46 protein-coding genes and 1 pseudogene (1 of these 47 cut by a window edge) are annotated in these 53896 nt (G+C 67.8%); 21 read left to right on the top strand and 26 right to left on the bottom strand.

The genetic code is table 11. From position 1 onward, the window contains the following. From IEY55_RS32990 to IEY55_RS11130, 3 genes are all read left to right on the top strand, one after another. Positions 1-446, top strand: a 446-nt coding sequence (locus tag IEY55_RS32990) for a cbb3-type cytochrome c oxidase subunit I (RefSeq protein ID WP_229686264.1), incomplete at its 5' end; no start/stop codon positions are given. 227 nt (positions 447-673) lie between these two features. Then, on the top strand, positions 674-1093 hold the full coding sequence (locus tag IEY55_RS11135; RefSeq protein WP_189056729.1) for a hypothetical protein: 420 nt from the start codon (positions 674-676) through the stop codon (positions 1091-1093). 232 nt (positions 1094-1325) lie between these two features. Then, positions 1326-1574 (top strand): hypothetical protein, encoded by a 249-nt coding sequence (locus IEY55_RS11130; protein ID WP_373289992.1) that lies wholly within the window; start codon positions 1326-1328, stop codon positions 1572-1574. A 387-nt stretch (positions 1575-1961) separates the two neighbouring features. Here IEY55_RS11130 and IEY55_RS11125 read toward each other — a convergent pair whose 3' ends face one another. The 4 genes and pseudogenes from IEY55_RS11125 to IEY55_RS11110 form a co-directional block, all read right to left on the bottom strand. Then, positions 1962-3326 carry an aldehyde dehydrogenase family protein gene (locus tag IEY55_RS11125; RefSeq protein ID WP_189056726.1) on the bottom strand — a complete coding sequence of 455 codons (1365 nt, stop codon included), beginning with the start codon at positions 3324-3326 and terminating at the stop codon, positions 1962-1964. After that, on the bottom strand, positions 3323-4324 hold the full coding sequence (locus IEY55_RS11120) for a proline racemase family protein (protein ID WP_189056724.1): 1002 nt from the start codon (positions 4322-4324) through the stop codon (positions 3323-3325). Before IEY55_RS11120 ends, IEY55_RS11125 begins: the two co-directional genes overlap by 4 nt. A gap of 1 nt (position 4325) precedes the next feature. Then, entirely contained in the window at positions 4326-5249 is a 924-nt protein-coding gene (locus tag IEY55_RS11115) for a dihydrodipicolinate synthase family protein (RefSeq protein WP_189056776.1), read from the bottom strand. 652 nt (positions 5250-5901) lie between these two features. Beyond that, positions 5902-6144: pseudogene (locus tag IEY55_RS11110) on the bottom strand (response regulator transcription factor); the annotation flags it as partial. A gap of 744 nt (positions 6145-6888) precedes the next feature. On the opposite strand from IEY55_RS11110, the gene IEY55_RS11105 reads away from it, so the two are divergent. Next, positions 6889-7188 carry a hypothetical protein gene (locus IEY55_RS11105; protein WP_189056722.1) on the top strand — a complete coding sequence of 100 codons (300 nt, stop codon included), beginning with the start codon at positions 6889-6891 and terminating at the stop codon, positions 7186-7188. A 744-nt stretch (positions 7189-7932) separates the two neighbouring features. Here the strand turns inward: IEY55_RS11105 and IEY55_RS11100 are convergent. After that, a complete protein-coding gene (locus IEY55_RS11100; RefSeq protein WP_189056720.1) occupies positions 7933-8391 on the bottom strand; it encodes a DUF4142 domain-containing protein in 459 nt (152 codons plus the stop codon). Between the two features lie 529 nt (positions 8392-8920). Here IEY55_RS11100 and IEY55_RS11095 point away from each other — a divergent pair. Beyond that, complete coding sequence (locus IEY55_RS11095) at positions 8921-9163, top strand: SHOCT domain-containing protein (protein ID WP_229686263.1); 243 nt, start codon at positions 8921-8923, stop codon at positions 9161-9163. Between the two features lie 173 nt (positions 9164-9336). On the opposite strand, the gene IEY55_RS11090 is transcribed toward IEY55_RS11095, so the two are convergent. Continuing rightward, positions 9337-9981: a class I SAM-dependent methyltransferase gene (locus IEY55_RS11090; protein ID WP_189056718.1), complete on the bottom strand. Its 645-nt coding sequence runs from the start codon at positions 9979-9981 to the stop codon at positions 9337-9339. Between the two features lie 339 nt (positions 9982-10320). Here IEY55_RS11090 and IEY55_RS11085 point away from each other — a divergent pair, with 339 nt between their 5' ends. The 6 genes from IEY55_RS11085 to IEY55_RS11060 are packed head-to-tail and all read left to right on the top strand — an operon-like array spanning position 10321 to position 15601. Beyond that, complete coding sequence (locus tag IEY55_RS11085; protein WP_189056716.1) at positions 10321-10773, top strand: hypothetical protein; 453 nt, start codon at positions 10321-10323, stop codon at positions 10771-10773. Continuing rightward, a complete protein-coding gene (locus IEY55_RS11080; protein WP_189056714.1) occupies positions 10770-11276 on the top strand; it encodes a DUF3558 family protein in 507 nt (168 codons plus the stop codon). The genes IEY55_RS11085 and IEY55_RS11080 overlap by 4 nt, the downstream gene beginning before the upstream one ends. Positions 11277-11296: 20 nt before the next feature. Next, complete coding sequence (locus tag IEY55_RS11075) at positions 11297-13069, top strand: PPE domain-containing protein (RefSeq protein WP_189056712.1); 1773 nt, start codon at positions 11297-11299, stop codon at positions 13067-13069. After that, a complete protein-coding gene (locus IEY55_RS11070) occupies positions 13062-13832 on the top strand; it encodes an ESX secretion-associated protein EspG (RefSeq protein ID WP_189056710.1) in 771 nt (256 codons plus the stop codon). Before IEY55_RS11075 ends, IEY55_RS11070 begins: the two co-directional genes overlap by 8 nt. A gap of 16 nt (positions 13833-13848) precedes the next feature. After that, positions 13849-14364, top strand: a complete 516-nt coding sequence (locus IEY55_RS11065; RefSeq protein WP_229686262.1) for a YbaB/EbfC family nucleoid-associated protein — start codon at positions 13849-13851, stop codon at positions 14362-14364. A gap of 52 nt (positions 14365-14416) precedes the next feature. Continuing rightward, entirely contained in the window at positions 14417-15601 is a 1185-nt protein-coding gene (locus tag IEY55_RS11060) for a WXG100 family type VII secretion target (RefSeq protein WP_189056709.1), read from the top strand. Here the strand turns inward: IEY55_RS11060 and IEY55_RS11055 are convergent. Beyond that, a complete protein-coding gene (locus tag IEY55_RS11055) occupies positions 15558-15815 on the bottom strand; it encodes a P-loop NTPase family protein (protein WP_189056707.1) in 258 nt (85 codons plus the stop codon). The genes IEY55_RS11060 and IEY55_RS11055 overlap by 44 nt on opposite strands. 275 nt (positions 15816-16090) lie before the next feature. Here IEY55_RS11055 and IEY55_RS11050 point away from each other — a divergent pair, with 275 nt between their 5' ends. The 3 genes from IEY55_RS11050 to IEY55_RS11040 all read left to right on the top strand — a co-directional run bounded on the left by IEY55_RS11050 (position 16091) and on the right by IEY55_RS11040 (position 19915). Next, the gene (locus IEY55_RS11050; RefSeq protein WP_189056705.1) at positions 16091-16729 is read left to right on the top strand and encodes a response regulator transcription factor; all 639 of its coding nucleotides are present in this window, start codon (positions 16091-16093) and stop codon (positions 16727-16729) included. Between the two features lie 177 nt (positions 16730-16906). Then, complete coding sequence (locus IEY55_RS11045; RefSeq protein ID WP_189056703.1) at positions 16907-18688, top strand: hydroxysqualene dehydroxylase; 1782 nt, start codon at positions 16907-16909, stop codon at positions 18686-18688. A 66-nt stretch (positions 18689-18754) separates the two neighbouring features. Then, positions 18755-19915, top strand: coding sequence for a GNAT family N-acetyltransferase (locus IEY55_RS11040; RefSeq protein ID WP_189056702.1), 1161 nt, complete (start codon positions 18755-18757; stop codon positions 19913-19915). 71 nt (positions 19916-19986) lie between these two features. Here IEY55_RS11040 and IEY55_RS11035 read toward each other — a convergent pair whose 3' ends face one another. The 4 genes from IEY55_RS11035 to IEY55_RS11020 all read right to left on the bottom strand — a co-directional run bounded on the left by IEY55_RS11035 (position 19987) and on the right by IEY55_RS11020 (position 24388). Beyond that, on the bottom strand, positions 19987-20994 hold the full coding sequence (locus IEY55_RS11035; protein ID WP_189056700.1) for an NAD-dependent epimerase/dehydratase family protein: 1008 nt from the start codon (positions 20992-20994) through the stop codon (positions 19987-19989). Between the two features lie 86 nt (positions 20995-21080). Then, complete coding sequence (locus IEY55_RS11030; RefSeq protein WP_189056698.1) at positions 21081-22103, bottom strand: MupA/Atu3671 family FMN-dependent luciferase-like monooxygenase; 1023 nt, start codon at positions 22101-22103, stop codon at positions 21081-21083. A 115-nt stretch (positions 22104-22218) separates the two neighbouring features. Then, the gene (locus IEY55_RS11025; RefSeq protein WP_189056696.1) at positions 22219-23979 is read right to left on the bottom strand and encodes an AMP-binding protein; all 1761 of its coding nucleotides are present in this window, start codon (positions 23977-23979) and stop codon (positions 22219-22221) included. Between the two features lie 103 nt (positions 23980-24082). After that, a complete protein-coding gene (locus tag IEY55_RS11020; protein WP_229686270.1) occupies positions 24083-24388 on the bottom strand; it encodes an acyl carrier protein in 306 nt (101 codons plus the stop codon). Between the two features lie 432 nt (positions 24389-24820). On the opposite strand from IEY55_RS11020, the gene IEY55_RS11015 reads away from it, so the two are divergent. Beyond that, on the top strand, positions 24821-26056 hold the full coding sequence (locus IEY55_RS11015; protein WP_189056692.1) for an aminotransferase class I/II-fold pyridoxal phosphate-dependent enzyme: 1236 nt from the start codon (positions 24821-24823) through the stop codon (positions 26054-26056). Further along, entirely contained in the window at positions 25969-27351 is a 1383-nt protein-coding gene (locus IEY55_RS32775) for a glycosyltransferase (protein WP_308424744.1), read from the top strand. The genes IEY55_RS11015 and IEY55_RS32775 overlap by 88 nt, the downstream gene beginning before the upstream one ends. Positions 27352-27499: 148 nt before the next feature. Here IEY55_RS32775 and IEY55_RS11005 read toward each other — a convergent pair whose 3' ends face one another. Further along, the gene (locus IEY55_RS11005) at positions 27500-29800 is read right to left on the bottom strand and encodes an MMPL family transporter (RefSeq protein WP_189056688.1); all 2301 of its coding nucleotides are present in this window, start codon (positions 29798-29800) and stop codon (positions 27500-27502) included. 646 nt (positions 29801-30446) lie between these two features. On the opposite strand from IEY55_RS11005, the gene IEY55_RS11000 reads away from it, so the two are divergent. After that, positions 30447-30782: a hypothetical protein gene (locus IEY55_RS11000; RefSeq protein ID WP_189056686.1), complete on the top strand. Its 336-nt coding sequence runs from the start codon at positions 30447-30449 to the stop codon at positions 30780-30782. Positions 30783-30792: 10 nt separating this feature from the next. On the opposite strand, the gene IEY55_RS10995 is transcribed toward IEY55_RS11000, so the two are convergent. Further along, positions 30793-32175: an MFS transporter gene (locus IEY55_RS10995; protein ID WP_229686261.1), complete on the bottom strand. Its 1383-nt coding sequence runs from the start codon at positions 32173-32175 to the stop codon at positions 30793-30795. Positions 32176-32419: 244 nt separating this feature from the next. Here IEY55_RS10995 and IEY55_RS10990 point away from each other — a divergent pair, with 244 nt between their 5' ends. Together IEY55_RS10990 and IEY55_RS10985 are read left to right on the top strand one after the other, a co-directional pair. Then, positions 32420-33430: a DUF3179 domain-containing protein gene (locus tag IEY55_RS10990; RefSeq protein ID WP_189056684.1), complete on the top strand. Its 1011-nt coding sequence runs from the start codon at positions 32420-32422 to the stop codon at positions 33428-33430. After that, positions 33427-34083, top strand: coding sequence for a hypothetical protein (locus IEY55_RS10985; protein ID WP_189056682.1), 657 nt, complete (start codon positions 33427-33429; stop codon positions 34081-34083). Before IEY55_RS10990 ends, IEY55_RS10985 begins: the two co-directional genes overlap by 4 nt. 88 nt (positions 34084-34171) lie before the next feature. Here the strand turns inward: IEY55_RS10985 and zwf are convergent, their stop codons facing one another. The 4 genes from zwf to IEY55_RS10965 form a co-directional block, all read right to left on the bottom strand. Then, positions 34172-35560, bottom strand: coding sequence for a glucose-6-phosphate dehydrogenase (zwf, locus tag IEY55_RS10980; RefSeq protein WP_189056680.1), 1389 nt, complete (start codon positions 35558-35560; stop codon positions 34172-34174). A 37-nt stretch (positions 35561-35597) separates the two neighbouring features. Then, positions 35598-36953, bottom strand: coding sequence for a dihydrolipoyl dehydrogenase family protein (locus IEY55_RS10975; protein WP_189056678.1), 1356 nt, complete (start codon positions 36951-36953; stop codon positions 35598-35600). Between the two features lie 712 nt (positions 36954-37665). Next, on the bottom strand, positions 37666-39693 hold the full coding sequence (locus IEY55_RS10970; RefSeq protein WP_189056676.1) for an NADPH-dependent 2,4-dienoyl-CoA reductase: 2028 nt from the start codon (positions 39691-39693) through the stop codon (positions 37666-37668). Then, on the bottom strand, positions 39690-40259 hold the full coding sequence (locus IEY55_RS10965; RefSeq protein ID WP_189056674.1) for a PadR family transcriptional regulator: 570 nt from the start codon (positions 40257-40259) through the stop codon (positions 39690-39692). Before IEY55_RS10965 ends, IEY55_RS10970 begins: the two co-directional genes overlap by 4 nt. A 253-nt stretch (positions 40260-40512) precedes the next feature. On the opposite strand from IEY55_RS10965, the gene IEY55_RS10960 reads away from it, so the two are divergent. Both IEY55_RS10960 and IEY55_RS10955 read left to right on the top strand, forming a co-directional pair. Further along, positions 40513-41592: a PQQ-dependent sugar dehydrogenase gene (locus tag IEY55_RS10960; RefSeq protein WP_189056672.1), complete on the top strand. Its 1080-nt coding sequence runs from the start codon at positions 40513-40515 to the stop codon at positions 41590-41592. A gap of 191 nt (positions 41593-41783) precedes the next feature. Further along, positions 41784-43559, top strand: coding sequence for a hydroxysqualene dehydroxylase (locus IEY55_RS10955; RefSeq protein WP_189056670.1), 1776 nt, complete (start codon positions 41784-41786; stop codon positions 43557-43559). Positions 43560-43563: 4 nt separating this feature from the next. Here the strand turns inward: IEY55_RS10955 and IEY55_RS10950 are convergent, their stop codons facing one another. The 9 genes from IEY55_RS10950 to IEY55_RS10910 all read right to left on the bottom strand — a co-directional run. Beyond that, the gene (locus IEY55_RS10950) at positions 43564-45795 is read right to left on the bottom strand and encodes a helicase domain-containing protein (RefSeq protein ID WP_229686260.1); all 2232 of its coding nucleotides are present in this window, start codon (positions 45793-45795) and stop codon (positions 43564-43566) included. 132 nt (positions 45796-45927) lie between these two features. Beyond that, entirely contained in the window at positions 45928-46545 is a 618-nt protein-coding gene (locus tag IEY55_RS10945) for an SWIM zinc finger family protein (protein ID WP_189056668.1), read from the bottom strand. Then, the gene (locus IEY55_RS10940) at positions 46545-48416 is read right to left on the bottom strand and encodes a DEAD/DEAH box helicase (protein ID WP_229686259.1); all 1872 of its coding nucleotides are present in this window, start codon (positions 48414-48416) and stop codon (positions 46545-46547) included. Before IEY55_RS10940 ends, IEY55_RS10945 begins: the two co-directional genes overlap by 1 nt. Before the next feature lie 4 nt (positions 48417-48420). After that, positions 48421-48573: a hypothetical protein gene (locus IEY55_RS10935; protein ID WP_189056666.1), complete on the bottom strand. Its 153-nt coding sequence runs from the start codon at positions 48571-48573 to the stop codon at positions 48421-48423. Between the two features lie 184 nt (positions 48574-48757). Next, positions 48758-49927 carry a class I SAM-dependent methyltransferase gene (locus IEY55_RS10930; protein WP_229686258.1) on the bottom strand — a complete coding sequence of 390 codons (1170 nt, stop codon included), beginning with the start codon at positions 49925-49927 and terminating at the stop codon, positions 48758-48760. Positions 49928-49941: 14 nt separating this feature from the next. After that, positions 49942-51120 carry a glycosyltransferase gene (locus tag IEY55_RS10925; RefSeq protein ID WP_189056664.1) on the bottom strand — a complete coding sequence of 393 codons (1179 nt, stop codon included), beginning with the start codon at positions 51118-51120 and terminating at the stop codon, positions 49942-49944. Then, on the bottom strand, positions 51117-51971 hold the full coding sequence (locus tag IEY55_RS10920) for an alpha/beta fold hydrolase (RefSeq protein WP_189056662.1): 855 nt from the start codon (positions 51969-51971) through the stop codon (positions 51117-51119). Before IEY55_RS10920 ends, IEY55_RS10925 begins: the two co-directional genes overlap by 4 nt. 3 nt (positions 51972-51974) lie before the next feature. Beyond that, a complete protein-coding gene (locus IEY55_RS10915; RefSeq protein WP_189056661.1) occupies positions 51975-52292 on the bottom strand; it encodes an acyl carrier protein in 318 nt (105 codons plus the stop codon). Beyond that, positions 52289-53896, bottom strand: partial view of a type I polyketide synthase gene (locus IEY55_RS10910; protein ID WP_189056659.1) — the 3' end only. 2919 nt of this gene lie beyond the right edge of the window; the window shows 1608 of its 4527 coding nt (coding positions 2920-4527); the start codon falls outside the window, past its right edge — the gene reads right to left on this strand; its stop codon occupies positions 52289-52291. Before IEY55_RS10910 ends, IEY55_RS10915 begins: the two co-directional genes overlap by 4 nt.

Here is a 53896-nt window from a genome sequence, read left to right as displayed (position 1 = left end):
GGTTCGCCAACTACATCCTGCCGTTGCAGATCGGCTCCCCGGACGTGGCGTTCCCCCGGTTGAATGCCTTCTCCTTCTGGCTGTTCCTCTTCGGTGGCCTGTCAGGTGTGCTGCTGGCCGCGCCACCCCTGGACTTCCATGTCTCGGACACCTACTTCGTGGTGGCCCACTTCCACTACGTGCTCTACGGCACGATCGCCTTCGCCACCTTCGCCGGCATCTACTTCTGGTTCCCAAGGATGACCGGGCGCATGCGGGCCGAAGCACCCATCGGGCTCCGGGGGCGCACCGCGCGGCGAGGTCGAACAGCTGAAGGCGCCGTCCGAGGCCACCAACGCCCGCAAACCCGAGGACGACGAGGGTACGGAATCCGGTGGGATTACCAAGGAGCCCGATGGGAACTAGGACTTGTCCGTGGAACAAATACTTGCGACCTGCTGTGTTAGTGGTGCTGCTGGCGCGTGGGCAGGTGTGGAGCGGTGGGCACGGGCAGTCCGTCCAGTCGCGACCATCCGCCTGTCGGAGTTGCGGATTGCGGACCGGCCGCGAGCAGGGACAGGGTCAGTCCCCGACCCGTTCCACCGCATGCCGAGCCCTCCACTTCCGAAAGGCGTTGACAGCTCGGGTGGCACAGACCGCGCCACTCACCCGGTGAAAGAAAGAGGAAATCATCATGTCCCGACTGAGGTCCCTGTTGGCCGGGGTCGGCGCCCTGGCCGTGGCTCTCTTCGGTCTGGGTACGGGAACCGCCGCCGCCGAGCCCGGCGCCAGCCCTAACCCACCGGCGACGCACGCCGTCTCCCAGCCCTCCCACTACTACGCGCCGACCCACAACTCCCAGCCCGCCCACTACTCCCACCACTACCACAGCCCCAACTATGGGTCGGCGTGGGACGGAGGCCCTCCGATGCCGATGAGTATTCACCCCTACCCCCACGCGAACGGTACGGCCGGTGTGAATCCCCCACCGGGTGTGGCTCCCTTGCTGCCCAGGCCCATCACGCAGCCTTCGCCTCCCCCGCAGTCACTGCCCACGCCGTCGTCCTTGCTCTCCCCGTCCCAGATTCCCCTGGTTGGACTTCTTCCCCTCTGACCCTTCGGTTCGACCCGCGTCGAGGGTCGCTGCCGACAGGTAACATGCGCTGGGCCCGCACCCGTACGGGTGCGGGCCCAGCGCATGTCGAGAATGGCAGTCGGGCGCCCCGACCGCGGATTTCATCCTGTATCAGCAGGAAACGAGTAAGGCTCACCAGGATCACATCATCCTGCACGAGCTTGGGCACATTCTGGCCGGACATGAGGGTGACGAGCACGATGATGCGCTGATGGCCGAGTTGTATCCCGAGGTCGAGCCCGAGGTGCTGCGCCGCCGGTACCCGAATCTGGATCCGGATGCGGTGCGGCGGGCGCTGCGCCGCACCTCCTACGACTCCCAGCAGGAGCGCGAGGCGGAAACGGTGGCCACGATCATCCTGGAGTGGGCCTCAGTATTGAACCGGGTCGCCCAGCCGGCTACCACCGATGCGGCACAGCGGCTCGACACCGCGTTGGGTGACCGATGGGGGTGGCTGTGATCCTCCTCCTGGTCAACGGGATCGTGCTCTACAGCGCCCTGGTGTGGAAGCTGTACCAGCTGGGTCGGGCGCCCCGTGAGGTGCCGCTGCGCATCGTGGTGCTCTGCCTGACCTTCGGTGGCCTGGCCTACCCCCTGGAGGCTCTCCTCGGGCCCGCGGTGGTGTCCCAGACGCAGGCGGGGCCGATGCTGCTGATGTGGGCCCACCGGCTGGTGCTGATGCCCCTGATCTACAGCTTGATCTGCTTCTTCCTGTTCTCCACCCCCAACCCGGCCCTTGAGCAGCGCCAGATCTCGATTCACCACCGACCACGGCGCCCACGCTGGGCCAGCGGAGACAACAACGGCGAAGACGCCAGCTCAGCTGACCGCGACGACGCGTTCGCTCCTATCGGATCGCGACGATCTGTACGGTTCGGGACGACGTGTAGAACTGAAGGGCCGCCTTGCCCTGTTCCTTGCCTCCGCAACCGGATTTCTTCTCCCCGCCGAAGGGAAGATGGAAGTCCACGCCGCTGGTCGGAGCATTAATCTTCACCATTCCTGACGCACATTCATCCACATAGGACAGAGCAGCGTCAAGGTCACTGGTGTACAGGGCAGTGGCCAATCCGTAGGTGCTGTCGTTGGCCATCGTCAACGCATGATCCACGTTGGACGCTGAGATGAGCGTGCAGATCGGCCCAAAAACCTCCTCACGGTTCAGCCGTTCCTGTGCGCCCAGCCCCGTCACCACTGTCGGACGGACGAACCAGCCGTCCGCGGGTTCCTTGCCGGTGAGCAGCCGTCCCCCCGCACGCTCGGCTTCCGCCACGGCATCCACCACCCGCTGCCGGGCCACCTCATTGATCACGGGGCCGACCACGACGCCGTCCTCGGCGGGATCGCCGTACCCCAGGCCGAGTACCCGCTCGCGCAGCGCCTCGGCGAACGACTCCGCATCCCCAACCACGATGACCCGCTTGGTCGCGGTGCACTTCTGCCCGGCGAAACCCATTGCTCCATAGGCGATGCTGGCCGCGGCGTGATCGAGGTCGGCGTCCGGCAGCACGATCGAGGCGGACAGCCCACCCATCTCGCACTGGGCGGGTATCCCCCGTTCCGCGGCGGCCATCGCCACCCGCCTGCCCACAGCACCGGAGCCGGTGAAGGAGACCAGGTCCACCACATCGACCAGTGCCCTCCCCGTTTCGGCGTCCCCCGGCAGCACCGTGAACAGCGAGTCCGGCACGTGCCCGGCGACCAGTTCGGCCAGCCGCAGCGCGCACGCGGTCGCGTCCGGGGACGGCTTCACCAGCGCGGCGTTGCCGTAGGCCAGTGCCGGAGCGGCCTTCCACACCGGGATGGCCAGTGGAAAGTTCCACGGTGTGATCAGTCCGGCGGCCCCACGGGGCCGGCGTACGGTGAAGGACAGCCCCCTGCTGGCCGGGTACGTTTGGCCGACCGGGTCGTAACACTGCTGGGCGTAGTAGCGCAGGATCGCCACGGCCCTGGCCACCTCGCCCGCTGCCTCACCTGCCGGCTTGCCGACCTCACGAACCATCAGACTGGTGAGCTCTTTTTCCTGGTTGGCAAGGGAATCAGCCACCGAGCCGAGTGCCACCGCCCGTTCGGTCGCAGGAACCCGAGCCCACCGCCGCTGCGCGCGACGTGCCCGACGTACGGCTTCAGCAACCTCCGCCGGGGACGTTGCTGGAGCGTCCACGACGACATCGGACGGCCGCTGTGGGGACGTGGAAACCACACGGGTCATAGTTGGAACCCCTTGGGAAACGGGTCGGATGGGTCGAGCAGGTACTGCGCCATGCCGGTGATCCAGGCTCGGCCGGAAATCGTGGGCACCACCGCTGGGCGGTCGCCGACCGTCGTCCGCTCGATCAGCCGCCCGGTGAAACGGGTGCCGATGAACGACTCGTTGACGAAGTCCTCGCCGAGCGCGAGCTCGCCCCTGGTATGCAGTTGCGCCATCCTCGCGCAGGTGCCGGTACCGCATGGCGAGCGGTCGAACCAGCCGGGGTGGATGACCATGGCGTTGCGGGAATGACTTCCGCCGACGCCCGGCGCCGTGAACTGCACATGTTTGATGCCGGAGATTCGCCGGTCAACTGGGTGTTCCGGCCGGCGCTGCTTGTTGATCGCATCGATGATGGCCATTCCGGCGGCGAGGATGCGCTCCTTCTTCGCGAGGTCGAACGGGATATCGAGCTGTTCCAGAGGAAGGATCGCGTAGAAGTTCCCACCGAATGCCAGGTCGTAGCGAATCTCGCCAAGGCCGGGGACCTCGACCAGCACGTCCAGCTCGTGCGTGTACGCCGGCACGTTCTGGAACGTCGCCGACTCGGCGTGGCCGTCACGCACCGCGACGTCCACCACCACCAGTCCCGCCGGGGTGTCGAGCCGCACCGTGGTGACCGGCTCGGTCACGGTGACCATCCCGGTCTCCACCAGGACTGTGGCCACCCCGATGGTGCCGTGCCCGCACATCGGCAGGCAGCCGGAGACCTCGATGTACACCACGCCCCAGTCCGCGCCCTGCCTGGTCGGCGGCTGCAGGATCGCGCCGCTCATCGCCGAGTGTCCGCGCGGCTCGTACATCAACAGCTGGCGGACGTGATCCATCTGCTCGATGAAGTGCGTGCGCCGCTCCGCCATGGTGTCGCCGGGGATCACGCCGACGCCCCCGGTGATTACCCGGGTCGGGTTGCCCTCGGTGTGCGAATCGACCGCGCTGAAGTACCGTTCGGCCCGCATGTCACGCCGCCACGGGGTTGGCGCGCAGGTACTCGGTGGCGCGACGCATGTCCGACTCCAGCCTCGTCCGGTCCGCGGTGGCCAGCGGACCTCGTGGTGGCCGGCACGGTCCGCCGTAGCGACCGGCCATGTCCATCCCGTACTTGATCGCCTGCACGAACTCGGTGCGGGAGTCCCACCGGAACGCCGCCACAAGCGGCTCGTACAACGCTCGCGCCCGCGCCAGGTTTCCCTCCTTGGCAAGGGAGTACAGCAGTGCCGACTCCGCCGGGAAGACATTGGGGAAGCCGGCGAACCACCCGCTCGCGCCCATCAACAGTGACTCGAGCGTCACGTCGTCGGCACCGGCCACCACGTTCAGTCCGGGTGCGACCTCGCGGATCTCCAGTACCCGTCGCACATCGCCGGAGAACTCCTTCACCGCGACCACGTTGTCGATCTGCGCGATCTCGGCCAGTAGGTCTGGGGTGAGGTCCACCTTGGTGTCGATCGGATTGTTGTAGACCATGATCGGCAGCCCGGCCTTGGCCACCTCCTCGAAATGGTGGATCACCTCCCCCTTGTTCGCGCGGTACATCGTGGGCGGCAGGCAGAGCACGCCGTCCGCGCCATCCTCGGCGGCGAGTTCCGCCCAGTGCCGCGCCTGATGCGCGCCAGCACCGTGCACACCGACCACCACTACGCCGTCGGAGCCCACTGTTTGGATCGCTGTTCGCGCGACCGCCCGGCGCTCCTCGTCCGTCAGCGAGGAGTACTCACCAAGCGAGCCGTTCGGGCCCACGCCGCGACATCCGTTGTCGATCAGCCAGCGGCAATGCTCGGCGTAGCGGTCCAAGTCGGGCCGCAGCCCCGCTGGGGCGTTCGCGTCCTCGGCGAACGGCAACGCGGTCGCCACGATAACGCCGCTCAGATTCTCCTGCGTCATGGCCTGCTCTTCCTCGGGTTCCAATGGTGTCCCCGCCAACTCACCGAGCCCTGTCAGGTTGGCGATGGGTCGCCGGGACATCGACGCCGCATCGTGTCGGCGAGCGAGGGTCCGAGGTCTTCGCGCAACCCGGCCGGCGGCTGGGGCGACCGTTGTCGGGAACGCCATCACCAACGCCAGCTCGGGAGCGGGCTCCTTGTCGGTCAACAGGATGTTGCCCTTGCCGGCCGCAGTGGTACCCGGCATCAGCTTCGCCCGGTCCAGCACGGTGACCCGCAGGTCCGGGGCGCTCGATGCTTCCGCGCAGGGCGCAACCACCACCCCCGCGCCGACGACGATCACGTCCTGGTCCGCCACGCCGCCCCACAATCGTTCATTTCAATGAACGATCGGCAGCGTAGATACAGCAGTGACCACCGTCAATCCCCCGGCGTCATTCCGCGTGACGAGCACACGAGCTGCCCGGCCGCGACAGGCCAGCGTCGGCTGGACGCTCAGTGACACCAACGCCACCGGACCACCGACCGTGGTGTCAATGTATGGCCGCCGCGCCACGAACAGACCGTTCGCCAAACTGAACAGTCGTCTCGGTGTTCGAGTTGGCCCGCCGGACTCCAGCCGCGGCAGCATGCCCGTCGCGATGCCCGGCGGACTATCTACCGTTGTTGTCGTGTTCCTGGGTGTAGCGGTGTGGTGTGACGAGGCCGGTTTCGTAGGCGAGGACGACGGCCTGGGCACGGCTGGAGAGGCAGAGTTTCGCCATGAACCGGTCGAGGTGCGTCTTCACGGTCGCGGCGCTGAGCGTGAGGTGCGCCGCGACCTCGGCGTTGGACACGCCTTTAACGAACAGGTACAGCACATCTGTTTCGCGCGGTGTGAGCACGTCCAGGTCTGACGGTGACACGCGCGTCAGCTCCAGGCGGCGCGAACATGCCTCGATGAGCCCGTGGCACCACGCCAAACCGTATGTCCGTCGCGCTAAAGCACCGATGCCAACGTGACGCCAGCCTGCTCCACAACCACATGCGGCACATACAGCGTCGGTTGTACTCCCGCCCCTGCCTACCGTCGATGTTCGACCTCAATCTCAATGCCGAGCAGGAGGAAGATGCCCCCTTTCTCCGCTAGCTTCGGGCCACGTTCACGACGTCACGGGAAAGGACGTCGACATGACGAGGCCGCCAACACGGTTTGGTCCGTTGCGGCAGGCAAGACGGCCGTGCCACCCGACAAGCTCGGTTGGTCGATCGCGGCAACAGCGATGCCGATGTCGGTCTCCTCCTCATGGCGTCTGTTCGCCGAACCGTGTCGTCGCCCCATTCGGCAGCCCGGGACACTGCGACTCGGGTCAACGCAGTGCCCTCCACCGGGGGGTGAAGGACACCGCGTGGTCGTTTGGGGTGAGCGACCCGATCTCCCAGCCGTATCCCAGTAGGAGCCTGCCCGCGCCCCCAAGGTGCCCGAGTGCTCGATGCTCGACGGAACGCGGTCGCGACCTCTCTGTCGGCCGCCTGCGAGCACGTCGGCCGGAGACGGCTCCGGAACAGGGGCCGAGGTGATCTTTTCCTGCTTCCGCTCCCGAGCGCCACCACTCGCGCGCCTGCTCGCGAAACTGTCACACGACACGAAGGAGGCAAGCATGTCCACGGCTGATGTCCCATTGCTCGGACCGGCCATTCGTGCCCGCACTCTCGAGCAGATCCAGCATCTCGTCGATCGAAGTTACCTTCCCGGGCTGGGGCACGTCGCACTGCACCTGCCTATGCTGATCGACGGGGAGCTGGTTCGCTCGGAAGCCACGTTGGCCGTCGCATACCGCGCCGAGTGCGGCATGTCCGTGGTTGACGAAGAGACGACCGCGACGTGGACATGCTGGTTGTGCGAGCAGGCTCGCACCTGCCGTGCATCGGTCCCAACCAGCCGCGGCACCAGCGAGTAGCGACTCAGCGCCGGCCCCTGCTCCGGTTACCGATCCCCAGGGCGAATGCCCTGACCACGACGACTGTTGGAGGAATCGATGGGAGCTGCTCGAGGCTTTCCTGCGGTGACGGTGAGTGCCGCGGCGGCGATTGGCCTGTTGGTCCGTTGGCGGCATCGCCGGCACAGGCGACACAGAGCGAACAGGTGTCGGATGCCCGCTGCGCAAATACACGAGTCAACAACAGGATCGGGAGCTTCAGCGGAAGGATTTGTCGGCCCGTCAGGCCGGACCGTGTGTAGACGATCAAGGGTATCCTCAGGGACAAGCCCGGAGGTCCCCGATGGGTCGTCCTTCGGATCTGGACTGACAGCTCCTTCAAGGAACGCCCACCGGCGTACAACGGCGGGTCCACCGACATTGACATGAAAATCCGTTCTAGGTTTCTGCGCGCGATGCTTGTGCCCGCCTCCCAAAGAGATAACGAGGACAGACTCCTTGGTGCACCCGGAGTCAGAGACCACACCTGGTTCGCGAGCTTGCCACTACACACTCGACGCTGAGAGAAGACCCAAAGAGCTGTCCCGCTTTCCGCGTGGCAGCTCTTTGGGCGGTGCTGGTTTCTGTGAGCACAGCGCCCACCGTACGGGCCACCGGTACTCCGCATCCGTGGCGCAACACCCAACACCCCGTGGATTCCTGATCTGGGATCCACGCCCTTGTCGTGATCGGTGTGACCCGCACGGCCGGCATGGAACAAAGCCGTCAGCACACGGTCAGCGCCCAGCGGACCAGCGCGAGATGATGCCGGATCAGCGGCTCGGCGTCACTCGCCAACTGCTTCACCTCGGCGGACTTCCCGTGCCAGAGCTGCTGCTGGATGAGATGAAGCGCCTCGAGGTGACCGGCAATCTGCAGGTACAGCCAGGCTCGGTCGAAGTGCCGGCCGGTCTTCTCCGCGATCTCGTCCAGTTCCTGTTGCTGCCGAGCGCTCGGCGCGTCGGGCAGTGCCACGCCGTGGCGCAGCGCGACCGCGACCAGGTCGGCATCGAGCCGGGCATGTTCGGTGACGAACACGGCCCCGATGTAGCGAAGCGGGGTGCAGCTCGCCCTGTTCTGTGCCAAGCGTCCGGCGACGATCTCGGCGAGGTTGCTCTGATGGAACTTCACCAGGAAAATCCGGTCCTGGTGCGAGATCCGAGCCGTCCCCTCCACATGGCTCACCGGGGATGTGGCAGAAGTGGATGGTGTGGTTTGTGGTGCGGCTGCCGCCTGGGCGCCGGAGACAGCCGTCATCATGAGGGCACCGGCCATTCCGACGGCAGCCAGAAGGCGTAACGACCTCATATCTCCTCCTCGGGCCGACCAAATCGACACCCAAGAAAATTCCCACGGGGACGGGAATGCTATACAGCTCACGGGAAGGACCACGCGAACGGCCCAGCACGCGTTCGTGCCACCGCGACCACCGCCACCTTCCCGCATCGCCTGACCTGGATGTTCGCCGGGCACCCGAATTCTCGCACTTACTTGCACAACAAAATTGACAGTACAGAAGATGTGGGATCAGAGAACAAGCTGGATCGTGGGGGCGAGCGGCCCGCCGACCTCGGGCGCCAAGCACCGGCATCGCACCGGAAGGCACCTGGCTCAGGAGTGGGTACCCGACGAGCAACGGAGCTGCCCGGGCCGCTCGGAGCGACATCACGATCAAGGGGTGCGGCGGTCTCGGCTTCGATCGGACGAAGGAGGGATGACCATGGTGGACGGGATGGGCGGCGTGTTCTGGTGGATGGCGCTGTGGGGTCTGCTCGGGCTGGTGCTGCTGGTGCTTGCGGTGGTGGCCATCTTCTGGCTGGTGCGATCCATGATCCAGCCGGGCCGCCCCGGCACCGATCCGGCCGAGGAGGAGCTACGACGCCGGTATGCGCTCGGTGAGATCGGCCGTGAGGAATACCTGGAGCGGATGACGGATCTCCGCCGACCCCCACCCTGAGCAATCGGGCGAGGTCACGTATGAGCGGCCGGAACCCGGCGTGCGGGAAGCCCAAGCACGTGACGGGCCGTGGTGATCGGCGCCGGTGCCGTCACGGTCCACCGAGACTGTCGCGGTGCTGGTCGGTGTTGGTCAACGGGTGCAGATGCCCGCTCGGCCTGGACGACCGGGCTCTAGCGGGACGAGTTTCCGGCCGGCTTACGGGCGACGACGCGTTCAACTATGCCGAGCGTGAACCGCTGGCTGTGCTCAACTGCGAGTCCGGTCGCATGCACCTGGTGGAGTGGCCGCCGCAGGAAGTGCTCACCTACGAGGGGAACCGTGACCAACTCCATCAGTCGCTGCACCACACGTAACGCCCACACGGAACTGGCAATGTGATCGACGAGGATGAGGCGGCCTCCGGGACGCAGGACCCGCCGCATCTCCCCGACCGCCCGGTCGGGATCCGGGATCGTGCACAGTCCCAGCGTGCACACCACGGTGTCGAACGTGGCCTCGGCAAACGGCAGCTCGTGCGCGTTGCCCTGCAGCAGGGAGACTTCACGACCCAGTTCGGTGGCTCGGCCACGGGCGATCTCCAGCATCGCCTCGCTCAGATCGATTCCGGTCAACCGGACGTGCTCGGGGTACTCGGCCAGGTTGAGGCCGGTGCCGACAGCCACCTCGAGAACGTCGCCGGTGGCACGCGAGCAGGCCCACGGCCGGGACCCGCGGAGGAAGACACGGTCCATCCACCGCATCTGACGGTCATAGGTGCGAGCCTGCCTGTCCCAGCCGCGGTGCCATCGCTCGCCGCGGCTGTCCTGTGACGCCATGCGGCTCCTTCCTTCACCGAGCCATCCACAACACCGAGGCCAGTCTACGACGGAACCCGTATCAGCCGGCCTTCCTCAGCATGCGTAACCCACCCATACCGAGCCGATACCGCCCGGACTGTGGTCCCGCGCCCGCTCGGGGCAGGGCTTTCCCTGCACTGTCCCGACCCGCGTAGCCGGATTCCGATTTCCTTTCCCGCCCTGCGTGCCCGAAGGGGCAGATCGGTGCCCCAAGGCGCCGAGATCAACTGTGGGGCTGGAAAACACCGCGCACGCTCCTCGATCATCGCCTTGTCCAACTCGGCTCCGTCGACCGCACAGGTGCGATGAGCTGAGTTCATGGTGTTGTGTCTCTGGGAGAAAAAGACGGTGGGAGACAGCGGGGACACCGCCGCGGCGGCGCCCGCCCCGGCGAGCATTGCTCTGGAGCGGACAGCGGAGCAGGTCGGCCAGCTCAGGAAGGACATTCGGGTGGGCCAGATCGTGCTCGACCCGGCGGCCGGTGAACAGCTCAAGAGTGCTCTGCGTGATCAGCTCGACCTGACCGATGCGTGGCTGGAGCGGGCCCGGGGAATGGGCCGCAGGGTCCCGCTCGGCGCCAATCCGGTCGGTCAGGCGATGGCGGAGAAGTTCCAGCACCGGGCCGAAGGTGCCGACGACTCCTGCACGGCGGTCCTCGAGCGGTACCGCACCGCGTTGGCCGATGCGCACGATGCCGTCGAGGAGGCGATGCGCCGCTACCGCGAGGTGGACGAGGCGCAGGCCCAAAGCTTCACCCGGCTCGCGACATGAACAGACGGCTGTTGGTGCTGCTCCCGGCCATGCTGGTCGGCGCCTGTTCATCCGCGCCACAGCCGGCAGTTCCCGTGACGCGGCCGGCGTCGAGCAGCTCGGTCGGCTCCGTCCCGGACCCTTGCGATCTGGTCGATCCGGCGGTGGCCACCGACCTGGGCCTGCCGCAGGGGCGAAGAGGCACGTTCGGGGGCAAGCCGGAGTGCCAGTTCCGGGCCGGTGGTCCGGTCGGTGGCCGGGTCCTGCTCGACCCGGGGCCGGGCGCGGCGCCGGAGAAGCTGCGCCCGCATACCGGGGACACCGTCACGTCGCTGGAGATCTCGGGCCGTCCGGCCCGGCAGGAGGCCGGCGCGAACCAGCGGACCTGCAGCGTTGTGATCGGGTACGGCGCCGATGGTTCGGCGACCGTGGACGCGTCCACCCGATCGGCCGGCGAGCCGTCGACGGCCTGCGCGATCGCCAGGAAGTTGGCCGAGTCCGTGGCACGACGGCTGCCACGGTGAGGGATCCGAGATGAGAGGGCATGTACCTGGAGAGCACGCCAGAGGCGGATCTGGCGCTGACCGACAGTCCCAACTGGGCGGCAATGTCGCACCGCGAGCTTTACCGGGCGGTGCACGACGGCAACGACCCGGGCCAGGCCTACTCGCTGGCGCAGGAGTGGACCGACCTCGCCAACGAGATGATCACCTCCTCGCCGCAGTTCGCCCAGCGCGTCAACGGAACCGAAAGCGGATGGCAGGGCAGCGCGCCCGACGCCGCCCGTGCGGCAATGATGCGGCTGGCCACCTGGAGCGAGTCCTTCGGCCAGAACGCGCACCAGATGGGCGCGAAAGTCGCCAACCAGGCCCAGATCGCCGAACAGGCCAGGGCGACCATGCCGGAGCCGGTCGACTTCGACTACAACCAGGCCCTGGCGCGGTTCGGTCCCCGAACGAACGGTGACCTGGCCGCCTTCCAAGCCCTCACCCAGGATCTCCAGGCCAGGCAGGCGGCCGCGAACGCGGCACACCAGCACGCGATCGACGTGATGGTCGCGATGGAACAGCAGTCGCGGACAGTTGACGCCACCACTCCCCTGTTCGCGCCGCCGCCTACGGTTGTCGACGAGGCACGTACGCCAATGCGGTTGGTAGGGACCCAGGATCAGGGCGACACCACGCTGGGCAGGATCGAGGCAGATCGATTTCCTGCTTTTTCCGCACCGGGAACCGAAAACGAGGGCAGCGTCTCGTCCGAGGTGTCCGTTGCCTCCCCATGGAGTGCTGGCAGCGGCGAATATGGCGCCGGCAGCACCGAAGACGGCGCGGGCAACACCGGAGATGCAGCAGGTCACGGTGACGTCCGGCCGCAGTTCGTCAATGCACCCCATGTTGTCGACCCGACAGCGGGCACGGGGATAGGCGGATCGCCCAGCGGCGGTACCGCTTACGGCAACCAGGACTTCAGCCACTCTCGGCCCGCAGCCACATCTCCGCAGTTCACGGGCAGCACCCTCCCGAACGCCAACAGCACGGCGCCCAGTGGCTTCATGCCGGTGAGTGGTGGCGTCCACGACACCGTGCGCTTCCCCCCGTCGAACCATCTGTCGAACCTGCCGAACCCCGTTATCCCCGAGGTACCGAGCTACGGCCCTGCGAGCTACGGCGGAGCACCACAGGTTCCGAATGCCAACCCTTGGCAGGGCACGACGAACCCCACGTCCCCCAAGTACCCGAACGCGACGAATACCGGTTCCGGTGGGCATTCCTCCTCGGCCAGCCGGCCCAACATGCCAAACACACCGAATTGGCGAACCGGAACGGGCATGCGTGGCCCGGGCTTCGGGGACGAACCCGGCGTCCGGCCGGGCACCGGGTCGGGGGGAATGGCCCAGGGTGCCACCGCCGGGGGTACCGGTTTCGGTGGTGCGCGAGGTGGAGCTGGCTTCCGGTCAGGTGCCGGATTCGAGGCTCTGTCCAGCGATCCTTCTGGCGAGTATGGACGCGGTTCCGGACCAATGGCTCCCGGCGGGACCACGGCCGCACGGGGCGTCGAAGCCCGCATGGCGGGTTTCGGCCCGACCGGCGCGTCGGCGATGCCCGGCAATGGTTCCCGACCCGGCACCACACCTCCGATGGGCGCCGGCGGCGGGGGCGTCGGTTATCGCGGTGAGGAGGACAAGGAACACCGCGCGCCGGGCTACCTCAAGGGCGACGACCTCTTCGAAGCCGATGTCGACCATCTGCCACCAGCAGTCATCGGGGTGACCTTCAAGAAGCGGGATTACCACCAGAGGCCGAAGAGCGATGGCTGAGCACGACTTCAGGCTGACCACCGCCGCGCTGGATATCGTTTGGCACGACCGCGAACTGGGAACCATGCCCTACCCGGTGGACCTGCAGAGCCATGGACGCACCATGGCGGAACGGGCCGCGCTCCGCGACGCCGTGCACGCCGACCTCACCGCAGATGGCCTGCTGCAGCGGGGCCGGTTGGAGCCCGACCTCGAGGACCTGCTTTCGGTGCTGTCGAAGCCACATCTGGTGCTTGACGTCGTCGGCTACACCGATCGTCCACTGCGTGCGGTGGCCGCCACGGACGGTATGAGCGCAGCGTTGGTTGTGCTCGACGGTGACGTGGCTGGGATCTCGGCCATCCGCACCACCGGGTTGGCTTCCGCCGTGGTCGGCCTGCTGCCGAGCCGACCAGCCGGCGACGGCCACGCGATGACGGTGCCGTTGGCCGCGTTCTCACAAGCCATCGACCGGGACGAACCCTTCGCCGATCCGGACCGGGACGAGCGTTCGGCGTTGGTGCACGCCGGGGTCGCGCGGCGAGAGTCCCGCGAGCTGGTCGACCTGGCCGCGTCGCGGGTCGCCGGTGGCCAGTTCGGCGTCAGCCGCTCCGAGCCCTACCGCAGCGACCGATACCGATGTGGGTCCGTGGTCAGCTGGTTCGATACCGACCGTGGCCGCTATCTGGCCGTACCCGACGGCACCTGGCTCAGCATCGCCCCAACCGACAGCGCCCGGTTGGCCGCCCGTATCGACACCCTGCTTGCCGCCGCGCAAGCCTGATCCGACCGAGGTGACCGTGGACCAAGACCAGTGGCTGGCGGACTTCCAGGCACGCGTCCAGACCCTGCAGCAGCAGTCTCAGGAGCTTCAGGAGAACCTCGCCACCGCGACCACGACCGTGAGCTCGCCGGACGAGTCGGTCACGGTCACCGTGGCGCCCAACGGCGGCTTGCAGAACCTGGTTCTGGGCCACCGCGCGTGCGAGGCCGGGCCCGCGCGGCTGACGGCGATGATCATGGAAACGGTGCGGCAGGGACAACGGTTGGCGGCGCACAAGGTGGCCGAGGCGTTCGCCCCCATAGGGGCGGGCACCGAGGCCATGAGCATGCTCACCAGTCACCTGCCCGAACTCGACGAGGCCGACGAGCGGGAACTGGCCACGCACCAGGACCCCTCCACGACCGCACCGACCCCATCGACGCCGAGCGCCGTCTTCCCACCCAACACGCCACCGAGTACCCCGCAGACCCGACCGGCACCGCGGCCGCACCGCCAGGAACCGGATGACGACGATGACGTCGACCTGTGGTGACCGGTGTGCGCCTTCCCCAACTCCACGATGATCACGACAGGATGAAGCAGCTATGAGCGTCGTCGACGTTGGCGACAACTGGTCGAGCGGAGCCGGGATCGTCGACACCTTCAACGGTCTGGTGCAGACGATCGAGGACGAGTCGGCCACTGAGGGCGAGAAGGCACTGGGCGTTGCGGTCGGTGTGCTCGGCTCCGCGGCGGATGTGGCGTCGTTCGCGATGAACCCGCTTTCCGGTCTTCTCTCCGCTGGCGTCGGCTGGCTGCTGGAGCACGTCAGCTTCCTGCGGGAACCGCTGGACCGGTTGATGGGCGATCCGGTCGCGATCCAGGCGACCACCGACGAGATCCGCACGATCGCCCGGGAGGTCCTGGAAGTCGCCGAGCAACACCGCACGGCACTCTTCGGATTCCAGGGTTGGGACGGCGCGGCGGCCGAGTCGTTCCGGTCCAGCATGGACCGGCTGTCCGGTGAGATGAGCTCGTTGGCCAAGGCGGTCGGCGGTGCGGGAACCGTGGTGTCGATCTCGGGAAACCTGGTGGTCACGCTGCGGGAGATCATGCGTGACCTGATCTCGACGCTGATCGGTGAGCTCATCACCGGGGCACTCGTTGCGGCCGCGACGGCAGTCTTCACGTTCGGCGCCTCGATCGCCGGATACATCGGCTATGCGGTCGGCCGGGCGACCACCCTCGCCGCGAAGATCGGTGCAAAGATCGCCAAGCTGACGGCGGCGCTGGCCCGGCAGGGCGCCCGGCTCGGCCAGCTCGGCGAGATCATGTCCCGGTTGGTCGCCGGGCTCGACCGGTTCGCCAGCGCGGCCAACGCCGTTCAGCAGGCGGGAAGTGCCGCAGAGGGCGCGGAGGGTGTCGCCGCCCTGCTGGCCGAGTCGGCGGATCTGCCAAGCGTCAATCCCACGGTGGCCGATCCTGTTGGCCCACCGGTGGTCTCCCCTGCTGCGGTGAGTGATCTGCCCAGGTTCGGTATTGCCCCGGATCCCGAGCCCCGCGCGCCGTTCCACCCGATGCACCGGGTCAGCGAGATTCCGACGGTGAACCCCGTCAACGACGTTCCCACCGGTTCGCGTTCGCCCGCGAACTCGACTCCGACGCGGGCGGTTCCGCGTTCGGCCGACAACGGCCGACAACCCACCGTGCAGGAACTCGCCGACGCCCGGCGCATGCACCAGTGGGTCAGGGACACGGCGTCGTCTCGTCCGCCACGGTGGGCTGGCTGAGTCGTACCAGCAGCCCGGAATCCGACCAGTGCTGCCGAGCCACCGAGAGCAGCCACGTCCGACCGATCCCGGTCGGCCCCATGACCAGGATCAGCTGGCCCGCACCACAGCGTGCCTGGGCACCGGCTTCGGCCAGCAGACGCAGCTCGTCGCGCCGGCCGGTGACACGGCCCCCGCGGTCCGGCGTCCCCTCCCCACCCCGGAAGGCCGTCACGTCCCACCCTTCCCCCCGTCGCAAGATCGCTCGAAGATTACCCGATCGGGCGACACGTATCGGTGACCGAAGCATTGTTGTCACGCCCGGCCGCCCAAAGTCTTCGGTTCCTGCGACGCGGCCTTCCGCTTAGCGTCGAACCTGGTCGGGCCCGCATCTGACGCCTGGACGTTCGCTCCGCCGCCCGGCCCCCCACTGCCGAAGCCCGGTCCGGCAGGGACCGGTCCGGAAGTGGCGGGAACCGATTCGGAACGCACGCACCCAGGGAGGACTCTGTGCAGGAGGGCGACACAGTGACGGTTGCGGTGGCCGTCCACGCATTCGATCCGGTGAGCCATGCGGGCCTGACCGCTCTGCTTCGGGACAGGCCGGGGATTCGTCTGGTGCCACGCAGCGACGTCCGCGCGGCCCAGGTGATCGTGATCATCACCGACAGGGTTGGTGCGGAGGTCCTCATGCGGATGCGTGACATTGCCCGGCAGGGGTGTGCGCGGCTGGTTCTCGTGGCCGACCATGTCACGGAACAGGAGCTGTTCTCCGCCGTGGAGTGCGGACTTGCCGGACTCGTCCCACGGGCTGAGAGCACCGGGCCGCGCCTGGTGGCCGCCATCCTGGCGGCGAGGAGCGGTCACGGCCAGCTTCCGGGAGATCTCCTGGGTGTGCTGCTACGGCAGGTCCGCCACCAACCACAGCGACTGGCGGCCTCCCGGGGGCTGGGCCTGTCCCGGCTGGAGCCGAGGGAAGTCGACACGCTTCGGTTACTGGCGGAGGGATTCAACACCGCGGACATTGCGGCCAAGCTCGCCTATTCCGAGCGAACCGTGAAAAACGTCATCCACCGGATCCTGCACCGACACGGGCTTCACAACCGACCCAACGCCGTCGCCTGGGCCGTACGGGAGGGCCTCATCTGAGCCGACGCGGAAACGACACCAGCAGCTTCGGCAATGCGAACCATGCCACGACGGCGCCCTGCTCTCACCCGCCAGCTCGGGCTGTATCAGTAGATCGAGTGACCACGGAGTGTGGGTGATCACATTCGCGCCTAGGATCCCGGCAAGCTGTGCCGCCACAGGCGAGGTGATCGGGTGATGGAGCGATCCCACATCGGAAGATCCACCCGACGGCGGTTTCTCCTTGGCACAGCGGGCGTCATCGGCGCAGCCGCGCTCGGCACGTCAGGGTCCCCGGCCCGGGCCGCGGCTCGGGTGGCACGGCCCACCGTCGCGGTGCTCGGCGGGGGCGTGGGTGGGCTCAGCGCCGCCCACGAGCTGGCCGAACGCGACTTCGCGGTGACGGTGTACGAGCGTCGGGCGCTCGGTGGCAAGGCTCGAAGTATTCCCGTTCCCGGGACGGGGCAGGGCGGTCGGCGCGACCTTCCGGGCGAGCATGGGCTGCGGGCGGTTTTCGGGATATACCACAACCTTCCCGACACCCTGCGTCGCATTCCGTTCCCAGGGAATGCGAACGGGGTGTTCGGCAACCTGGTCGACGTACCGCAGGTCGCACTGGCCCGTTCAGGCGGACGGGAGGACCTGCACCTGTCGGTTCCGATGAGCGAGCCGGCCATGGTCCCGGCCACGCCCGAGCAGTTGATCGCCAACCTGCGTGCCCTCATGGAGACCGCCGCGCACCTGCCTCCGACGGAGGCACTGGCGTTCGCCAACCGGATGTTCGTCTACCTGACGAGCTGTGACGAGCGCCGGCTCGGCCAGTGGGAACACACGCCGTGGTGGGACTTCATCCGCGCCGAGCAGATGTCCGAGGACTACAGGCGGCTCTTCGGCAGCGGTGCGACCAGGCTCGTCATCGCGAGCCGCCCCCAGGAGACCAGCGCGCACACGGTCGCCTCCGTGGCCGAGGCGTTCTTCTACAACATCCAGGGACGCGGCAGCGACGGTGCGCCGACCCGGATCCTGAATCTGCCGACGAACGAGGCATGGATCGACCCGTGGGAGACCTACCTGCGTGGCCTGGGCGTGCGGTTCCACGTCGGCTGGACGGTGCGGGACCTGGTGATGGACGGCGGACGCGTCGCAGCCGCCGAGGTGACCGATCCGCGGGGCGACCGACAGCGGATCACCGCGGACTTCTACGTGTGCGCGATGCCGATCGAGCGGGCCCGTGCGGTGTGGAACGACCAGGTGCTGGCGGCTGATCCGCGGCTCGTCCAAGCCGCGACCCTGCCCACGGAATGGATGACCGGTATTCAGTACTACCTGCGCCGGCCGGCACCGATCCTGCCCGGCCACGTCCTCTACATCGACTCGCCCTGGGCGCTGGTCTCGGTCAGCCAGGCGCAGTTCTGGCCGGGCCGGAACCTGCCGGCCGACTACGGTGACGGGACCGTCGCCGAGTCGCTGTCCGTGGTCATCTCCGACTGGGACACCCCGGGTCCGGTGTCCGGCAAGCCTGCCAGGGAGCTGAGCGCCGAGCAGGTGGCCGCCGAGGCCTGGACACAGCTGAAGGACCATCTCAACGACACCGGCCGGCAGGTCCTCACCGACGCCGATCTGGTGACGTGGTTCCTCGACCCGGCCGTCACCGGCCTCGGCGGCCCGAGTCCCACCCACGAGGAGCCGCTGTTGATCCACCCGGTGGGTTCCTGGCAGCGCCGGCCGTCGGCCCGCACGGCCATCCCCAACCTGGTGCTGGCCGCGGACTACGTGGCCACCAACATGAACCTCGCCACCATGGAAGGCGCCAACGAGGCAGCGCGGGAAGCCGTGAACGCCATCCTGGACGCCATGGGCTCCAGCCACCCCCGCGCTCCGATCCGCACCCGCTACCGGCCTCCGGAGCTCGACCTGGTCAAGGAAGAGGACCTCGCCCGGTACCGACAGGGGCTGCCCAATCGCTTCGACACCGGTTGAGCCGAAGCTCCCGAAGGGTCCGACAGCACATCCGCGGTTGCGACAGAGTCTAGGGAGAACCAACTCATGGGCCCAGGCGAACACAACGGCAACGGCCTGCGGGTGACAACCGGCACCGACGCACGTAACCTCCGGGACTTCGTGAAGGTGTGGGACGTCATCTACGCGGACGATCCCTACGCCGTTCGGGCATTCCCCAAAGACGTCATTCGCGCGCTGGGCAGGACCGACCGCTATCTGAGTCGCGGACACCGCGAGGTCTTCATCCTTCGCTCCGCCGAGGGCAGGCCGCTGGCTCGCGCGGTCGCCTGGTTCGACCCGGTGAGCGCACACTACTTCGACGCGCCGACGGGATTCTTCTCCCACTTCGAATGTGTGGAGTCCGTTGCGGCCGCGAAGAATCTACTCGCCGCGGTCAGCAGCTGGCTGTCGGGATTGGGCGCCCAACAGGTGATCGGCCCCATGTCACCCAAGCTCACCGACGCGCGGGGCGTGCTGGTCACCGACCCGGAACGCCCGTTGTACGGCACACCGTACAACCTGCCGTACTATCCCGATCTCCTGGCGCAGGTCGGGCTCTCCCCCATACAGGACTTGTTGCGGCTCACGATATCTCTCGCGGACGACTACCCTCAGGTGCACCAGCTCGCTGATCAGGCGAAGCGACGGCTCGCCGGACTGGTGGTCCGGGAGGTCCGGACCGCGGACCTGGAGAACGAGGTGCGCACGATCGTCGAGTTCTACAACCGCACCTGGGTGGACAACTGGGATTTCCTTCCGCAGGACCCGGACGAGTTCTGGGAGGTCGCGCGGGAGTTCCGGCGGATCTACCGGCCGGAGTACGGGGTCATCGCCGAGGTGGACGGCGAGATCGCGGGTGTGCTGATCACGGCTCCGGACGTCAACCAGGTCCTTCATCCGATGCGGGGCCGCCTGTGGCCGCTGGGCTGGCGGCATCTGGTGCGCAAGCCTCGTCGAATACGGGAGTTCCAAACCATCTTCATGGGCATCGACCAACGCTTCCGGTTCGCCGGCATCGAAGCGGTGCTGATCTCGGAGCTGTGGCACCGGATGATGTCGAAGCATGATGTGCGGCGCGTGCACGCCACCTGGATCCTGGAGTCGAACACCTGGATGCGTCGGCTGGCGGAACGTGTCGCTGGTCCCGAAAACATCGTGTGTCGCCGTTCCAGGATCTATCGCGGTGACATCGCCAACTGGGTCTGAGGGCGATGCTCCCGACCCGCGATCTTCCATAGGCGGTCGCAACAGTGCGACGACGCACGGATAGTACTGGATCAGCGGTTCGCCGAGTACCGCTGCATCGACGGGTCCTCCAAGGTGCGCCGAAGCCCCTCACGAAGCCGTATCTCGGGCTGGAACTGCAAGTCGCGCACAGCGCGGTCGATCGTGCAGGTCCACGCTTCGCACCGCGCCTCGCGGATCGTGTCGCGATTGATGACGGGGCGCCAGCCATTCCGGCTCAGCAGAAGCTCAGCCGCAGCCGCACCCAGCCAGGCAACTCCCGCCGGAACCCGCACCAGACGTGGCGGGCGTCGGCTCAGGGCTCGGGCCAGTTCGGCACCAATGTCCCTCGCGTCGTGCTCAACTCCATCGGAGACGGTATAGACGCCGGCGGTGAGGTTTTCTCGGCTCAACGTACGACCCCGTTCGGCCGCTGCGAGTAGAGCACGGCAGAGATCGTCGACGTGGATGAGGGAGTACAGGCGTGCTCCTGCCCCACACGTGAGGAACACATGTCGACGAACCATGGCGATCAGGGGAGGTAGAAGGTCACGGTCTCCCGGACCATAGACAAGGGGCGGACGCACCACGACGCCCGCCACCCGATCAGATACGGCGCGCAGTGCCTGTTCCCCCGCGAGTTTGCTCCGGCCGTACGGCGAGAGTGGAGCGGGTGGTTGCTCCTCTCGTCGCGGGTGGCCGGCACGAGCTGGGCCAGCGGCGGCCAGCGACGAGCAGTACACCACCCTCGGTGCTGGGGACATCACTGCCACCGCCGCATAAAGTCTCCGACTCCCCACCGCATTGACTCGGAACAACCTGACTGTGTCACCGGTCTTGCACGCAGCCAGGTGCACCACGCAGTCGACCCCACGCAATGCCTCTACCAGTCCTTCACCCGTGGTCAGATCTCCCTTGACGGACCGGATCGCGGGCAACTCGCGCGCCTCGTGCAGTTGCGGATCGCGAACCAGTGCAGCGAACGTGTGCCCACGCTCGACGACCTGTCGTGCGAGCTGCTGGCCGATGAACCCTGTCGTGCCGGTGATCAGAAAATGCATGGTGTCCCTCGAGGCATCAGGACAGCTCTGGTTCGCCAGCTGCGACGCCGACGCCCAGGCACAACACGATGTGGTCCTACGTGGTCCTACCGGTTCTGTACCTGCTGCCGAACCTGGTCGAGGCGGGGCAGAGCAGCCAGGACCGTCTCTCCTGCCACACCGAAGTCCACGAGTGAGGCCACCTCGTCGACCCCGATCTCGGTGAGCTTATGGACAAAGTCGACGCACGTGGACACCGACCCGAAAAGCGCCGCGGTACGGAAGTACCGCTCGAAAGCGAAGTCGAGCATGCGCTCCCGGTCCACCTCACCGAGGTTCCGGCACTCATGCTGCCAGAGGTCGATGGAGGAGCTGAGGTAGTCCCGGAAGGGCTTGTACACCACTTTGCGTGCGGCCTCATCACTTTCGCCGACGAAGGTGTGCACCATGAGGGTGACCCGCCCGGTAGCCGGGTCGTGCCCATGCCGCTCCCGCGCGGACCGGTATGCTGTGATCTTCGGTCTCAGGGCGTCAACGCTCTGGAACAGCAGCCCGGTCAGCACATTGAGGCCACGGGCGCCGGCCTGTTCGAAAGACGCCGGGTTGGCGGTGCAGGTGAGCCAGACGTTCAGCTCCTGCTGCATGGGCCGAGGGTAGGTGAGTATCTCGACGTCGTCACCGTAACCGTTGCGCCGGTTCAGCTTCTTGCCCTTCCACAGGTCACAGATGACCGAGACGCCGTCCAGAGTGTGGTGACGGCGATCGTCGTACCGATCGGGGGCGAGCACGAAGTCGTTGGCGTTCCAACCGGTCGCCAGCGCGAGGTCGACTCGACCGCGCGAGAGGTTGTCCACGAAGGACCAGTCCTCGACGACGGTGAGCGGGTCGTGCAAGGGCAACACGACGCTGCCGGCTCGAAGCCGTATCCGTCGGGTGGTCGATGCCAGCGCCGCGGCGGCCAATGCCGGGTTGGGGTATGCCCCGCCGAATGGATGGAAGTGGCGTTCGGGCAACCACAACGCGGTGAACTCGTGCTCGTCGGCGAACCGCGCCGTCTCCACGAGCAGGTCGTACTCCTCCGGAGGATCGGTGACCTCCCTGTTGGCAAAGTACAACAAGCTGAAATCCATGGTCGGCCACACACCCCTTCTGTTCGAGGATCTCGGGCAGAAACCCTGTTCGCACGCGGCCAGCCGTGCGACGTGCTCGCCAGGCCGGTGACCGCAGCGCCCTGGCAGGCTACAGTTATTCCTGTTGGTGCTCTTCGATGACAACGCGCCGGACGGGGTAAGCGTCCTCGATGTCGCCCGCCAGGTAGGCGGCGGCCAGAGCGGAACGCTTCGCCTTGCCGCTCGTTGTCCTGGGCACCGACCCAGGCGGCCCAACAAACACGTCCCGAGCACGAATGTGAAACTCCCGAAGCAGGGTGAGACGTGCGGCCGCCGCCGCATCGGCGGGCGTGGTGCCGCGGCGTGCCTCCAGGAACACGAGTACGGACTCGGCCATATGGTCGGAGTCCTTGGCAGCTACCACCACCGCTGCGGTCACCCCATCCGGCCGAGCCGCCAGGACCGCAGCCTCCAGGTCCGGGGGCGCGAAGATCCGGCCGTCGTGTTTGAAGACCTCCTTGATCCGGCCGACGACGAAGACTTCGCCGTCGACCATCACACCAAGGTCACCGGTGGGAACCAGCCCGTCCTCCCTAACGGGATGTTCCTGTCCGGAGGAGTTGATCACAGAGCGCGCGGCTGACTGTCCACCGATGTACAGTTCACCGACCTCACCCTCGTCCAGCACCTGTCCGGCCTCGGAGAGAACGCGTACGGAGGTTCCCGGGAGCGGGGCGCCGTGGCCGATGAGGACGGGATGTCCATTACCGGTGCTGCTCGTCGTGGAGACCGGGTGACCCACCAACATCGTCTGACGATCGAACTGCCGCAGCGTGCTGGGAGTACGTGGGGTGCGCACCGCGACCCCAACACAGTTCTCCGCCAGTCCGTAGGCGGGTATCAGGGTGTGGCGTTGAAGTCCCAGCGGCGCTAGGAGATCCTCGAACTCATCACACAGCTCGGGAGCAATTGTCTCGGCACCGATGATGGCCGCACGCAGTCCGGACAAGTCGCATCGTGCAAGCCTGTCGAGTCCGGAGTGGAGCCGTCTGACCACCATGGCGTAGCCGAAAACTGGGCTGGACGTGTGGGTTGCCCTGAACTGGGAAAGCTCCGAGATCCACTGTTCCGGACGTCGGATAAACGTCCATGGGTCCATGACACGCAGAGCGGCCCCTCCATAGAGGGTAGTGCCGAAGCAGCCGAGTAGTCCCATGTCATGGGAGAAGGGAAGCCAGCTGACGGTGCGGTCGGCGTGGCCCAGACCGAGCCGTCCGGTGAGGCCTGCCAGATTCGTCGCAACATTGCGGTGGGTGAGGACTATGCCCTTGGGGGCGGAGGTGCTGCCTGAGCTGAACTGGATCAACGCGGGTTGGTTCACGTCGAGTTCAACGGGCTGCTCTGGCGATGGTGGCGACAGCACCCCGGCTACTTCGGGCAGTGGTATCACCGTTGCGGCCGAGCCTGCCGCCTCGAACACCGATCGGTACACGTCTGTCCTACCGGCAGAAGCCAGGCACCAGCGTGCGCGGCTGAGGGAAACCGCGCTGACGGCCATGCGATGGTCATGGCTGCTGATGCTCCTGACCCGCTGCAGCGGAACGAGTACGCCACCGGCTGCGAGCACGCCGACAAGGGAGACCATGAGGTCCATCGACGTGCTGGTGTCGATCGCCACCCGGTCTCCCGGCTGTACCCCCCGAGCGTGGAGTTCCTGGGCGCAACGCAGGGCACGCGCCCAGAAGCTCGGGTAGCTGAGTTGGCCAGCGTCTGACCCACTGGTTTCGATCGAACCCGGTGCGCCGCTGGTGGCATGGTGCCGCACGGCGTCGACGAGGGTGGCGTGCGGAGTTGGGGCATCCATGCTGCGGTTCGTGCCGTCCATGCACGCAGCCATCTACCGGTTCCTCGCCTTCTGCTCCGTAGCCGGGGTCGGCACTAGCTGGGCGTAGCCGGTCCGGACACCCGAAGTCGCCCGCCCCGCGGTCTCAGCCCTGTGCTCACGATGCGACCTCCGTCTGCTCAACGGCGCGTTCGACAGCATCGGTGATCACCGCGAGCAAGGCCTGGAGCGGCATCGACGGCGTCACGCGCTCGGCGAGAAGCTGGGTGTCCAACTGCGCGCCGATCACGTTCTCCAGGGCAACGACGAACTCGGTGAGCACCATGGAGTCAAGGCCGAGTTCCTCGATGGTCATCTCGTCGTCCAGATGACGGGCGTCGATGTTCAACCGGTGAGCAAGTATCTGCTTGGCCCTGGACACGGTCAGGTGCGGCGTTGGAGGATTCGAAGGCTGGTCGGCCATTTCCACCCCTTCACCTCCGCGGGTCGGCACCTTACCGGCCAACGTCGACCCGGGCCGGCCGGCTTCGTTCCGTGCCGACGCCCAGGAATCCGCGCTGTTGTCTGAGTAGACACCGGCACGTGGTAAGGCACGGTAACCAGACACTCAACCGGCATCGTGGAGGAATCCCCGTCAGGTGCCAATCTTCACCCCTTCAGGGAAGCGACCAGGGACACGGTGCCACGAGCTTGGGGGCAGGGCGAGCACACGTTCTGCTGTAGCCAACGCGACGAAGCTGGGCACGGGGAGCGCTCCTGCACCCGCGGTCACAGCCGGTACATCGGCGGGGTGTACACACCGGTGTGTGAGTCGCGCCGGAGTCCAACGTGCGCGATCATCCACAGGGCGTAGCAGCGCGATCACCAACCGGTTCCGGTGAAGAAGGAGGATCGCATGACTGACATCTTCGGTCGGTGCCGCGCCTGGTCAGCCTATCGAGCACAGTTGGACCCCGCGATCTATCCCTACTTCCGCTCCATCGCCAGCCGACAGGACGGAACCGAGGTGGAGGTGGACGGTCGGCGCCTGATCATGGCCGGCTCGAACGACTATCTGGGGCTGTCGTGCGACCCACGGGTCATCGACGCCGCGGCTCGAGCCCTCGCCCGGTTCGGTACATCGTGCTCGGGCTCACGGCTGCTCAACGGCACGCTCACCCTGCACGAGGAACTGGAGTCGGAGATGGCGCGGTTCCTCGGCCGGTCGGCAGCGGTCGTGGTCACCACGGGCTTCCAGACGAACCTCGCGGTGGCGGCACTGCTGGACCGGGACTCCGTGGTGTTCGCGGACCGACACAACCACGCGTCCCTGGTGGACGCCGTACAGCTCGGCGCCAGCAAGCACCGGCGCTACCGGCACAACGACATGGCTCACCTTCGGCACCTGCTGGAGACCACGGAGTCGGCGGGAAGCCGTTTGATCATCACCGACGGAGCGTTCTCGATGGGCGGGGACATCTGCGATCTCCCGCAGATCGTCAAGCTCGCCCAGATGCACAGCGCCCGGGTGGTAGTGGATGGCGCACACGATGTCGGTCTCCTTGGGGAGCGGGGTCGTGGCGTAGCCGAGCATTTCGGCGTCGAGGAGCAGGTTGACCTGGTCATCACCACACTGTCCAAGTGTTTTGGTTCGTTGGGTGGTGTCTTCGCCGGCCCCGCCGAGGTCATCGACTACGCGCGCCACCACGCGCGATCGATTGTCTTCGCCGCGTCGCTGCCACCGGCCAACGTCGCGGCGGCGCTCGCCGCGTTGCGGATCCTCGAGTCAGAACCGGAACGGCGCCGTCGTGCCTTCCAGGTGGCCGAGCAGCTCAACAACGGCCTGCGTGCCGTCGGCTTCAACACTGGTGACTCCGTCACACCGGTGGTTCCGGTCCGGGCGGGTAGCAAGCTGGAATGTCTGCGGTTCTGGTCCGAGCTGTTCGCCGCAGGAATCTTCGTGAACGCCGTGCTCCCACCTGCTGCACCAGAAGGCACGGCAGTGATCAGAATTACGCTCTCCGCCCTACACACCGACCAGCACATCGATCGGATCATCGAGGAATGCACCGCGGTGGGCAGGCGGCTGGGTTTCATCCCGTCAACACCACCCATCAGTTTCGAACGGGTGAAGATGGCATGTTCGGTCTAGGCCGGCGTCGACACTCGATGCTCGTGGGCGATCAGTGCGTGTCCGAGTTGGGCCGCGTGCCGGGCAACGGCTCGGACCCACGTCGTATCGCCCACTTCAGTGACACCTACCTGCCGCGGCGATGTGGCGTAGGCACCTCGCTGCGCACGCTGTCCACCGCCCTCACCAACACCGGGTGTGACTGTCTGTCGGTCGTTCCCAGGCATCCACAGCTACCCACAGCGCCCGGCCTGCTGCAACTGCCGGCAATTCCAACCGGCCTACTCGGGCTTCGACTCGCGTGGCCGAGTCGACGTCATGTGGCCGTGATTGTGGACTGGCGGCCCGACCTGGTACACATACATACCCCCGGCCCCATTGGCCTCATCGGGGTGCTCACTGCCCGTCTTCTCAACGTACCGATCGTCCACACTTATCACACTGACCTGCACGGCCAGGCAACAGCGAACCGAGTACCCGTCACGCCGCTCCGGCTGGGCCTTCGCCTCTACGCGCACCAACTCCGCGTGCCACTTCCGCCCGTGGCGGGGGGTTTGGACGCCGTCATCGATGCGGCGAACGGTCTGTTGGTTCACGATGCCGACGCGGTGGTTATACCGTGCATGTCAATACTCAAACGAGTCACGCTACCGGTCCCGGCCGAGCGGATCTCTTGTGTACCAACGGGCCTGGCTCCACTTCCTGTCACTCCCGACTCTGCGGTCGATTTTCGGAAGCGGTACGGCATCCCCTGTACTGACCGCCTCGTGCTGTTCGTTGGTCGGGTAAGCCCGGAGAAGAACATGGATCTCCTTGTGACCGCGTTTCGCCATGTGCTCGCTCGGCTGCCGGACACCCGGCTAGTACTCGTCGGGCTGATCAACGGGTGGCGTTGGCTACGGGATATGTCCGCATCGGTGGCGGACCGGGTCACAGCTATCGGCCAGCAGCCGGCAACGACGGTTGCTGCCGCGTACGCCGCCGCCGATGTGTTTGCCTTCCCTTCTCTCACCGACACCCAGGGACTGACCCACCAGGAGGCCGCGCTCGCCGGGGTACCGACGGTCCTCGCTGATCTGGAACTGCATAAGTACGGGCCGCTGGCCGGTGCGACCGCGTACGCGGAACCGAATCCCGACACGTATGCCGAGGTGTTGTTGCGCCTGCTCACCAACCCTGCGGAAGCCCGGGCTCTCGGAGAGAAGGCCCGGCGACGCGCACGAAGCCACACTCCGAGCCGCTACGCCAACGACATGCGTGAGATATACGCCCTCGCCGCACGCCGCAGGGCCCAATCCGACGCTCAACGAACCTGACATCCTGATATTGACCCCAGCGACGTCTGCGTCTGCTTGGCTCACTTGGGACCGAGTGTCTGCGGCTTCTGGCAGCGGCCCGTTCGCACAGCCGCTTTCCGGGACTTGTTGCCTGAGCGACGTTAATCGTGATCGAAGCCGTCGCCTGTCAATCAAGTTCGGAATCTGAGAGCCGAGAAGCCCGTCCAAAGCGCGGTGCGGCTCCCAGCCTCACGGCTACCGGAACGGGTACCTCGGTAGCTCCCCTGCCCGGCAGCCACCAGTTCGCCCGGCCGGCCAGCCGCATCACGGCCGGTACCAACAGAACCCGGATCACCGTTGCGTCCAGCAGAACCGCCAGCGCGAGCCCGACCCCGATCATCTTCAGTACCAGAAGCTTGGACGTCGCCAGAGCGAGCATCACCACGGCGACGAGCACGGCGGCGGCCGTGAACGATCCAGCGGTTTTCTGCAGTCCCCGAGCGACAGCCGCGGTCGTACTCCCGACATGTCGGTACTCCTCGGCGATGCGCGACAGCAGGAAGACCTCGTAATCCATCGACAGCCCGAAGGCCACGAAGAACATCAGGAGAACGATGATCTGGTCGGTCACCCCGGTCACCTCGAAATCACCGACCAACCACCGAAGGTTCCCATCCTGGAAGACATAGACCAAGGCGCCGAAGCTGACGGTGAGGCTGAGTACGTTGAGCAGTAGAGCCTTCAGGGGAAGCAGCAGGCTGCGGGTGAACCGCAGCAGCAGCAGGAACATGCTTGCCGCAACGAGGGTGGCAGCCAGCGGGAACCACTCCCGGACTGCCGTGTCAACCTCGGCCATCTTCGCTGCGGAACCGCCGAACAACGCGGAGGTCGGAGCCGGTACGTCCTGCAGGCGTCGCACGAGGTCGCTGCCTTCGGCAGTGAACGGCTCCACATCTGGTGCCACCGAAAGCCACGTAGTTCCCGGAGATAGGAAGCGATCGGCCCCAGGCGTCGGCGGTAGCGCGGCACCGTCCCGGTAGGACCCGGTCGCCGCGTGGACGGTCCGAACCCCATCGACGTTTGACAACCGCCGGGCGTAGTCGTCGAGAGCCGCCGTCGACCGGACGGCATCGAAGTCAGCCAACACGACCTGAGCCGGCACCTGCTCCGCCGCGTCGAAGTCGTCGCGGAGCTGGTGTGCGGCATGGTTCACCGACGATGAGGGCGGTAGTGACCGGTCATCCAAGGCGCCGAAGGAGGCGTGGGTGAAGGGCGAGGCCACGGCCAGCAGAAGGAGCAGTATCGGACCGGCGATCAGGATCGGCCGTCGCATCACCCATGTCGCGAGCCGGTACCACATGTCGTCGGTGGCCCGAGAGCCGGAGAGACCGGTGATGCGTCGCAGCACCGGCCGAATGTTCCACAAGTTCACCCGATGCCCGAGCACCGCCAGCAGTGCCGGAACCACGGTGATCGAGAAGAGGGCGGCCAGTACCGTCACCCCGATCCCGCCGTAGGCGAACGAGCGCATCGCCGGTAGCGGGAACAACAGGAGTGCGGCGAGAGCGAGCACCATCGTGAGGGCACTCACGGTGATGGCTCGCCCCACGGTTCGCACCGCAATGGTGATGGCGACGGGTGTACTGCGTCCACGCGCCAGCTCCTCCCGGTACCGGGCGAGCAGGAACAGGCTGTAGTCCACAGCCAACGCGAATCCCAGGGCGGTGGTGATGTTCAGGGAGAACACCGAGACCGTGGTCACCTCGGCCAGACCACGGAGGATCGCTGCGGTGCACACGACGGCAGCGGTACCGATCACGAGTGGCAACAGTGCCGCCACTGCGCTTCCGAAGACCAGTACCAGGATGACCAGGGCGAGCGGGGCGGCCAGCAACTCACCCCGGTGCGCGTCCTCGGCGCTCTGCTGCCGGAGTTCCCGAACCACCGCAGCTTCTCCAGTCGCGACCACCTCCAGCGACCCCCAGGAACCGACCAGGGTGGGGAGCAGCCGGTCGGCAACATCAACGCTCCCCTCGCCCCCGATCAGGCGTACCAGGACGAGGGCGGAGCGGCCGTCGTGCGAGCGTAGGGTCGGCATGCCCGTCGACCAGTAGGACTCGACGGAGGACACATCCGGGTCCAGGCGGAGTTGGTCGGTAAGTGCCGTCCCGGCGGCCACCGCGTCCGGTGCGTCGACCGAGTCGGTGGCCGAGGCGACCAGCAGCAGGTTCGGGGTCTGGACGCCGAACCGCTCGGACAACAGCTGTTCCACCTGGGCCGACTCGGCATCGGCCAGGGTCCAGCCGCTCGAGGTGAGCCGGTTGATGGCGCCGTACCCCAGCACCGAGGCCAGCGCCACCACCGCCGCGAACAGCGCCAGCACGGTTCGGTGATGGTTGATCAGCCAGCGGGTGGTTCGTTCATCCCATCCGCCTCCGGTGTCGGTGGAGAACCTGCCCGCGACCGGAGACCCGGCATTCCACCCCATTCGGCCCTCCGTAGGCCGCGCGACACCCACTCACTGGCTGTGCATTCCTACCCGTGCCAAGAAACAAGCCGAGGCGCCTGACCAACCGGAATGATCTCACGCCGACGGACTCGCCTCCAGTAATACCGCAGCAGGGCGACGCCCGCCGGCCAACGACCCCCCTTGACCTCGGGGAACCACCGGTTTGAGTGGTTCCTCCGCAGCCCGGCCAGAAATCGCCTTCGAGCCCCGCCGGTGATCTTGTAATAAACGATCACCCGGTGCTCAAATGCCGCGAGACACATAACCCGCGAACCGACATGGCGCAACTCGGCGCCGCCAGTAGTAACACGAATGTGGATCGTGTCCGACGGCCCGGTCGCCCCTTTGTCAGCCGACGAGCTCCCGCTCCAGCGGCGTGCGGTAGCTGGGGGTGATGCGGGTGTCGCCGAGCCAGTCGGCGAGTTCCTCCGCCTGTGCGGCAACTGATCGCTCCGCTTCCTACCGACCTCGTGCAGGAAGCGCCACGCGATGCTGCCGTCGGGGAGCTGTGCCCAGGCTCCGACGATGCGGCCGTCGGCCCACACCGTGGGGCCGATGTTCCCGTTGCGGTCGAACAACGCGGGGACGTAGGACGAAGGCCCTGGAAGAACAGGACATCCGCGCGGTGTGGGAGCTGTTCGCTCCGGATGCCAGCCTGCATTCGCTCGCACGGTCCCAACCCTTCGCGGGTCGCGACGCTATCGGGAAGTGTCTGGGGCTCGCGAACACCTACGTGGAGGACGTCCGGGTCGTTGGCGAGCTGAGCGGCTGGTTGGAGCAGAACGATGACGACTCCGTGGAGACCCACGGCCTGCTCCTGCGCGTCACTATGGAGGATGCGCCGGTGGACCTCGTCGACGTCATCACCCTCGACCGCCACGGGCTGGTGACCTCGGCGACCGTGTTCGCCTCCACACGGTCGTTTCGCGCGTTCGAGAACGCGTTCGCTGCGGCGAGCTGAGGCTTGGCGGTTAACAGCGCTTCCCGACCGGAAGCATTCTGGTATTCAAGGCAACGAACAGCAACAGAGCCGCCACCTGGACACCCGCAACGACAAGAACCGTGAGATGGATCGAGTAGGCGTAAAGCGCACCGATCAACGTTGAGCCAATCAAGGTGGCGGTGCCGAGACCGGCAGCAAAGACGCCGTAGGCGGTGCCGCGGCGCGCCGGGGGAACGAGGTCGGCGACGGCCGCCCGCATCGTGGACTCCTGCACGCCCAGAACCGCACCCCACAGCAGCACGCCGACAATGGCCAACCCAGGGGTGGCGGAGAACGCCAGCACCGGAATCCCCGCTGAGATCACCGGCACGACCATCAGGCTGCGCCAGCGGACGCGATCGTAGAGCCAGCCGGTGATGACCGCCGCCACGGCATCGACTCCCATTGCCGCGGCATAGATCACCGGGATGGCCGCGGCCGACACAATCTCGCGGGTGGCCAGGTGGAAAGCCAGCACACCGAAGGTGGCGAAACCCAGCGTCGTGAGCACCGTGAAGGCCAGGTAGCCCCAGAATGCGCGCGGCATCCCCGGAGCACTTCGCGTCGAGCCGGCGCGGGTCGCCGAGGCAGGGCCCATCTCGTAACGGCTGGGATCGGGTACCCGAGCCCGCAGGCGCAACAGCAGCACCAGGACCACCACTCCGGGCAGGGCCAGGGCCCAGAACGCCGGCCGGTAGTCACCGCCGGACAGGAGCAGGATCCCGGCGATCGCGAGTGGCCCCAGGACCGCCCCGATCTGGTCCAGGGCCTCGTGAACGGCGAACCCGCGTCCCCGACCGGTCACCGCGGTGGCGTGGGAGAGCAGCACGTCCTTGGCGGGGCTGCGGATTGCTTTGCCGGCGCGTTCGGCGATCACCAACGTGGCGGCCAGCCACAGCGCCGCGGTGAACCCGAGCAGCGGCACCGCCACCACCGTCAGGGTGTATCCGGCCAGGGTCAGCGGCCAGTAGGCCCGGGTGCGGTCGGCCAGCGGACCGGTGGCGAGCCGGCCGGCGAAGGCCATGGCCTCGCCCAGGCCGGTGATGAGCCCGACCAGCGCCGCGCCGGCTCCGAGGGAGGCCAGGAACGGGCCGGTGACCGCCCGCGCGCCCTCGTAGACCACGTCGGCGAGCAGGCTCACCACCCCGAAGCCGAGCACGAAGCGCCAGGCGGACACCCCGCGCGCCGTCACACCGGCTGCCTTCGCCGTCGTCACATCAGCAGAGTGCCGGTCAGGAGCGCATCGGAACAGACCTGTAGCGGTGGCCATCGCCACGGTCCTCTCGACGCCTCCCGGCGCGCCCAGGCGGGTCAGGGCGCGGCTCGGTGTCCAGAAGATCACCTGCGTCGTCGCCTGCTGCGGAGCTGCCACACCAGCTCCCCAGCCCCCGAGCCGCCGGTGAGCCGGCCGAAGACCCGCCGGGCCACCTGGTCACCCAGGGCCATTGGTCGGCCTCGCGAGCGTCAGGCTGCCCTACCGGCGGTCTCGAGCGCGTGCCCGCGTGGAAGGTGGACGCACGCCCACTTTGTCACTTTCCTAACAATGCACACGAAATTTCGCCTTTGTCGGCGTGTGCTCACAATACGCATGCTGGCATGGCGCGGAGGTGGGTCCGATGAGCGTCGAGCCTCGGCGGCCTTCCCGGAGGCAGGTTCTCAAGGGCGCCGTCGTGCTCGGGGGCCTGGGCACGCTGGCCACGGTCGGCGGCGTGGCCGTCTGGCACTGGACCGGCTCGCCCGAGGGGACGCCGGTGCCGCCGTTGGCCCCCGGCGAGCGGCCGTCACTGGAGGCGCTGGCCGACGCGGTCACCGCCGGCGGCACCGGTAAGGACGGGATCCCGTCGATTGACCGTCCGCGGTTCGTCCCCGCCGGCGACGCCAGCTTCCTCGGTGACGACCAGCCGGTGTTCGGCCTGATCCACCGCGGTGAGGTCCGCGCCTATCCGCAGCTGGTCCTGGTGTGGCACGAGATCGTCAACGACACCGTGGCCGGTGAGCGGCTCACCGTGACCTACTGCCCGCTGACCGGCACGGTCATCGGGTTCACGGGGGTTCCCGGCGGGCCCGAACTGACCTTCGGCACGACCGGCAACCTGGTCAACTCCAACCTGCTGATGTACGACCGCCAGACGAACTCGGAGTGGCCGCAGATCCTGGGCACCGCTATCCGTGGCCGGCACAAGGGACGGCGGCTCGGAACGGTTCCCCTGGTGTGGTCGACGTGGAAGGCTTGGCGCGAGAAGCATCCCGACACCCAGGTGTTGTCCACGAACACCGGATCGCTGCGGCGCTATGGCAGTGATCCGTACGGCTCCTATCCGGGACGCAGCGGCTACTACTTCGAGGGCGGACCGTTCTTCCCCGTGCTGGTGAGCGATGGCCGTTTTCCCCCGAAAGACATCGTGATCGGAGTCCGGGGCGGTGCCGCTACCGTTGCTGTTCACCGTGACCTCGTGCGGCGTGAGAAGTCGGTTCCCGTCTCCCTGGCCGGTGAACGCCTCTCAGTTGTGTGGGACGAGACCCTCGAGACAGCACGTGTTGTTGGTGGCGAGGGCAGGGTTGACGCGCTGGATGCGATGTGGTTTTCCTGGTACGCCTTCTATCCCGACACCGAGGTCCTGCGGTGAGCCGCGTGGTCGCGTTGCTGGGCAGGGTCGGAGATGTCGCCGACTCGATGGTGTCCGCCGCGCGCGCCATGCCCGGAGCCCTACGCACTGCACTCGCGGTACCTCGATACCGCCGGGTGGGCCTCGGGGCGACCGTCGTGGCGCTGCTGCTGTACCTGCTGGCCATTGGTGACATCGCGGTCGGCGGCGCGAGCCGTGTTGCTCGGTCACCCGGCGCCTCATGGATCGAGGCAACTCCGGACTGGGCTGACCGGCTGTTCCGCGCCCGAGCGCCCTACCTGTTCGAGCCGGTGCTCGCGGTCCACCCGCTGCCGCAGGCCACGATCCTGCTCAGTCCGATCAACGTGCTCCTCGGAGGTGTGCTCGCCGCGTTGGTCGGGCTCAACCTCACCGTCGCGCTCACCGCGGCAGCCCAAGCCACCTCCTGTCGGCGTGTCGGTTATGGCCGGCTGCTCGCCGCGCTGCCAGCGTTGCTGACCGGAGTTGCTTGCTGTGTGCCGACCTTTCTCATCATCTTGGGGAGCAGCACGGCCGCCGTGCTGCTCCCCGTTGTGACACCACTGCGGATGCTGTTCTATCCGCTGTCGCTCGCCCTGCTCGCGGCAACGCTGCTGTGGGGTACGCACAGGCTCCAAGGCATCAGCGTCTCGTGAGACAACTCGCGAGTGCTCGATGGAGCATGGTCGATGGGGTTTTCGGACAACAACAGTGTGGTCACCTGTGGACAGCGTCCAACACGAGTCAGGACGCGGGGTCGTACCAGGAGTCTCCGTCGAGAATCCGGTCGGCTTCGGCCGGTCCCCAACTTCCCTTCGCATACCGGTACAACGGCTTGCCCTGATCGAGTGCCGGGTCGAAGACGCGCCACGCCTGTTCGACCATGTCCTCGCGGGCGAACCGGTGGTTCTCGCCTTCGAGTGCGTCATCGAGCAGGCGCTCGTACGCGCTCTGCCGTTGCCCGAGTGCGGCGCCGAAGTCCACCCGCAGGTCGACCGACTCGGTCACGATCTCGGGTCCGGGTCGCTTCGCCTGCACGGTGAGCGTCACTCCGTCGTCCTGGCCCAGCCGGAACCGCAGCAGGTTGGGCTGTGGGGCGCACTCGGCGCCGGCGAACAACGCCTTGGGCGGGCAGGCCAACTCCACAACTGCCTCCGTTGCCGTGGTGGCCAGGGCTTTCCCGGTGCGGATGAAGAAGGGCACTCCGGCCCAGCGCCACGAGTCGACGTCCAGGCGCAAGGCGACATAGGTCTCCGTGGTGGAATCCTCGGCCACGCCCGGTTCCTCGAGGTAGCCGACGAACTGTCCGCGCACCAGCCGTGCGGTGTCGACCGGCCTCATCGCCCGAACAACCTTGACCTTCTCGTCCCGAAGTGCATCCGCCGTCGGGGCCACCGGCGGCTCCATCGCCAACATGGCCACCACCTGCAGGAGGTGGTTCTGTACGACGTCCCGAACCGTGCCGACGCCGTCGTAGAACGCGCCCCTGCCTTCGATCCCGAAGGACTCGGCCATGGTCACCTGGACGCTGCGAACGTAGTTCCGGTTCCAGATGGGTTCGAGGAAGGTGTTGGCGAATCGGAAGGCGAGCAGGTTCTCCACCGACTCCTTGCCGAGGTAGTGGTCGATACGCAGGATTGACGGCTCGGGGAACACGCCGTGCAGTACCTCGTTGAGCTGCCTCGCGGACTCGAGGTCGTGGCCGAACGGCTTCTCCACCACCACCCGCGAGCCGCGGTTGAGCCCTTCTGCCACCAGCCCTTCCGCGACAGTGGGGAACAAGGACGGAGGGATCGCCAGGTAGTGAGTCGGGTTCCTCGTTCCGGCCAGCCGGCCGGCGAGCTCGGTGAAGGTGCCGCGGTCGGCATAGTCTCCGTTGACGAGCGACAGTCGGCGCAGCAGGTTCTCGAGAACTCGCCCATCGACATCTTCCACCGCGTCCTCGATGACCTTGCCTGCATACCGGCGAAACTCGTCGTCATCCTTGAACGACGACAACGCGACGCCGACCACCGGCATCTTGAGGCGTTTCGCGGCGGCCAAGTGGTACAGCGCCGGCAGCAGCATCTTCCGGGCCAGATCACCGGTGGCACCGAACAACACCAGCGCGTCCGAACGAGCGGGGTCGCCCATGGCGGGTTACTCCTTCGGTCAGATTCCGAGCCACCACTCAGGGCAGTTGGGCCAGCGCGTCCTCGATGGCGCGGTGGAACGTTGGGTAGGCATAGATCATGTGCCTGAGCTGCTCGGTCGGCACTCGGGCATGAACGGCCACCGCAAGCGCCGACAACACTTCGCCTCCGTGCGGGCCCACCGAGGTCGCGCCGACGAGTACCCCCCGCTCGGTGTCCTCGACCAGCTTGATCACGCCCTCGTTGCCCGCCTTGTGGATCCAGCCGCGAGCCGAGCTCGGTACCTGCGCGGTGGCGGTCCGCACCCGCAGGCCCTGTTCCCGGGCCTGCGCCTCGGTCAGCCCGACGCCACCGACCTCCGGGTCGGTGAACGTCACCCGCGGCATCGCGTGGTATTCCGCGGGTGGTCCGGGCTCGCCGAGGATGTCCCGCGCCGCGATCGCGGCCTGGTACATCGAGGTGTGGGTGAACGCTCCCTTACCGGTGATGTCGCCCACCGCATACAGGCCGTCGGTGACGCGCATGCGTTCGTCGGTCTCCAGGAACTTCTGGTCGGTGTCGATGCCGAGCGTGTCCAGGCCCAGATCCGTGATGTTAGTACGACGACCGGTGGCGATGAGCAGGCGCTGTGCGCGCAACTCACCGTCCGCGGTCCGCACGGTGAAGCCTCCGGCGTGGTGGGCCACCTCTTCGGCCGCTCTCCCGGTGTGCAGCCGCAGTCCCTCGTTGGTGAGCGCCTCGGTGAGCGCCCGGCTCGCCTCCGGTTCCTCCAGGGGCAGCACCCGGTCGGCCACCTCCACCACGGTGACGTCGGCGCCGAACCGGGCGAATGCCTGGGCCATCTCGAGCCCGACCGCGCCCGCGCCGAGCACGAGCAACGACTCCGGGGGACGCCGGACGGCGACCGCCTCGCGGTTGGTCCAGAACGGCGTGCCGGCCAGGCCGGGGATGGGCGGTACCGCCGGTTCGGTGCCGGTGTTGAGCACGATGGCGCGGGTGGCGGTGAACTCCTGCTCGCCGACGCGCACGGTCCGCGGTCCGGTGATCCGGCCGTGCCCGCGAACGAACCGCCCGCCCTTGTCGACGAACCGGTCCACGGCGATCTGGTCGTCCCAGTCGGTGGTGGCCTCGGCCCGGATGCGCTCGGCGACCGGAGCGAAGTCGGGCCCGACCTCGCTGGTGCCGGCGAGCGCCCGCACCCGGGCCGCCTCGGCCAGGGTGTTCCCGGCGCGCACCATCATCTTGGTCGGGATGCAGGCGTAGTAGGGGCACTCGCCACCCACCAGCCGCGACTCCACACCCACCACGGACAGGCCGGCCTCGGCCAACCGGCCGGCGACGGCCTCCCCGCCCGGCCCCAACCCGACGACAACGGCGTCGACGCTCTCGGCCATATCTCCTCGTACCTTCCGCTCGGTCGGGACCGATGTGGTGCTCGGATGAGGTGCGCTCCACGACTAGCACCCGATCCGGGGGGCCACACCCGGAGTAACCCATTCAGGGGAAGTCCGCGGGCCATGTCGCTCATCCCCGGCGCGGTCGAGCATTCCGGACACCTGGAATCCGCCTGCGCCGCTGCGACCCCGAATCGCTCCGACATGTCGAGCGATCCTCCCGTCGGGCGACGGTGCGTCCCGCATCGCTGGTGCCGTGTCCGCCCGAGGGGTCCCGACAAGTTCGGCCTTGGCGACCGGCACGCAGCCGAGCATAACCGTCCCGGGTCGGACCGAACATGGAGTGTCAGGCCGGAGACAGTCCGGAATGAGTGACGTTTGAACCGTGGTTCCCTCCGATGTCATCGACCTGCTCACCTGCGGTGAACACGAGCGGCCGATGGCAGGGGGTATGGATACGGGCATGTGGACGCTGTGTGCGCCCCCACCGGTGCCCACGCCCTGCGTTCCGTGTCGGGGTCACGGAAACGCTGGTGTGTCCCCGGCCGGTGCAGCCGCACCGCCGGGGACACGCCCGTGAGCAGCCGACTTCAACGTTCCGCGAGAACGAAAGACTGCGGCAGGAAGATCTGGCCGCAATCGGGCGTCTGAGCTTGCGATGTGCGTCGCCTTCGCGGACGCGGGTGGATGTGTCCCACGGTGAGCCGGCGGGTCAGAGCGTCGCCGCCAGCCGCGTTCCCTGGTCGATCGCGCGCTTCGCATCCAGTTCGGCAGCAACATCGGCACCGCCGATGATGTGTGGCGTGATCCCGCTGCCCCTCAGTTCCTCGGCGAGACCGCGAAGCGGCTCCTGCCCCGCACAGACCACCAGCGTGTCCACCTCGAGCAGCCGAGGGCGTTCCCGCCTGGAGCCGAAGGTGATGTGCAGTCCGGCGTCGTCGATCTTCTCGTAGTTCACGCCCCGGATCTGCTCCACCTGCTTGGCGGCGAGCGCCGCACGGTGCACCCAACCGGTGGTCTTGCCGAGTCCCTTACCGATGCGCGTTGCCTTGCGCTGCAGCAGGAACACCTGTCTCGGTGACGCCTCGGGCCGCGGGGCGACGAGGCCACCCCGGTGCTGTTCGGGGTCGCCTATTCCCCATTCGGCCTGCCACTTCGCCAGGTCGAGCGTGGGCGAGTGGGTGTGGGTCAGGAACTCGGAGACATCCACCCCGATCCCACCGGCACCGATCACGGCGACCCGGTCCCCCACCGGCTTGCCGCGCCGCAATACATCCACATAGGACATGACGGACGGATGGTCGATGCCCGGGATGCGGGGAACTCGCGGGACCACACCTGTCGCCAGGACGACCTCGTCGTATCCGCCGGAGGCGAGCATCGACGCGGTCGCCCGCGTGTCGAGGTGCAGTGTCACACCGGTGAGCTCGAGCTGGCGGCGGTAGTAACGGATGGTCTCGGAGAACTCCTCCTTGCCCGGAATCCGCTGCGCCATGGCGAACTGGCCGCCGATCTCGGCGTCGGCCTCGAACAGTTCGACCCGGTGTCCGCGGGAGGCCAGGCCGGTGGCCACGGCAAGGCCGGCCGGGCCGGCCCCGACGACCGCAACCCGCTTGACCCGCCGCGCGGGCAGCAGGTTCAACGTGGTCTCCCGCACGGCGCGCGGGTTCACCATGCACGAGGCCTTCTTGTTCTCAAAGATGTGGTCGAGGCACGCCTGGTTGCAGGCAATGCAGGTGTTGATCTCGTCGACGCGCCCCGACTCCGCCTTGCGCACCCAGTCGGGGTCAGCGAGGAACGGGCGCGCCATGGAGATCAGGTCAGCGTCGCCGCGCGCGAGGACCTCCTCGGCGACCTGGGGCATGTTGATCCGGTTCGAGGTGACGACCGGAACGTTCACCTGGCCCTTCAGCTTGGCGGTGACCTGTGTGAACGCCGCGCGGGGCACCGAGGTGACGATGGTGGGCACGCGTGCCTCGTGCCAGCCGATGCCGGTGTTGATGATCGTGGCGCCCGCGGTCTCGACCTCCTTGGCAAGGTCGACAACCTCGTTCCAGGTCTGGCCACCCTCCACCAGGTCCACCATGGACAGCCGGTAGATGATGATGAAGTCCGGGCCGACCGCCTCCCGGGTCTGCCGAACGATCTCGACCGCGATCCGGCGGCGGTTCTCCGGCGATCCTCCCCAACGGTCGGTGCGCTTGTTGGTGCGGGGCGCGAGGAACTGGTTGATGAAGTAGCCCTCCGAGCCCATGATCTCGACGCCGTCGTAGCCGGCTTCCCGGGCGAGCGCGGCGGCGTTGGCGAAGTCGCGGATCTGCGACCGGACCCCGCGGTCGGACAACGCCCGCGGGCGGAACGGGTTGATCGGCGCCTTGATCGCTGATGCGGACACCGAGAGCGGGTGGTAGGAGTACCGGCCCGCGTGCAGCAGCTGGAGCGCGATCTTGCCGCCCTCGGCGTGCACCGCGCTGGTGATCGGTCGATGCCGGCGCGCCTCGGCCTGCGTGGACATCTTCGACGCGAACGGGTACAGCCAGCCGGTCCGGTTCGGCGAGAACCCGCCGGTGACGATCAGGGCCACGCCGCCCCTGGCTCGTTCGGCGACGTAGGCGGCCAGCTTCGGCACGTCCTTGGCCCGGTCCTCGAGCCCGGTGTGGATCGACCCCATGATCACGCGGTTGCGCAGGGTGGTGAACCCGAGGTCGAGCGGGGCGAGCAGGTTCGGGTACTCGGTCATTGCTGGTCATCTCCGTCCGCGTTGCGGGCGCGGTCGCGTCGCATGGCGTCGAGCGCTTCCTCGCACCACGCGATGAACCCTTCCTCCGCGCGGATCCCGCCGCGCAGGACCAGGTACTGGTGCAACTGTTGGCCCGCGAGTCGGTCCGGCTCGGGGAAGTCGCGCTGCCGGATCGCGAGATATGCCTGCAGGAGTTGGGCGTGGCGGTCGCGGTGCCGGGCGATCTCGGCGATCACGGCGTCGGTGTCGCCGAGCGAGGCGCCGCGGAGCTTCACCGCCAGCGCGTCGCGGATCGCGCCGGGCTCGCCCGGCTCGGCGAGCCACCGTTCCAGCTCGGCGCGGCCGTCCGGGCTGACCCGGTAGACCTTCTTGTCCGGTCGCCCGTCCTGCGGCACCTGCTCGCAGGACACCCAGCCGAGCCCCTCCATCCGCTTCAGCGCACGGTAGATCTGCTGGTGGCTGGCCGCCCAGAAGAACCCGATCGACTTGGCGAACCGCCGGGCGAGCTCGTAGCCGGAGCCCGAGCGCTCCGACAGCGACACCAGGATCGCGTGCTCCAACGCCATGACCGGAGGCTAGTATGCAACTTGTTGCAGTGCAATCCGTTGCATAGAACCCCGGCGGACGCGTCTGGCCACGAAGATCGAGGGGCGCCCCGGCCAGCGGCCGAGACGTCATCCGAGATCCACCGGCGGTGCGAGATCTACGTCACGGTCACGGCGCCGGCACCCGATCGGAACACCGGGTCGAGTGATCAAGCCGGGTGACCTTCCGCCCGATGAAACGAGGTCCGGGGAAGGATCTCCCTTCGAGGTTCGGGTGGCAGGAGGCTTCGCGTTGCGGATCCGAGGTCGGGTCGTCGGTACGGCAATGGCACTGGTCGCCGGTTCGGCGGGCATGGGCGCGGTCCCCGCTGCCACCGCCGCGCCACCCCTGCCGCCGGGCGCCGGCGAGCGCACCGTCGCCGGCAACCTGACGGTGCCCTGGGGGCTGGCCTTCCTGCCGGACGGCTCGGCGCTCGTCACCGAACGGGACAGCGGAAAGGTCCTGCAGGTGACCCAGGGCCGCAGCACCGTGGTGGCGCACATCGCCGAAGCGGTGAAGTACGGGATGCACGGCGGCCTGCTCGGCATCGCGGTGTCCCCGAACTATGCCCAGGACGGGTGGGTCTACGTCTTCTACACGACGGAGGAGGACAACCGGATTGCACGCTTCCGGCTCGGCGAGGCGGTCGAGCCGATCGTGACCGGGATCGCGCGTGGTGAGAAGCGGAACGGGGGCGCACTGGCGTTCGGCCCCGACGGCATGCTGTACGCCGGTGTCGGTGACGCCGGAAGCCCGCACACCGCCCAGGACCTGGGGTCGCTCAACGGCAAGATCCTGCGGATGACCGCTAACGGCGCGCCGGCGCCGGACAACCCGTATCCCGGCTCCCTTGTCTACTCACTGGGCCATCGTGACGTACAGGGCATGGCTTGGGACGAGGCGGGCGTGATGTACGCCGGCGACATCGGTGAGGACGACTGGGACGAGATCAACGTCATCGAGGCGGGCGGCAACTACGGGTGGCCGACCTGCGAGGGGCAGTGCTCCGACGACTCCGTCATCCCGCCGATGGCCACCCTCCGCCCGGAGGAAGGCGTGCCCACCGGGGTCGCCTACCGCAACGGTGCCCTCTACGTCTCGACGTTGCGTGGGCAGCGGCTGGTGCGGATCGAGGTTCATCGGGGTACGGCCGAGGGCCCGGCCAGGACCGTTCCCACCGGTCGGTCGCTCGGCCGGTTGCGGGCGGCCGTCAACGCTCCCGATGGTTCGCTGTGGGTCACCACGTCGAACCGGGACGGGAAGAAGACGCCGGGTGCCGAGGACGACCGTGTTGTGAGCCTGATGGTTCCGTGAGCGGCTTACGCCCTTGGCCGCTCGCGCGTCGGGCTTCGTCGCAGAGCTGGCGCAGCTGAAACGGGAACGTTCGGGCCGCGTACCTGACACTCGTGGCACATCTGCTCGCCCGACAGAGGTGGGTTCATCCGAGGGATAGCTCACCCGGTTGCATGCTGCGAGCGACTCGCCGCGGTGCCATCCTCGCCTCCATGATCGCGCGGCAGGATCCGCATCAGGTACGCCGGCGGACGGTGCTTGGGGTCGCCGGTGTCGCAGCCATCGGCGCAACGGTCGGGTTACCCAGAAGGGGCTGGGCGCAGGGCCCGCGCGGAAAGACGGTCGCGGTGCTCGGTGGTGGCGTCGCGGGTCTGACCGTCGCTCACGAGCTTGCGCAGCGTGGGTTCCGGGTCACCGTCTATGAGCGGAAGGCGTTGGGCGGGAAGGCACGCAGTATCCCGGTGGCTGGTACGGCCACCGGTGGTAGGCGTGACCTGCCCGGCGAGCACGGGCATCGTGGGATCTTCGGCTTCTACCACAACCTTCCGGACACGCTGCGCCGGATTCCCTTCCCTGGCAACGAGAACGGTGTCCACGACAATCTTGCCGAAGTCAAGCGGGTGAGCTTCGCGCGGGCGGGAGGGCGGGAGGACCTCCTGCTGCCGCCATTTCCGCCCAAACCGGACGCGTTCACGCCGGAGGCGCTGCAACGGTTGATCGTCGCGGTGATCCAGCAGCTTGCCCATCTCCCCCTCCATGAGGCGCTCTTCCTGGCCCGGCAGGCCGCGATCTTCATGACCAGCAGCGACGAACGCCGCTTCGGGCAGTGGGAGCACGTCAGCTGGTGGGACTTCATCAAGGCGGACGGCAAGTCCGAGGATTACCGGCGGCTGTTCGGCGGCGGCGTGCAGATCATCCAGGCACTGAAGCCGGAGAACGCCAGTGCACGCACCAGCGGGCAGGGCGGCGAGGCGATCATCTACAGCTATCTGGGCCTCGGCGTTGACGGCCCGGCCGACCGCATTCTCAACGGGCCGACGAGCGAACGGTGGCTCGATCCGTGGGTGGCTCACCTGCGTAGCCTCGGGGTGCGGTTCCAGTTGAACCACACCGTTGACGGTCTGGAGCTGGAGAAAAACAGGGTTGTCGCAGCGACTGCTCGAACCCCCAACGGGTCCACGAGGATCGAGGCTGACTGGTTCGTGTGTGCGATGCCGGCCGACCGGGCCGTTCGGTTGTGGAACCGCGACATTCTGGACGCGGACCCGCGTCTTGGCGACATGCGCGAGCTCGAGCACACCTGGTCCAACGGTATCCAGTTCTACCTGCGTCGCCGGGTTCCGGTATTTCCCGGCCATGTCGCCCATGTCGACTCGCCGTGGGCGCTGGTGTCGATCAACCAGGCGCAGTTCTGGCACGACGACTTCGCGAGCACCTGGGGCGACGGGGTCGCCCGTGACTCGCTCTCGGTCGTCATCTCCGACTGGGAGACGCCCGGGATCCGCTACGGGAAGCCGGCGAACCGGTGCACGCCGCAGGAGATCGCGGACGAGGTGTGGGCGCAGTTGAAGGCGCACCTGGAGGACACCGGGCGGCAGTATCTACCGGATGACGTGCTGCATTCGTGGTTCCTCGATCCGGCGATCGCGGTGGCGGACACGGGGTTGACCAACGACGAGCCCTACCTGCTCAACACGGTGGGCTCCTGGTTCCAGCGCCCCGATGCCGCCACCGCGATACCGAATCTGTTCCTCGCCGCCGACTACGTCCGTACCCCCAGCAACGTCGACTTCACCTCGATGGAGACGGCGAACGAGGCGGGGCGGCGAGCCGTGAACGCCCTCCTTGACGCCGCGGACTCCCGCGCGGAACGGGTGCGGCTGTTCAGCGGCTACCAGCCCCCCGAGTTCGACCTGGCCAAGCGAATCGACGCCGAACGCTTCCGCCTCGGCCTCCCACACATCCTCGACACCCCTTGGCCCGCGTGACTCCCTATCCCTGCCGTGGGCTTAGGCCCGCCAGTATGTCTGGGAGCGGCTCGGTGTGGAGCACACCGAGGCGTTGGGTTGCCCTGGTCAGGGCGACGTAGAGGTCCACCGCGCCATGCTCGGGGTCGGCGAGGATTTGGTGCGGCTCCAGCACGATGACCCTGTCGAACTCCAGGCCCTTGACCTGGCGAGGAGTGCGGATGTCCGCGTTGGCGGCGAGTTCGGTGTCTTCTGGTGCGATCACGGCGAGTGTTCCCTCGCCTGACTCGCTCCGCACGATCCTGTTCAGCGTGGTCGCCAGTTCGCCGGGGTCGACACGCTGCGCCCAGGGTTGGATTCCGGTGCTACGAACGGACTCGGGCGGCTGGAACTCCGCGCCGACGGCCGCAAGCACCTTGGCCGCGATTGCCATGACTTCCGCAGGAGTGCGGTAGTTGACGGTGAGCTGGTGACAGGCCCAACGGCCGGGCACGTACCGGTCGAGCATGTCGGCCCAGGAGCGGGCACCGGCGGGAGAGTTGCGTTGGGCGAGGTCACCGACGATGGTCATCGACCTGTTCGGGCAACGGCGCATGATCATCCGCCAGTCCATCTCGGAGAGTTCCTGCGCCTCGTCCACCACGACGTGCCCGTAGGTCCACTCACGATCGGCGGCGGCTCGCTGGGCCAGGCAGCGATGGTCTCGCTCGAGGTTTCGCTCGGCGAGGCGCTCCGGATCGATCACATCGACGGCGCGGAGGGTCTCCTCGTTGTCGAGTTCCTCATCGGTGTCAAGGATCTGCAGCACGCCCTCTGCGTATTCGGCCTGCTCCCGGCGCTCTGACTCCGCTCGCTGTTCTGCTCCGCCGTCCGTGCCGAGGAGACCCGCGGCCTCATCAAGGAGCGGTACGTCGGACACCGTCCAGTCGTCGCCCTTCTCCCGGTACAACGCGGCGTGATCAACCTCGTCCAGCCCGCCCGCCGCTGCGGCGATGCGGGCGGGTGAGCCGAACAGGTCAGCCAGCAGGCGCTGCGGCGTCAGCTCGGGCCAAAGGAGATCGATCGCGGTCCGGAGTTGAGAGCTCCTCGACAGTTCACGGCACACGTCGGCGGCGAACTCGGCACGGAGCGCGTGGTCCGCTGGCTCCAACCAGCCCTCGCCGATCTTGTCGACCGCGCGCTCGGTCAGTCCGGCAATCAACTGGTCGCGAAAGATTGGCCGGGCGTCGTTGTGCCGCAATCCGGTGGCGCGGGCCCGTTCGCGTGCCTGCGCAGCAACCTCCCTGTCCAGCTCGACAACGACGTCCTCCAGCTCGATCTCGATCGGGACCTCGGGGAGTTCCTGGCGATCGGCCACTGCGGCGGCGAGCATCTCCACCATCACGAGGCTGCCCTTGACGCGCTTGGCCGCCGCGCTGTCCTCGGTGCTGGTACGCAGTCCTGGTAGGAGCTCGCCCATCGCTGCGAAGACGACATCGGTCTCGCCGAGCGACGGCAGGACATTGCCGATGTAGTGGAGGAAGGCGGGGTTCGGGCCGATCACCAGGACACCCCATCGGGAGAGCCGCCTGCGCTGGGTGTAGAGCAGGTACGCGATGCGGTGCAGGGCGACCGCGGTCTTGCCCGTTCCCGGGCCGCCCTGAATCACCAGGACGCCCCGATGGTCCAGCCGGATGATTTCGTCCTGCTCGGCTTGGATGGTGGCGACGATGTCGCGCATCGTCGCTTCGCGGGGCGCGTCCAGGGCGGCGAGCAGTGCACCGTCACTGCCCGGCGTGCCCTCGGCGTTCGCGAGGTCGAAGACGTCGTCGGCAATGCCGAGGACACTGCGCTCCCGGGTGTGAAAGTGGCGTCGACGCACCAGCCCTTCCGGGGTGGCCGCCGTTGCGCAGTAGAAGGGACGGGCCGCAGGGGCGCGCCAGTCGACGAGGAGTGACACGTAATCGTTCTCCTCGTCGAGCAGCCCGATGCGACCGATATATGTGCGTTGCCCCTTAGAGCTGTCGATCCGGCCGAAGCACAGCCCGCTTTCGGCCGCCTGGAACCGTTGCACCCTGGCCGTCAGCCGATCCACCGAGACCTGGCGCTGCCATCGCTCCTCCGGCGTGGTCGCTGAATTGTCGCGCAGTACCCGGACCAGCTCCCCGGCTGCCAGCGCCCGCTCCGCGTCGAGCCGCCGGTACAGGAACGCAACGTGCTCCCGCGCAGCAGCAAGTTCCGCCTCGTATCCCAATTTTGACAATTCAACTCGCGACATGCTAGAATTAGGCGTAGCTGAATTATTTTTGCGCACGAGTTCATGGTATTCGTAATCGGTCTTTTCTCAAGAACATTGTTCCGTTCGACTAATTCCGTCGAAGTTCGACCACCCTACAGCCTCGGCCAGGTATCATTGCTGACGTTTACGGGCCGATCTCGCCTCGCCAAGAATCACGCCCCCTCGGCCGAAGGCGGTACGCGCTTCGAAGAAGCCGCGCGGGTTGAGTTCTGTCAAGGGGATCCAGCGCCGGTCTGGTTCGGGGCGGGTGAGGCCGCGGAGGGTGAGAGCGAGGGCCGGCTCCTCGTCGATGTGTTGGACGAGTACGTAGCAAACCGCAAGAGCGTGCGTGCAGGGCCGACGCCGTTCCCGACACGGACAGCCGGCATCAACCTGCGCGGTAGTGGGCGCCACGTCGATCCCGGCGGCGACCAGCCAGTCCGCCAGCTCGTCGGGCGCGTCACCGCGGAGGAGGGCGGCGGTCGTGGCGGCATTGTCGGCAATCCAGCGCAGAACGTGTTCTCGTTGTTCGGTGGCCCATGTCGGCACGTGAAGGTCAACTCGATGTTCGCGGTCTCGGGCCACGACCGTCCCAGTGACCTGACCCGGCACGGCCGCGAGATTGTGCACGGCGTCTTGGCGTGCCAGGGACCGCGCCCGAGGCAACCGGGTGTCAATGCCCTTGGCGGTAGTCGGTTCGGCGATCCGCAGCCAGGCCCGTCCCCACGCGGTGGTTCCGTGCTCTGCCATCAACCCTCCCCCTCGCGGCTCAACTCCAGCAGCTCACGTAGGTCGTGGTCGGGTAGCTCGGCCCAGGCGGCCTCGGCGTCGCCAATGACCACGCCCGCCAGCCCCCGCTTGCCCTCGTGCAGCCGGGCGATGTGTTCCTCCACGGTGCCGCCGGTGAGCAGGGTGTGGACCGTGACAGTCCGCTGCTGCCCCACTCGGTGCACCCGGTCACTGGCTTGGTCCTCCACGGCCGGGTTCCACCACCGGTCGTAGTGCAGCACGTGGTTCGCCCTGGTCAGGGTCAGGCCGTAGCCGGCGGCACGCAGGCTGAGCACGAGAACCGGGCTGGTGTCAGCGGCCTCCTGGAACGCGGTGACCAGCCTGTCCCGTGCACCAGCGGGCAGGCCACCGTGCAGGAACGGCACCGACGGCACCTCCAACACCGCGGCCAGGTGTCGGCTGAGCAACTCGCCCATGGCCCGGTACTGGGTGAAGACCAGTGCCCGGTCACCGCTCGCCGCAATCTCGGCGAGCATCTCCGCGCTGCGGTCGAGCTTTCCGGAACGCCCGGTGAGCGGGCCGGTGTCGCCGAGGAGCTGCGCGGGGTGGTTGCAGACCTGCTTGAGCCGGGTCAGCAACCCCAGCACACGACCGCGGCGAGTCAGCCCTGTCCCGAGCCCGGCGTCGAACGCCTCGTCCACGCAACGCCGGTACAACTCCGCCTGCTCACGGGTGAGCGTGCACATGACGAGCACGTGTTGCTTCGGCGGGAGGTCGGCGGCGACCTCGGTCTTGGTTCGCCGCAGCAGGTGCGGTTCGAGCAGACCGGCGAGTCGCTCGGCGGCGCGTGCGGAGCGCCGTTGCTCGATCGGCGCCGCGAACCGCGCCCGGAACCGGGCGCGCGGGCCGAGGAGACCGGGACTGGTCACGGACATGATCGACCACAGGTCGTCGAGCCGGTTCTCCACGGGTGTTCCGGTCATGGCCAGGCGCACCCGGGCGTCCAGGCCACGCGCGGCCCGTGTGGCCTGGGCGCTCGGATTCTTGACCTGCTGGGCCTCGTCGAATACCACCACATCCCACGCGATTTCGCCGAGCCGCTCGATATCCCGGCGCAGCACGGCATAGCTCGTCACCACCACCGTGCCCGGCGCGGCCGGACCGACCGGCAGACTGCGAGCCGACCCGTGGAACGCCACCACCGGCACGGTCGGGGCGAACCGTTCCAGCTCCCGCTCCCAGGTCCCCACCAGCGACGTCGGGCAGACCACGAGGTGCGGCCGGTTGCCATCGCGGACCGCCAACAGGCAGATGGCCTGCAGCGTCTTACCCAGGCCCATCTCGTCCGCGAGGATGCCACCTCCGCCACGCTCACCGAGGGTCCGTAGCCATGCGACGCCGCGTTGTTGGTAGCCACGCAGATCGCCGCGGATCACCTGCGCGGTGGCGCGGCTTGCGGTAACGGCGTCGCGAAAGGCGGCAAGGAGTGAGTGCGGGGTGGGGATGGCCTGCTCGTCGGCCCGCAGCACGGCGTGTGCGGCCACCGGCATCCAGCCAGCCAACTCCTCGTATGCGGCCGGTGCTGCCCCATCGGTGACGAGTTGGGCCGCCCGTCGCCATGACTCCACCGTTGCGCTTGTCTCGCCCGAACCGGACAGGCTCAGCAACGCGGCCATCGCCGGTTCCAGGGAGAGAAAGCGGGCCGGCACAGCTGCGGGTACCACCTGCGTCCCGGAGCCGGCCGGCAGGGCCACCCGCAGCGTTCCCGGATCCCCTTCGGGAAGCCCGCACGCGCGGGCGGCTTCCCCCGGGTCCGCGGATCCCCAGAGCGCAAGCCGCGCGCTGTCCGGATCGAACGTCGCCTGCATGCGGTCAGGGATCGTTTCGAGCACCAGATCACCGGTCCGACAGTCGTGGATCGTGCGTGGGTACTGCTCGTCGCCACAAGATCAGCTCAGCACGCCTCGTGATCTCCTCGATGTTGAACCCCAGTGCGGTCAGCCGGCCGAACATCTCGCGTAGGGCCAGCCGCAACAGCTGGTCTCGCACGCCCGGCACACCTCGCCTTGCGTAGCTCGACCGATCACCTGGCCGCCGAGTATAGGCGCGATTCGGGTTCCTTCAAGGCAACTTGCAACTTGACAATCCGGGAGACGTGGTGTCTGGCAAGCCGCGATCACCGGCTACAGCCGGCGGTGCGTAGGCGCGGAAGCCGGTCCTTTCGCGGCGGTGCCTAGTGCCGCTGGGCCAGGACCCGGTAGGCATTGGTCAGCCGGGCCCGCTGCGCGACCGGCGTGACGAGCCGGTCGACCACACCGCCGGCGACCAGCAGCGGCATCGCGCTCAACCACACGGTGTTGCGCAACGCCTGCTGGGCGGCGCTCGGTGGTGTGGGGAACCACGGGAGGTCGTCCTGAGGGGCCAGGTGGTTGATCGCCAGTGCGGCCGAGGAGAGCAGGTCTCCGCCCTGGTGTGCCTCGGTACGTTGCTCGGTGACCACGGTGAATCCCAGTCCGAGAAGCTTTTGGCGCAGGTTGCCGAGCGGGATCATGTTGAGGTGCTGCGGTTGCAGCCACGGCATCCAGTACCGACCGAGCAGGCGACCGTACCGGCACTCGGGGTCGGGCAGGTCGATGAGCAGGTATCCGCCGGGCCGCACGACCTTTCGGGCCGCCTCCAGCTCCAGTGTCGGCTCGGTGGTGTGTTCGAGGTAGTGGAACATGCTGACCAGGTCGTACCGACCGGCCAGCTCATCGGCGAGTTCGACGAGCTGTCCCCGATAGGCGTGGTCGATCCGGCCGTGTTCGGCCCCCAGCTCGACCCCGTCGGTGAAGTCGAGGCCGTCGAACACGGTGTTGGGGAACACGCTACGGGCCGCCTCGCAGAAGTGGCCGTGCCCGGTGCCGACGTCGAGCCAGTTCCTCGGCGTGGTGTAGGGCCGGACGGTCTCGGCGCGCGACAGGTAGTTCTTGCGCTGGGAGCTGAACGCCTTCTCCATCAGGTCGGCGCCCAGGCCGTCGTAGCAGTCCCGGTAGTAGAACTCGAGCCCGTCGGGGGTCAACCGCGGGTTCTGGAAGATGTGCCCGCAGCGCTCGCACTGTTCCAGGACGAACCGTCCGGGCTTGTGCTGCAGCAGGTCGGTGGTGCGCAGCCGTACCCGAAGTTGCGTCGACCCGCACCACGGGCAGTCGTTACGCCGGGCCTCGAAGAAGCGCTGCACCCCGTCGACGAGATCGATCTGGTACGTCAGGCGTAGCGATGCCACCTGTTGGGTCCGGCTCGGTGCGTTGTCGGGCTTGGGCTGCTCGGTTGCCGAGCGCACGAGCCGGAGTACCAGCCCGAACAGCACCATCACCAAGAGCCCGAGCCGTAGCCACCATCTGCGCCTGCTGATCCCCGTCATGCCGATGGCCTCCCCTATCCACTCGCCACGGCGTGCTGTTTCCTACTCAGGCGTTCGAGGTGTTCCGCCGCCGCGACGGAGCCCCCTGCGGCACGGAACGAACGCTGGATCCGTTGTGCGGCCTCGTGATAGCTCTGCTCATTGAGGACACGGTCGATGGCGTCGCCAACGTGCCGGTCGGTTGCGCGGGTGAACCGCAGACGTATCCCGGCACCCGCCTCCACCACCTTGCTGGCCACGTCGCCCTGGTCATCCCGGATCGGTGCCACCACGAGGGGAAGCCCGTGCCACAGCGACTCGCAGACGGTGTTGTGCCCGGCGTGGCAGACCACCGCGTCAAGGTGCGGGAGCAGTGACAGCTGCGGAACCTTCGGGCGGACGATCACGTTGTCCCCCGGTTCCCCGAGGGCTCCGCTCGGATCGACGATCACCGCCTGCAGCTGGCTCGACCGTGCGAGAGCCGCCTCCGCCGACACCGTCAAAAACCGCTCCACGGCCGCGGGATTGGCCGTGCCCAGCGAGATCAGTACCTTCCTGCGCGCGGGATCCAGCCGCTCCCAGGGAAAGTCGGCCACGAGCGGCCGCGCGCCGATCGATGGCCCCACGAAGCGCACCTGCTCGCCGACCTCGATGTCCGACCCGGTCAGGGCTTGCGTGGTGAACGCCAGCACGAGATCCGGGGAGAAGCGCGGGTCGATCTTGCTTTTCGGGTCGCCGATCCGTTCTCGCAGCCCGTCGACCTGTTCGGCGATCCAGGACTCGACACCGGGAAGATACTCCGTGGTGAGCTCCGTGGGGGTGCTGGCCGAGGTTGCCCATGGCAGTCCCAGCAGCTCCGCGAGGAGTCCCCCGGCCATCGCCTGCTGGTCGCAGACCATGACGTCCGGGACGAACTCCTCGATCGCGGCCCGCACACCCGGCGCCATGAAGTCCGCCATCGGAACGAGCAGGTCCGTCCACAGCACCCGCAGCGCGGCCATGCCACGAAGCCCCGCGGGCCTGTCCCGTACCTTGGTCACGTCGCCGGCGTCGGCGGGGAACACGGTGGCGTGCTCGCCCGACAGTCCCCGGACCAGTTCCGGCACCCCCACCCAGGCCACCTCGTGTCCCCGCTCGACCAGCTCGGCGGCGACACCGACGAGCGGGTTGATGTGCCCCACCAGTGGGGGAACGACGAGCAGGAACCGGCTCACCCAGTCTCCACCTCCTCCGGTGCCGGGGTCGCCGCTGCGTGCTGCTCACGGATCCACGCCAGGGTGGCCTCGCCCACCTGGTGCGGCGCCTCGACCAACACCGCGTGCTTGTAACCGGGCATCACGACCGTCCGGGACCTGGGCAGGAGGGCCTGCAAGCGGTCGGTCTCGTCGCTGACCAGACCGCCACCTCCGACGAGGAGCAGAACCGGGGTCCGCACGGCCCGCAGGGCCTCGTCGTCGACGGTGGTGCTGGTGGGGATGTCGAGGACGATGCTGGTCGTCTCCATCAGCCGGGTCGCCGCTCTCGCGAGCCGTTCCAGATGGGCCTGTTGCGGGGGCGTCAGGTTGGCGACGGTGCGGCCGAACTCGGTGGTGAACCAGGCCATCGCCTGGTCCGGCTCCACCGTGACCTTGTACAGCGCCCCGGCCATGATCTCGGTCCAGGCCCGGGTGGCGGGCCCGGACTCGATGACGGTGAGGCTGGCCACCCGGTCCGGCCGGCGCACGGCGTGGCCGAACGCCACGGTGCCGCCGAAGGAGTTGCCGACGAGGTGGACCGGGGCGGTCACCCCCATCTCGTCCAGCAGCGCGTCGAGGTCGGTGACGAAGTCGTCGATCCGGTAGCCGCTGGGTGGGCGCTCGCTCTTGCCGTGCCCGCGCAGGTCATAGGTGATCACCTCGCAGCCGGCGGCCGCGAACGCGGGCGCCAGCGTGAAGTAGAAGCTCGCCAGGGTGTCGATGAAGACACCGTGGACGAAGACCACGACGGGCGCCGGCCCCGGCGAGTCCTGCCGCGCGGGTAGGCGCTGCACGTGGTGGCGGACACCGTTGGCAAGAAACTTGGCCACCGCTCAGCCTCCCTCGACCGCACGCAGGCAGGCGACGATGTACTCGACGAGCTGGCCGACGGAGAGCTCGATGATCTCGTCCAGCTCCATGCTTGCCAGGTACTCGGCGAAGTTCACCACCTCGCCGTAGCGCGCGTTGAGATGGTCGGCCATCGCCACCAGGTCGATGCTCTCGAACTCCAGGTCCTCGCCGAACCTGGTGGCCATGCCGATCTCGAGATCCTCGGGCTCGTACTCCTCGAGCACCTCCCGGATCATCCCGGCGACCTCGCCCAACACCACGTCGGCGTCCGCGGCCAGCGGGGCGTACTCGATACTCACCCGTCCGCCTCCTCATCCGAAGTTGGTCCGGCCGTCCACGCCACCACGTACTGCCGCGCGGGCAGTCCGGGTGGGTTGGCGACCTCCGTGCAGTGCACCCGATATCGGCGCGTCCCCGCCGTAACCACGAGCTCGGTCGGCCCAGCGGCGATGACCGCGAAGCCCCGCGGGCGGCCCTGCAGGCCGGTTCCCTCGGCCTTGGCCACCGCTTCCTTGGCGGCCCAGAACCGGGTGAACCACAACGCTTCCTCGCCCCCGGCGGCACGTGCGGTCAGCAGCTCCCGCTCGGCATCGCCCAACGCGAGCCGGTGCGCGCCCTCGGCGCGGTCGGCGATCTCCTCGATGTCGATGCCCACGCCGGGCTGGTCCGCGCCGCCGGCGGGCCGTACCAGCGCCACGCCGGCCTCGGCCCGGTGGGCCAGCGAGACGTTCAGCCCGGGCAGCGTTCGCCCGGACCAGCCCGCCACCACCGGCCGGCCGGTCGCGTCGTTGCCCACCTGGATCTCGATGGGGAACACCGAGTCCTCGCCGTGCTCCCACAGCCACTGCCGGACCGCGTCCTTGACGACGAGCCGGCCCAGCACCCAGTGCCGGCGGCCGCGGGGTGACAGGCCCTCGAACTCCGCCCGCTCGGTGTCGTTGAAGTGCCGGCGCAGGAACATGTCCCGGGAGGCCCCGTCCGGCCATCCCTCGAAGAGCAGTGTCCAGCCGCCGGCTTGGCGTCGGGCCAGCGCGGTCCGGTCCGGGTGGCGGTCCAGTTCGAAGTTGCTCTCGAAGCGCCGGTCCCGCCAGCCGGTCAGCTCGGCCCAGACCCGCCCGTCGGCAACGAGCTGGATGTCGCCCACGACCTGGCTGTCGCTGATCGTGGTGTAGCGGACGAGGCAGTCCAGGCGCGTTCCCGGCTCGGGATGGGGGCCGAAGAAACGGGCCCGGCGCAGCCCGATCGGCAGCACCATGCTCCGCTCGGTCAGCCTGCTCAGCGGCCAGTACCCGAAGACCTGGCCCGCGTTGTCCAGCAGGGAGCCCGGGGCGGGCGGGGTGGTGATCACCCCGCGCACATGGGACTCGCCGACGCCGACGAGCTCGCTGACCCCCTGGAACCGGGGGCCGTGGAACATCCAGCGCCTGGTGTACAGCTCCTTGCCGGTGAGCTCGGGCTGCTGCTCGGCACCCAGCTGCTCGGGTCGCCACGGCGCCGGTGGATCCTGCGGGTAGCCCGCCGTCAGCTCCACGGTTGCCCGGCAGTACTGCCCGAAGGTCACCGCGACCCGGTCGGTCCCCTCCGGGGTCACCGTGACCGGTAGGTCCACCGCGGGAACAGCGGTGACCCAGCGGAAGAGCTGAACGTCGTGCACGGCAACGGCTTTGCGCCCCGGTGCCGCCTGCTCGGCGAACTCCATCATGTGCCCGATGAGCGTGGTCGCCGGCACGACCGGGAACCGGTCGCCGTCATCCGGCCAGTCCGCGGGTTGCCGGAGCAGGCTGTGGTCGCGGAGGTAGGGCATGTCCTCCAACGACACCCGGAGCGTCGTGCGCAGTTGCGTGGGCGCCGCTGGTTGTGCGGGTCGGGTCGGGTCGGGGCCCCGGGTTCCGGCCGCGATCAC

This window comes from Longimycelium tulufanense (genome assembly GCF_014645795.1).
GTDB lineage: Bacteria > Actinomycetota > Actinomycetes > Mycobacteriales > Pseudonocardiaceae > Longimycelium > Longimycelium tulufanense.
The sequence above is the reverse complement of the archived record's forward strand: the minus strand, read 5'-3'. Positions and strand labels throughout refer to the sequence as shown.

Excerpts from the sequence above, each read along its gene's own strand:
- IEY55_RS10945 (WP_189056668.1), bottom strand. The coding sequence starts at position 46,545 with ATGGCAGAGCACGGAACCACCGCGTGGGGACGGGCCTGGCTGCGGATC.
- IEY55_RS10955 (WP_189056670.1), top strand. The coding sequence starts at position 41,784 with ATGATCGCGCGGCAGGATCCGCATCAGGTACGCCGGCGGACGGTGCTT.
- IEY55_RS11035 (WP_189056700.1), bottom strand. The coding sequence starts at position 20,994 with ATGCATTTTCTGATCACCGGCACGACAGGGTTCATCGGCCAGCAGCTC.
- IEY55_RS11090 (WP_189056718.1), bottom strand. The coding sequence starts at position 9,981 with ATGGCGTCACAGGACAGCCGCGGCGAGCGATGGCACCGCGGCTGGGAC.
- IEY55_RS11095 (WP_229686263.1), top strand. The coding sequence starts at position 8,921 with ATGACCATGGTGGACGGGATGGGCGGCGTGTTCTGGTGGATGGCGCTG.
- IEY55_RS11085 (WP_189056716.1), top strand. The coding sequence starts at position 10,321 with ATGGTGTTGTGTCTCTGGGAGAAAAAGACGGTGGGAGACAGCGGGGAC.
- IEY55_RS10975 (WP_189056678.1), bottom strand. The coding sequence starts at position 36,953 with ATGGCCGAGAGCGTCGACGCCGTTGTCGTCGGGTTGGGGCCGGGCGGG.
- zwf (WP_189056680.1), bottom strand. The coding sequence starts at position 35,560 with ATGGGCGACCCCGCTCGTTCGGACGCGCTGGTGTTGTTCGGTGCCACC.
- IEY55_RS11130 (WP_373289992.1), top strand. The coding sequence starts at position 1,326 with ATGGCCGAGTTGTATCCCGAGGTCGAGCCCGAGGTGCTGCGCCGCCGG.
- IEY55_RS11040 (WP_189056702.1), top strand. The coding sequence starts at position 18,755 with ATGGGCCCAGGCGAACACAACGGCAACGGCCTGCGGGTGACAACCGGC.
- IEY55_RS11015 (WP_189056692.1), top strand. The coding sequence starts at position 24,821 with ATGACTGACATCTTCGGTCGGTGCCGCGCCTGGTCAGCCTATCGAGCA.
- IEY55_RS11125 (WP_189056726.1), bottom strand. The coding sequence starts at position 3,326 with ATGACCCGTGTGGTTTCCACGTCCCCACAGCGGCCGTCCGATGTCGTC.
- IEY55_RS11075 (WP_189056712.1), top strand. The coding sequence starts at position 11,297 with ATGTACCTGGAGAGCACGCCAGAGGCGGATCTGGCGCTGACCGACAGT.
- IEY55_RS11080 (WP_189056714.1), top strand. The coding sequence starts at position 10,770 with ATGAACAGACGGCTGTTGGTGCTGCTCCCGGCCATGCTGGTCGGCGCC.
- IEY55_RS11115 (WP_189056776.1), bottom strand. The coding sequence starts at position 5,249 with ATGACGCAGGAGAATCTGAGCGGCGTTATCGTGGCGACCGCGTTGCCG.
- IEY55_RS11120 (WP_189056724.1), bottom strand. The coding sequence starts at position 4,324 with ATGCGGGCCGAACGGTACTTCAGCGCGGTCGATTCGCACACCGAGGGC.
- IEY55_RS10950 (WP_229686260.1), bottom strand. The coding sequence starts at position 45,795 with ATGTCGCGAGTTGAATTGTCAAAATTGGGATACGAGGCGGAACTTGCT.
- IEY55_RS11060 (WP_189056709.1), top strand. The coding sequence starts at position 14,417 with ATGAGCGTCGTCGACGTTGGCGACAACTGGTCGAGCGGAGCCGGGATC.
- IEY55_RS11030 (WP_189056698.1), bottom strand. The coding sequence starts at position 22,103 with ATGGATTTCAGCTTGTTGTACTTTGCCAACAGGGAGGTCACCGATCCT.
- IEY55_RS10930 (WP_229686258.1), bottom strand. The coding sequence starts at position 49,927 with ATGACGGGGATCAGCAGGCGCAGATGGTGGCTACGGCTCGGGCTCTTG.
- IEY55_RS11005 (WP_189056688.1), bottom strand. The coding sequence starts at position 29,800 with ATGGGGTGGAATGCCGGGTCTCCGGTCGCGGGCAGGTTCTCCACCGAC.
- IEY55_RS11105 (WP_189056722.1), top strand. The coding sequence starts at position 6,889 with ATGTCCACGGCTGATGTCCCATTGCTCGGACCGGCCATTCGTGCCCGC.
- IEY55_RS10970 (WP_189056676.1), bottom strand. The coding sequence starts at position 39,693 with ATGACCGAGTACCCGAACCTGCTCGCCCCGCTCGACCTCGGGTTCACC.
- IEY55_RS11135 (WP_189056729.1), top strand. The coding sequence starts at position 674 with ATGTCCCGACTGAGGTCCCTGTTGGCCGGGGTCGGCGCCCTGGCCGTG.
- IEY55_RS11025 (WP_189056696.1), bottom strand. The coding sequence starts at position 23,979 with ATGGCTGCGTGCATGGACGGCACGAACCGCAGCATGGATGCCCCAACT.
- IEY55_RS11045 (WP_189056703.1), top strand. The coding sequence starts at position 16,907 with ATGGAGCGATCCCACATCGGAAGATCCACCCGACGGCGGTTTCTCCTT.
- IEY55_RS10990 (WP_189056684.1), top strand. The coding sequence starts at position 32,420 with ATGAGCGTCGAGCCTCGGCGGCCTTCCCGGAGGCAGGTTCTCAAGGGC.
- IEY55_RS32775 (WP_308424744.1), top strand. The coding sequence starts at position 25,969 with ATGCACCGCGGTGGGCAGGCGGCTGGGTTTCATCCCGTCAACACCACC.
- IEY55_RS11020 (WP_229686270.1), bottom strand. The coding sequence starts at position 24,388 with ATGGCCGACCAGCCTTCGAATCCTCCAACGCCGCACCTGACCGTGTCC.
- IEY55_RS10965 (WP_189056674.1), bottom strand. The coding sequence starts at position 40,259 with ATGGCGTTGGAGCACGCGATCCTGGTGTCGCTGTCGGAGCGCTCGGGC.
- IEY55_RS11070 (WP_189056710.1), top strand. The coding sequence starts at position 13,062 with ATGGCTGAGCACGACTTCAGGCTGACCACCGCCGCGCTGGATATCGTT.